This is a genomic window from Streptomyces daliensis (assembly GCF_054782395.1).
The window spans coordinates 1-55759 of record NZ_BAAGSO010000130.1 but is presented as its reverse complement, the minus strand read 5'-3'; the positions used below and the strand labels follow the sequence as shown (position 1 = coordinate 55759).

General features: G+C 70.9%; 56 protein-coding genes and 1 pseudogene (1 of these 57 cut by a window edge). 34 read left to right on the top strand and 23 right to left on the bottom strand.

What is annotated here, in order from left to right:
• From mqnC to ACYVOO_RS37210, 4 genes are all read left to right on the top strand, one after another.
• Positions 1-264 carry the end of a cyclic dehypoxanthinyl futalosine synthase gene (mqnC, locus tag ACYVOO_RS37225; protein WP_461020161.1) on the top strand. 933 nt of this gene lie to the left of the window's left edge, so 264 of the gene's 1197 nt are visible here — the last part of the coding sequence; the start codon falls outside the window, past its left edge; the stop codon is at positions 262-264.
• Between the two features lie 29 nt (positions 265-293).
• Entirely contained in the window at positions 294-875 is a 582-nt protein-coding gene (locus ACYVOO_RS37220) for a hypothetical protein (protein WP_461020160.1), read from the top strand.
• Between the two features lie 12 nt (positions 876-887).
• Positions 888-1580 (top strand): demethylmenaquinone methyltransferase, encoded by a 693-nt coding sequence (locus ACYVOO_RS37215; RefSeq protein WP_453346879.1) that lies wholly within the window; start codon positions 888-890, stop codon positions 1578-1580.
• 118 nt (positions 1581-1698) lie between these two features.
• Positions 1699-2982, top strand: coding sequence for a geranylgeranyl reductase family protein (locus ACYVOO_RS37210; protein WP_461020159.1), 1284 nt, complete (start codon positions 1699-1701; stop codon positions 2980-2982).
• Positions 2983-3386: 404 nt separating this feature from the next.
• Here the strand turns inward: ACYVOO_RS37210 and ACYVOO_RS37205 are convergent, their stop codons facing one another.
• Positions 3387-3629, bottom strand: a complete 243-nt coding sequence (locus ACYVOO_RS37205; protein WP_461020176.1) for a hypothetical protein — start codon at positions 3627-3629, stop codon at positions 3387-3389.
• Positions 3560-3892 carry a helix-turn-helix domain-containing protein gene (locus ACYVOO_RS37200; protein ID WP_461020158.1) on the bottom strand — a complete coding sequence of 111 codons (333 nt, stop codon included), beginning with the start codon at positions 3890-3892 and terminating at the stop codon, positions 3560-3562. The genes ACYVOO_RS37205 and ACYVOO_RS37200 overlap by 70 nt, the downstream gene beginning before the upstream one ends.
• A gap of 103 nt (positions 3893-3995) precedes the next feature.
• On the opposite strand from ACYVOO_RS37200, the gene ACYVOO_RS37195 reads away from it, so the two are divergent.
• Positions 3996-4688: an HAD family hydrolase gene (locus ACYVOO_RS37195; RefSeq protein WP_461020157.1), complete on the top strand. Its 693-nt coding sequence runs from the start codon at positions 3996-3998 to the stop codon at positions 4686-4688.
• Positions 4689-4836: 148 nt separating this feature from the next.
• Here ACYVOO_RS37195 and ACYVOO_RS37190 read toward each other — a convergent pair whose 3' ends face one another.
• The 9 genes from ACYVOO_RS37190 to ACYVOO_RS37150 form a co-directional block, all read right to left on the bottom strand.
• On the bottom strand, positions 4837-4965 hold the full coding sequence (locus ACYVOO_RS37190) for a hypothetical protein (protein WP_461020156.1): 129 nt from the start codon (positions 4963-4965) through the stop codon (positions 4837-4839).
• Complete coding sequence (locus ACYVOO_RS37185) at positions 4962-5324, bottom strand: hypothetical protein (protein ID WP_461020155.1); 363 nt, start codon at positions 5322-5324, stop codon at positions 4962-4964. The genes ACYVOO_RS37190 and ACYVOO_RS37185 overlap by 4 nt, the downstream gene beginning before the upstream one ends.
• 995 nt (positions 5325-6319) lie before the next feature.
• Entirely contained in the window at positions 6320-6883 is a 564-nt protein-coding gene (locus ACYVOO_RS37180; RefSeq protein WP_461020154.1) for a hypothetical protein, read from the bottom strand.
• A 70-nt stretch (positions 6884-6953) separates the two neighbouring features.
• Positions 6954-7247 carry a hypothetical protein gene (locus ACYVOO_RS37175; RefSeq protein ID WP_461020153.1) on the bottom strand — a complete coding sequence of 98 codons (294 nt, stop codon included), beginning with the start codon at positions 7245-7247 and terminating at the stop codon, positions 6954-6956.
• A gap of 12 nt (positions 7248-7259) precedes the next feature.
• Entirely contained in the window at positions 7260-7412 is a 153-nt protein-coding gene (locus tag ACYVOO_RS37170; protein WP_461020152.1) for a hypothetical protein, read from the bottom strand.
• Between the two features lie 175 nt (positions 7413-7587).
• A complete protein-coding gene (locus ACYVOO_RS37165; protein ID WP_461020151.1) occupies positions 7588-8502 on the bottom strand; it encodes a methyltransferase domain-containing protein in 915 nt (304 codons plus the stop codon).
• On the bottom strand, positions 8502-8639 hold the full coding sequence (locus tag ACYVOO_RS37160) for a hypothetical protein (RefSeq protein WP_461020150.1): 138 nt from the start codon (positions 8637-8639) through the stop codon (positions 8502-8504). The genes ACYVOO_RS37165 and ACYVOO_RS37160 overlap by 1 nt, the downstream gene beginning before the upstream one ends.
• A 273-nt stretch (positions 8640-8912) precedes the next feature.
• On the bottom strand, positions 8913-9734 hold the full coding sequence (locus ACYVOO_RS37155) for a C40 family peptidase (protein ID WP_461020149.1): 822 nt from the start codon (positions 9732-9734) through the stop codon (positions 8913-8915).
• Positions 9735-10028: 294 nt separating this feature from the next.
• Positions 10029-10808: a sulfite exporter TauE/SafE family protein gene (locus ACYVOO_RS37150; RefSeq protein WP_461020148.1), complete on the bottom strand. Its 780-nt coding sequence runs from the start codon at positions 10806-10808 to the stop codon at positions 10029-10031.
• A gap of 380 nt (positions 10809-11188) precedes the next feature.
• Here ACYVOO_RS37150 and ACYVOO_RS37145 point away from each other — a divergent pair, with 380 nt between their 5' ends.
• The 14 genes and pseudogenes from ACYVOO_RS37145 to nuoN all read left to right on the top strand — a co-directional run bounded on the left by ACYVOO_RS37145 (position 11189) and on the right by nuoN (position 27578).
• On the top strand, positions 11189-11548 hold the full coding sequence (locus ACYVOO_RS37145) for an NADH-quinone oxidoreductase subunit A (protein ID WP_461020147.1): 360 nt from the start codon (positions 11189-11191) through the stop codon (positions 11546-11548).
• Positions 11549-11559: 11 nt separating this feature from the next.
• Positions 11560-12114, top strand: a complete 555-nt coding sequence (locus ACYVOO_RS37140) for a NuoB/complex I 20 kDa subunit family protein (RefSeq protein WP_453346870.1) — start codon at positions 11560-11562, stop codon at positions 12112-12114.
• On the top strand, positions 12111-12866 hold the full coding sequence (locus ACYVOO_RS37135; protein WP_461020146.1) for an NADH-quinone oxidoreductase subunit C: 756 nt from the start codon (positions 12111-12113) through the stop codon (positions 12864-12866). Before ACYVOO_RS37140 ends, ACYVOO_RS37135 begins: the two co-directional genes overlap by 4 nt.
• On the top strand, positions 12866-14203 hold the full coding sequence (locus ACYVOO_RS37130) for an NADH-quinone oxidoreductase subunit D (RefSeq protein WP_461020145.1): 1338 nt from the start codon (positions 12866-12868) through the stop codon (positions 14201-14203). Before ACYVOO_RS37135 ends, ACYVOO_RS37130 begins: the two co-directional genes overlap by 1 nt.
• On the top strand, positions 14200-15108 hold the full coding sequence (gene nuoE / locus ACYVOO_RS37125; RefSeq protein ID WP_461020144.1) for an NADH-quinone oxidoreductase subunit NuoE: 909 nt from the start codon (positions 14200-14202) through the stop codon (positions 15106-15108). The genes ACYVOO_RS37130 and nuoE overlap by 4 nt, the downstream gene beginning before the upstream one ends.
• Positions 15108-16448, top strand: a complete 1341-nt coding sequence (gene nuoF / locus ACYVOO_RS37120) for an NADH-quinone oxidoreductase subunit NuoF (protein ID WP_461020143.1) — start codon at positions 15108-15110, stop codon at positions 16446-16448. Before nuoE ends, nuoF begins: the two co-directional genes overlap by 1 nt.
• Positions 16445-18964, top strand: coding sequence for an NADH-quinone oxidoreductase subunit G (locus ACYVOO_RS37115; protein WP_461020142.1), 2520 nt, complete (start codon positions 16445-16447; stop codon positions 18962-18964). Before nuoF ends, ACYVOO_RS37115 begins: the two co-directional genes overlap by 4 nt.
• A gap of 8 nt (positions 18965-18972) precedes the next feature.
• Positions 18973-20379 (top strand): NADH-quinone oxidoreductase subunit NuoH, encoded by a 1407-nt coding sequence (gene nuoH, locus ACYVOO_RS37110; RefSeq protein ID WP_461020174.1) that lies wholly within the window; start codon positions 18973-18975, stop codon positions 20377-20379.
• A 37-nt stretch (positions 20380-20416) separates the two neighbouring features.
• Positions 20417-20974: pseudogene (gene nuoI / locus ACYVOO_RS37105) on the top strand (NADH-quinone oxidoreductase subunit NuoI); the annotation flags it as partial.
• Between the two features lie 155 nt (positions 20975-21129).
• Positions 21130-22044, top strand: coding sequence for an NADH-quinone oxidoreductase subunit J (locus ACYVOO_RS37100; protein ID WP_461020141.1), 915 nt, complete (start codon positions 21130-21132; stop codon positions 22042-22044).
• Entirely contained in the window at positions 22041-22340 is a 300-nt protein-coding gene (nuoK, locus tag ACYVOO_RS37095) for an NADH-quinone oxidoreductase subunit NuoK (RefSeq protein WP_453346862.1), read from the top strand. The genes ACYVOO_RS37100 and nuoK overlap by 4 nt, the downstream gene beginning before the upstream one ends.
• Before the next feature lie 13 nt (positions 22341-22353).
• A complete protein-coding gene (gene nuoL, locus ACYVOO_RS37090; RefSeq protein WP_461020140.1) occupies positions 22354-24249 on the top strand; it encodes an NADH-quinone oxidoreductase subunit L in 1896 nt (631 codons plus the stop codon).
• 3 nt (positions 24250-24252) lie between these two features.
• Positions 24253-25914: an NADH-quinone oxidoreductase subunit M gene (locus ACYVOO_RS37085; protein WP_461020139.1), complete on the top strand. Its 1662-nt coding sequence runs from the start codon at positions 24253-24255 to the stop codon at positions 25912-25914.
• A gap of 5 nt (positions 25915-25919) precedes the next feature.
• Positions 25920-27578, top strand: a complete 1659-nt coding sequence (gene nuoN, locus ACYVOO_RS37080) for an NADH-quinone oxidoreductase subunit NuoN (protein ID WP_461020173.1) — start codon at positions 25920-25922, stop codon at positions 27576-27578.
• 96 nt (positions 27579-27674) lie between these two features.
• Here nuoN and ACYVOO_RS37075 read toward each other — a convergent pair whose 3' ends face one another.
• Positions 27675-28220, bottom strand: a complete 546-nt coding sequence (locus ACYVOO_RS37075) for a hypothetical protein (protein WP_461020138.1) — start codon at positions 28218-28220, stop codon at positions 27675-27677.
• Positions 28221-28420: 200 nt separating this feature from the next.
• Here ACYVOO_RS37075 and ACYVOO_RS37070 point away from each other — a divergent pair, with 200 nt between their 5' ends.
• The 5 genes from ACYVOO_RS37070 (at position 28421) to ACYVOO_RS37050 (ending at position 31862) form a co-directional block, all read left to right on the top strand.
• Entirely contained in the window at positions 28421-28786 is a 366-nt protein-coding gene (locus tag ACYVOO_RS37070) for a PadR family transcriptional regulator (protein ID WP_461020137.1), read from the top strand.
• The gene (locus ACYVOO_RS37065) at positions 28783-29358 is read left to right on the top strand and encodes an HAAS signaling domain-containing protein (protein WP_461020136.1); all 576 of its coding nucleotides are present in this window, start codon (positions 28783-28785) and stop codon (positions 29356-29358) included. The genes ACYVOO_RS37070 and ACYVOO_RS37065 overlap by 4 nt, the downstream gene beginning before the upstream one ends.
• Before the next feature lie 107 nt (positions 29359-29465).
• Positions 29466-29975, top strand: a complete 510-nt coding sequence (locus tag ACYVOO_RS37060; RefSeq protein WP_461020135.1) for a hypothetical protein — start codon at positions 29466-29468, stop codon at positions 29973-29975.
• Between the two features lie 200 nt (positions 29976-30175).
• Complete coding sequence (locus ACYVOO_RS37055) at positions 30176-30631, top strand: SSI family serine proteinase inhibitor (protein ID WP_461020134.1); 456 nt, start codon at positions 30176-30178, stop codon at positions 30629-30631.
• 91 nt (positions 30632-30722) lie between these two features.
• The gene (locus ACYVOO_RS37050) at positions 30723-31862 is read left to right on the top strand and encodes a serine hydrolase domain-containing protein (protein WP_461020133.1); all 1140 of its coding nucleotides are present in this window, start codon (positions 30723-30725) and stop codon (positions 31860-31862) included.
• A gap of 63 nt (positions 31863-31925) precedes the next feature.
• Here the strand turns inward: ACYVOO_RS37050 and fahA are convergent, their stop codons facing one another.
• On the bottom strand, positions 31926-33152 hold the full coding sequence (gene fahA / locus ACYVOO_RS37045) for a fumarylacetoacetase (RefSeq protein WP_461020132.1): 1227 nt from the start codon (positions 33150-33152) through the stop codon (positions 31926-31928).
• 410 nt (positions 33153-33562) lie between these two features.
• On the opposite strand from fahA, the gene ACYVOO_RS37040 reads away from it, so the two are divergent.
• Positions 33563-34768, top strand: coding sequence for a carboxylate--amine ligase (locus tag ACYVOO_RS37040; protein ID WP_461020131.1), 1206 nt, complete (start codon positions 33563-33565; stop codon positions 34766-34768).
• Positions 34769-34783: 15 nt separating this feature from the next.
• The gene (locus ACYVOO_RS37035; protein ID WP_461020130.1) at positions 34784-36004 is read left to right on the top strand and encodes an FAD-dependent oxidoreductase; all 1221 of its coding nucleotides are present in this window, start codon (positions 34784-34786) and stop codon (positions 36002-36004) included.
• Positions 36005-36232: 228 nt separating this feature from the next.
• Here ACYVOO_RS37035 and ACYVOO_RS37030 read toward each other — a convergent pair whose 3' ends face one another.
• Positions 36233-36523, bottom strand: a complete 291-nt coding sequence (locus tag ACYVOO_RS37030) for a DUF397 domain-containing protein (RefSeq protein WP_461020129.1) — start codon at positions 36521-36523, stop codon at positions 36233-36235.
• Positions 36496-37350: a helix-turn-helix domain-containing protein gene (locus ACYVOO_RS37025; protein WP_461020128.1), complete on the bottom strand. Its 855-nt coding sequence runs from the start codon at positions 37348-37350 to the stop codon at positions 36496-36498. The genes ACYVOO_RS37030 and ACYVOO_RS37025 overlap by 28 nt, the downstream gene beginning before the upstream one ends.
• A gap of 112 nt (positions 37351-37462) precedes the next feature.
• Here ACYVOO_RS37025 and ACYVOO_RS37020 point away from each other — a divergent pair, with 112 nt between their 5' ends.
• The 3 genes from ACYVOO_RS37020 to ACYVOO_RS37010 are packed head-to-tail and all read left to right on the top strand — an operon-like array spanning position 37463 to position 38159.
• Positions 37463-37696, top strand: a complete 234-nt coding sequence (locus ACYVOO_RS37020; RefSeq protein ID WP_461020127.1) for a hypothetical protein — start codon at positions 37463-37465, stop codon at positions 37694-37696.
• Positions 37687-37830 (top strand): hypothetical protein, encoded by a 144-nt coding sequence (locus ACYVOO_RS37015; protein ID WP_461020126.1) that lies wholly within the window; start codon positions 37687-37689, stop codon positions 37828-37830. Before ACYVOO_RS37020 ends, ACYVOO_RS37015 begins: the two co-directional genes overlap by 10 nt.
• Complete coding sequence (locus tag ACYVOO_RS37010; RefSeq protein WP_461020125.1) at positions 37827-38159, top strand: hypothetical protein; 333 nt, start codon at positions 37827-37829, stop codon at positions 38157-38159. Before ACYVOO_RS37015 ends, ACYVOO_RS37010 begins: the two co-directional genes overlap by 4 nt.
• Positions 38160-38196: 37 nt before the next feature.
• Here ACYVOO_RS37010 and ACYVOO_RS37005 read toward each other — a convergent pair whose 3' ends face one another.
• The 6 genes from ACYVOO_RS37005 to ACYVOO_RS36980 all read right to left on the bottom strand — a co-directional run bounded on the left by ACYVOO_RS37005 (position 38197) and on the right by ACYVOO_RS36980 (position 47189).
• Entirely contained in the window at positions 38197-39129 is a 933-nt protein-coding gene (locus ACYVOO_RS37005) for a hypothetical protein (RefSeq protein ID WP_461020124.1), read from the bottom strand.
• Between the two features lie 62 nt (positions 39130-39191).
• Positions 39192-40136, bottom strand: a complete 945-nt coding sequence (locus ACYVOO_RS37000; protein ID WP_461020123.1) for a hypothetical protein — start codon at positions 40134-40136, stop codon at positions 39192-39194.
• On the bottom strand, positions 40136-42421 hold the full coding sequence (locus ACYVOO_RS36995) for a hypothetical protein (RefSeq protein WP_461020122.1): 2286 nt from the start codon (positions 42419-42421) through the stop codon (positions 40136-40138). The genes ACYVOO_RS37000 and ACYVOO_RS36995 overlap by 1 nt, the downstream gene beginning before the upstream one ends.
• 40 nt (positions 42422-42461) lie before the next feature.
• On the bottom strand, positions 42462-43040 hold the full coding sequence (locus tag ACYVOO_RS36990; RefSeq protein WP_461020121.1) for a hypothetical protein: 579 nt from the start codon (positions 43038-43040) through the stop codon (positions 42462-42464).
• A gap of 533 nt (positions 43041-43573) precedes the next feature.
• Positions 43574-45583: a CocE/NonD family hydrolase gene (locus ACYVOO_RS36985; protein WP_461020120.1), complete on the bottom strand. Its 2010-nt coding sequence runs from the start codon at positions 45581-45583 to the stop codon at positions 43574-43576.
• A 67-nt stretch (positions 45584-45650) separates the two neighbouring features.
• The gene (locus ACYVOO_RS36980; protein WP_461020119.1) at positions 45651-47189 is read right to left on the bottom strand and encodes a peptide MFS transporter; all 1539 of its coding nucleotides are present in this window, start codon (positions 47187-47189) and stop codon (positions 45651-45653) included.
• A 330-nt stretch (positions 47190-47519) separates the two neighbouring features.
• Between ACYVOO_RS36980 and ACYVOO_RS36975 the strand changes: the two genes are divergently transcribed.
• Positions 47520-48533, top strand: coding sequence for a polyprenyl synthetase family protein (locus ACYVOO_RS36975; protein ID WP_461020118.1), 1014 nt, complete (start codon positions 47520-47522; stop codon positions 48531-48533).
• A 144-nt stretch (positions 48534-48677) separates the two neighbouring features.
• Here the strand turns inward: ACYVOO_RS36975 and ACYVOO_RS36970 are convergent, their stop codons facing one another.
• Positions 48678-49376: a DUF4232 domain-containing protein gene (locus tag ACYVOO_RS36970; protein ID WP_461020117.1), complete on the bottom strand. Its 699-nt coding sequence runs from the start codon at positions 49374-49376 to the stop codon at positions 48678-48680.
• Positions 49377-49929: 553 nt separating this feature from the next.
• Between ACYVOO_RS36970 and ACYVOO_RS36965 the strand changes: the two genes are divergently transcribed.
• From ACYVOO_RS36965 to ACYVOO_RS36955, 3 genes are all read left to right on the top strand, one after another.
• Entirely contained in the window at positions 49930-51249 is a 1320-nt protein-coding gene (locus tag ACYVOO_RS36965) for a LolA family protein (protein ID WP_461020116.1), read from the top strand.
• Positions 51250-51412: 163 nt separating this feature from the next.
• Positions 51413-52435, top strand: coding sequence for an ABC transporter ATP-binding protein (locus ACYVOO_RS36960; protein ID WP_461020115.1), 1023 nt, complete (start codon positions 51413-51415; stop codon positions 52433-52435).
• Complete coding sequence (locus tag ACYVOO_RS36955; protein WP_461020114.1) at positions 52422-53369, top strand: ABC transporter permease; 948 nt, start codon at positions 52422-52424, stop codon at positions 53367-53369. The genes ACYVOO_RS36960 and ACYVOO_RS36955 overlap by 14 nt, the downstream gene beginning before the upstream one ends.
• Positions 53370-53574: 205 nt before the next feature.
• Here the strand turns inward: ACYVOO_RS36955 and ACYVOO_RS36950 are convergent, their stop codons facing one another.
• Positions 53575-54648, bottom strand: a complete 1074-nt coding sequence (locus ACYVOO_RS36950) for a transcriptional regulator (RefSeq protein ID WP_461020113.1) — start codon at positions 54646-54648, stop codon at positions 53575-53577.
• 643 nt (positions 54649-55291) lie between these two features.
• Here ACYVOO_RS36950 and ACYVOO_RS36945 point away from each other — a divergent pair.
• The coding region (locus tag ACYVOO_RS36945; protein ID WP_461020112.1) for a DUF7848 domain-containing protein at positions 55292-55759 on the top strand (468 nt) is incomplete at its 3' end.

Genomic DNA, 55759 nt, shown 5'->3' with positions numbered 1-55759 from the left:
GACGACCTCGGCTCGGTCATGCTGGAGGAGAACGTCGTCTCGTCGGCCGGGGCCAAGCACCGCTCCAACCGCATGGAGCTGCTGGACCTCATCCGCAAGGCGGACCGCGTCCCGGCCCAGCGCGCCACGACGTACGAGCACCTGGTCGTGCACGACGACCCGGCGAACGACCCCGTGGACGACCGCGTCGTCTCCCACTTCTCCTCCACCGCCATCGAGGGCGGCACGGCCCACCCCGAGCTGAACCTCGTCGAGGCCAACTGAGCCCCGAGCCCTGAGACGGGCGGCGCACCGTGCTGACACTGCACCACGGAACGGGCGTCCGGCGCACGGACGAGGCCGGATGTCAGGTGGACGCGGGCCACGCGCTCGTCGTCGAGGGCGGCACGCTGGCCGCCGTCGGCCCCTTCACCGAGCTTTACGCGGCGTACGGCGACCGCGCCCGCGTCCGCGAGTGGGCGGGCGTCCTGGACCCCGGGCGGTACGAACCCGACGCGGCACCGCTGCTGGAGCAGGCGTACCACCCGGACCCGCGCGAGGCCGCCGCGCTCGGCACCGAGCCCTTGACCGGGGACGCGCTCGCCGCGCTGGAGATGACCGACACCCGCTGGGGCGCCAGCGCCAGACGCGGGCTCCAGCGGCTGCTCGCCTCCGGCACCACAGCACTCTCGGGGCACTTCACCAGGGCCCCGGTACGCAGGGCTGTGGAGCGTTCCGCCGTCCGCCTGCTGTCCGCGCCGCTGTCCGCGCCGCTGTCCGCGCCGCGCCCCCGCGCCCTCGTCCCGGAGGGCCCGGCGGACTTCGCCGTGTCCGGTCCCGACGGCGCCTGTCTCGCCACGGTGCTGGGCGGTCGTCTCGTCCACCGGCGGGCTTGACACAATGAGCCCGTGACGCGCGCATCCCTGGACAAGCAGCCGCATGAAGTCGCCGCCATGTTCGACGACGTAGCGGCCAAATACGACCTCACCAACGACGTGCTCTCGCTCGGGCAGGCACGGCTGTGGCGGAAGGCGGTCGCCCAGGCCGTCGACGCCAGGCCCGGCGAGCGGGTCCTCGACCTCGCGGCGGGCACGGCGACCTCGTCGATGCCCTTCGCAGCCGCCGGCGCCTACACCGTGCCCTGCGACTTCTCGCAGGGCATGCTCCGCGAGGGCAAGCAGCGGCACCCCTGGATGCCCTTCACCGCGGGCGACGCGACGAAGCTGCCCTTCAAGGACGGCTCCTTCGACGCCGTCACCATCTCCTTCGGGCTGCGCAACGTCCAGGACACCGACGCCGCGCTGCGCGAGATGCGGCGCGTGACGGCTCCGGGCGGCCGGGTCGTCATCTGCGAGTTCAGCCACCCCACGTGGGGGCCGTTCCGCACGGTGTACGAGGAGTACCTGATGCGGGCGCTGCCCCCGGTGGCCCGCGCCGTCTCCAGCAGCCCCGACGCGTACGTCTACCTCGCCGAGTCCATCCAGACCTGGCCCGACCAGCCCGCGCTGGCAGCCCGTCTCCAGCAGGCGGGCTGGGCCAAGGTGGCCTGGCGCAACCTCACGGGCGGCATCGTCGCCCTCCACCGGGGCGTACGGGAGTAGTTCCCCCGCGTTCCCCTGCCGCCCCGGGCCGCTCCGGCGAAGGGGCGGCACCCCGAGGCCCCGTCACCGGGGCCTCATACACTGCAACCGTCCAGTGCCTAGTGATGCGGGAGTTCTCGTGGCCGAGACCGTCACCTCCGAGCGGACCGCCGATGTGATCGTCGTCGGGGCCGGACCCGCGGGGTCCACCACCGCCTACCACCTCGCCCGCAGCGGCCTCGATGTGCTGCTCCTGGAGAAGACCGCTTTCCCACGCGAGAAGGTGTGCGGCGACGGCCTCACCCCGCGTGCCACCAAGCAGCTCGTCGCCATGGGCATCGACATCTCCGAAGAGGCGGGCTGGCTGCGCAACAAGGGCCTGCGCATCATCGGCGGCGGCCAGCGCCTCCAGCTCGACTGGCCCGAGCTGGCCAGCTACCCCGACTACGGACTCGTCCGCAAGCGCGACGACTTCGACGAACAGCTCGCCCGCCAGGCCCAGAAGGCGGGCGCGCGGCTGTACGAGCGCTGCAACGTCGGCGACCCGATCCTGGACCGTACGGGCCGCATCACCGGCGTCGAGGCGAAGCTCGGCGAGGAGAAGACCCCGGTCACCTTCCACGCCCCGATCGTCGTCGCGGCCGACGGCAACTCGACGCGGCTCTCGCTGAAGATGGGCCTCCACCGCCGCGAGGACCGGCCGATGGGCGTCGCGGTGCGCACGTACTTCACCTCGCCCCGGCACGACGACGACTATCTGGAGTCCTGGCTGGAGCTGTGGGACCGGCGCGGCGAGGAGGACCGGCTGCTGCCCGGCTATGGCTGGATCTTCGGCATGGGCGACGGCACATCCAACGTCGGCCTCGGCGTCCTCAACACCTCCGCGTCCTTCAAGGACCTCGACTGGCGCGAGGTCCTCAAGGCGTGGTGCGCTTCCATGCCCGAGGAGTGGGGCTACACGCCGGAGAACATGCGGGGCGCGATCCGCGGCGCGGCCCTCCCCATGGCCTTCAACCGGCAGCCGCACTACACGCGCGGGCTGCTGCTCGTCGGCGACGCGGGCGGGCTGGTGAACCCCTTCAACGGTGAGGGCATCGCCTACGCGATGGAGTCCGGTGTCATCGCCGCGGAGACCATCGTCCAGGCGAGCGCGCGAGCGACGTCGGCCCAGCGGGAACTGGCCCTGCGCGCCTACCCGAAGGTGCTCAAGGAGACGTACGGCGGCTACTACACGCTCGGCCGCGCCTTCGTGAAGCTCATCGGCAACCCGAAGGTCATGAAGCTCGCGACCGAGCGGGGGCTTTCGCATCCGCTGCTGATGCGGTTCACGCTGAAGATGCTCGCGAATCTGACGGACCCGACGGGCGGCGACGCGATGGACCGCATCATCAACGGCCTGACGAAGGTGGCGCCGCGCGCGTAGCGCTGCGCTTGGCTGTTCGGCGTTTCGGGGTGCGCCCGTTCGCCGGGGGTGTTGCGCGGGACGGTTGCCCTGTGCGGTGCGCACTGTAGGGTCCCGCGCTGGTTTTTGTGCCGCGTCACGGGGGTGCTGCGCGTGTGGCTTGGCGCCGTTTTTCGGGTGCGGGTCGGTGGCTTCGGCGCGGCGTGTGGTTGCGGTGCGGTGCGGCTGGCGCCGCGTGGTTCTTGGCTCGGGTCGTGGATATGGGCGCGTGTGTGGTGGGGGTCGGTGCCGTGGTGGGGTGTCTCCTCGGCGTGAAGGTCTCGTTTTTGGCTTTCGGCCGGTGACTTGCTCGTCCTGCGGGGACACCCCACCACGTCCCCTCCCGGCGGTGGCCGACTCCCGGCCGGTGGCCGGTACCGGTCTGCTCATGCTGTGGGCGGCACGGTGGTGAGTTGGAGCCCGCGCCCGCCGACGAGGGGTGCGGTGAGGATGACGGTGCGGCCCTCGTGGTGCAGGGCCTTGCCGATGCGGGTGTGGCGGGCGTGCCACCAGTGGCGGGGTGCGAGGAGGGTGCTCAGGCAGTCGCGGGTTTCGCCGTCTACCGCGCTCCGTTCACCCTTCTCGCGGAGGCATAGTGGGTGGCAGGCGTGGGTGGACGGGGAACCCATGAGGGCATCCGCGACTGAGGGCGCGGTGATGATATCCACACCCGGCAAGGAGAGTTCCCCGTCGAGGAGGCAGGCGAGCGACGTGCCCAGCTCATGAGCGATGAGGAGGAGCACATCCCCGAGGGAGTCTTCAGGCCGCGTTCGATCTGGGAGAGGTACTCGACGCTGATACCGCACAGGCCCGCGACGGCGGTCTGGGTGCGGCCGTTCCTCTCCCGCGCATGACGGATGCGTGTCCCGATGTGATGTTTGGGCGTCCCCATACCAGCCTTCCCCTCGTCGGTGTCGAGGTGGACCGTACGGTCAGAGTAGAAGCACTGGTCCCGCCGATGACGGCGGTTGAATCGAACGAGTGAGGGGCGACTGATGGTGCAGCTCGTGCTGTGGGACATCGACCACACACTGGTCGCGACCCGAGGCGTGGGACGGGAGTTGTTCGGCCGGGCCTTCCGCGAGGTCACCGGGTACCAGATGCGCGAGCAGGCGGCCGTGGACGGCATGACCGACGCGACGATCTTCCGGGAGACCGCCACGCTGCACGGCATCGACACAGACAGGGCCGACTTCGAGCGCTTCGCCTCCGTCCTGGCACAGGAACACCTGCGTCACGCCCCGCAGATCCGCGAACGTGGCCACGCCCTGCCGGGTGCCGCCGCCGCACTGAGCGGCATCGCCTCCCTCACCGGGGTCGCGCAGACCGTGGTGACGGGCAACGTGCGTGGCTCTGCCGAGATCAAGCTGCGCGTCTTCGGGCTCGACTCACAACTCGACTGGTCCATCGGCGCCTACGGAGAGGACGACGACGAGCGCGCTCAACTCGTGCGTATCGCCCTGGAGCGGGCAGCCGCCGCGGGAGGAAACCCGGTGCCCCCGGCCGATGCCGTGCTGATCGGGGACACTCCCGCCGATGTGAAGGCGGGGCACGCGAACGGCGTCCGCATCATCGCGGTCGCGACCGGACGCAGCAACATGGACGACCTGCGGGAAGCCGGGGCGGAGACGACGCTCCCGAACCTCGCAGACACCGAGGAACTGCTGAAGCTCATCGCTATGCCGTAGCACGGCAGTGGGCTCGCGGCATGCGCGACATCATCGCCCCCACCACCCACGCCCACCTCATCGACCTCCAGCGCACGTTCGCCAGACCACCCCGCTCGCGCGGGGACCACGCTCCGGTCTCGCCAGACCTGGTCGCTGAGTACTTCGCTCACCCGCGCTTCGCGGCGGCGGACCTGGACGGCGAGGCGGGCGGTGCGGGCGTCGGCGGCTGCGAGGTGCTTCCATCTGGGCCGATGACGTCGGCCAGGAGCCGACGGTGCAGTGCGGTCAGCTTCACGTGGCGGCGATCGCCCGGTCGGCGAGGGCGGGGAACGCGTCCTCCCAGACCTGCCGCAGGTGGCGGCTGACCAGCTTCCGCAGGACGGGCCACTGCTCCAGGAGCAGGTCGCGGTTGAGGTAGTCGACCAGGTCCTCGCGCTGCCCCTCGGCCAGGACGGTGCGGTAGAGGCTCATGCGCGCCCGCGGGCGTTCCAGGTCGTAGGAGGTCAGTCCGGACCAGGCCACGTGTCCGGGAAGGTCGACGCGCCCGTCGGTGGGGCCGCGCAGCTCGTCCAGCGCGGCGGGCAGCCTGCTGGCGTAGCGCGCGCGCAGGACCACGGCCGCGGGCGGCGGGACGGGAAAGGTCGTCGAAGCCATGGCCCCATTATCCCGGACCGCTGCCGCGTAGGGGAGGCGGGCGCGGCAGCCGGTGGCGGCACCCTGTGGGCTCTGGACCACCCCCGCTCGCGCGGGGACCACCCTTTCCGACCTGCGCTCTTTCAAGCCCTTTGCCGAGTCGTGACCAACAAGGCGTCCTTGCGGACCATCTTGACTTCAGCCCTTCCCGAACAGCACAGGCGACGGTGCCAAGGAGCCAGGGTAGGCAGAACTGTGCGCACGCGTGCAGCAGGACGCTGCCTGATCACGGGCCCTAGCGGGCAGGCTTCCCCATAGCGGGACCATCGAGGGAGGCACCACATGGGCCGCGATGACGAAATCCAGCAGGTCAACGGATACCCGCTGTTGGACGCGGAGACGATCAGCGAACCAGAGCCTGGCGACGAGGACGAGAACGACGATGGAGAGGGATGAGTCCGGGCGGCGCTGGGCTGAGCCGTATCTGCGCCGCATGCCGACGTCGCGAGCCTCGGACCCCGACCTGACCTGCGATCAGCACCCAGGCGTACGCCTCGTCCGTCTCCTGGGCGCCCGCTGGATCTGCCCCGCCTGCACCCGACCCGGGCCCCCGCGCCCGACTACGTAATCCGACACGGCTGAGCCCCGCCCGAGCTAACCGGCGCGGCTCCCTGTTGGGCGGTATCAACCGTCGTCGGGGGAGCTGCCGAGCCACCCCCGCTCGCGCGGGGACCACGCACCACCTACCGGCGTCCTCAGCGCCTCTTCGGGGCCACCCCCGCTCGCGCGGGGACCACCCTTCCTGACCTGCGCCCGTTCAGGTCCTTTGCCGAGTCGTGACCAACAGAGTGTCCTTGCGGACCATTTCTGACCTCAGCTCCTCCCGAGCAGCACTAACAACAGGTGCCAAGGAGCCAGGCTAGGGAATCCGTCCGCGCCGTGCAGCCCGTCCCGGCAGCACGGCTGAGTCCCGCCCCCAGACGGCGGGTTGAGGGCGGGGCCGTCACGCTAGGCGATCACCGCTTCGGGATGGTCCACTCGCCAGGGCCCTCGTCAGCACCCGCCGCGTACATCGCACGCTCGGGCCGCTGATCCTCTGGCAGCGCGTACACGATCTTCCCCCGGACGCAGTCGCCCTGCTTCACCGGCGCATCCGAGACGGGGAACTCCGGCTTCGGGAAGTCGCCGTACGTCTTGCCCGACGGGTCCTCGCGTGCCCCGTCGGCGAAGCCGAGTGCCCACGGCATGTTCGACACGTGGATGGTCTTGCCCTTCTTGAGGCAGACCTTCACCTCCAGCGCGGCCCACACGTACCCGTCCTCCCCGGTCGCCTCCTCGGCACTGGTGCCGGCCTTGACGGGCTGTTCGTAGCCGAGGGCGATGGCGGTGCCGGTGGCGGGGAGTTCGGTGTCGCGCCAGGTCCAGGCGTCGCCGAGGGCGAGGGGGCTGCTGGGGCTGGCTGGTGTGGACGGCCGCGGGACTCGGCTGTGGGGCTCGGGCGTGCTGGTCATCAACGACGAGCAGCCGGTGGCTGTGAGCGTGACGACGGCGAGCAAGGCCGCAGTGGTGCGGGTGCGCATGGGACCCCCTGGGATGCGTGTGGGGGGCGAGCGCAGTGTGCCGCATTCGGGGCCCGGTCGCTACGGCGCCTTACAGGAGCCGGGTGCGGGCGGTGCGGGGTGCGGAGGTGGCGCGGCGGCCGCGTGCGGGACGTACCGTCCGCCGGGTGCGGGGCTCGCCCTCCAGTCCTGCGGCGCGGCGCGCGAGCGCGGCGAGCTGGTCCTCGCTGAGACCGGTGGCGCGGACGATGTCGTGGGCGCGGGCGGTGCACGAGGGCGTTGGGCAGTGGACCTTGCTCGCGGGCTGGTCGGGCGACCCGTAGTGCATGGCCTCCGGCGGCAGGCAGTGCGTGGCACAGACGAGGCAGATGTACACGTCACGCATGGCGCTCCTCGACTAGCTCTTGCCGCTGCCCCGGCAGGTGTTGCACGGTCCCGTCCAACGGCGCTCGCGCGGGGCCTGTTTGCCGTCCGGGTCGGTCTCGACGGTGTGCTCGATGTGGTCGGTCAGCCCGATACCGTCACACGCCGCGCAGTCGTCGTCGGCCACGGCCCCAGGGTGGCAGGCCCGGGCCCGCCTGTCAGGCCGGGGCCGGGGTGGCGGACCCTGGCGAAACGCCGTAGCAGCCGCAGCCGCAGCCGCAGCCGAAGACGCCGCCGCAGCAACCGCACCGCTCGGCACAGGTCACGCACGGCGCCGGAGCCCTCGCCCTGGCCGGGACACCTCAAGGGCCCGGCGGCGCGGGCACGGCCGCTGCCCCGGCGGTGCGGTCCGCGACCGTGACGCACTGACCGTCGACGCCGACCTCGATGCGCAGGTCCTCCCACTGCTCGGGATCGAGCCCTTCGGGCCAGCCCAGCTCCGTGTAGGAAGCACTCCCGCCGCGCTGGCCGCGGGTGCGCATGAACTCGACGCGGGCGACGGGCCGCCCCTGGGCGCGGCCTTCGCCGTCCGCGGTCAGGCGCACCAGAAGGTCGTGTCCGAAAGGGGAGTCGAGGGGGAGCAGCAGGACACCGCCCGGGCGCAACTGCTGGATCCAGGCGTAGGGGACGCGTCGTACGGAGGCGGTGGCCAGGACCCGGTCGTACGGTGCGTCGCCGGTGTGGCCGTCCTCACCGTCGCCGCAGCGCAGGCGCGGGTGGAGGCCGAGGCCGTGCAGGGCCGTGCGGGCCCGGTCGGCGACCTCGGGATCGATCTCGATCGAGGTGAGACGGCCGGTGCCGGTGCGGTGGGCGAGGAGCGCCGTGTTGTAGCCGGTGCCGGTGCCGATCTCCAGCACGCGGTCGCCGGGACCGAGGGCGAGGTGCCGCAGCATCTCGATCACGACCCCGGGTGAGGAGATGCTGGAGGTCCAGGCGCCGGAGGCCGGGCCGTCTGGGGGTACGGCACCGTCGTCGATCTGCGTGATCAGCGGAACTCCGGGCAGGTAGACGGCCTTGAGCCAGGCCCGGGGCTTGCGCGTACGGTCGAGGAGGGGGCAGCGGCCGTCCGGGCCGGGATCGGGCCACCACACTCGGTCGGGTACGAAGTGCTCGCGGGGCACGGCGAGGAACGCCTCTCGCAGCCACGTGGTGCCGAAGCCGCGCTTGGCGTCCATCTCCCGCACGCATTCCTCCCGCACGTCCTGCGCGGGCGCCATCATCGGTCCTCGGCGTCGGGGTCGGTGGTGCCGTCGTCTTCCGGCATCGGATTGCCGGGGTCGTCCGCACGGGAATACGGTCCGCCGACCTCGCCGTCGCCGGTCTGCCGGTCGTTCTCGTCACCGCCTGCTGCCATGGCCCGCCCTTCTCTCTGGCCTGTGCCGGTTCCTGAGCGGTTTTCGACGGTAGTTCTGGCCGGGGCCTGCCGACAGAGCGCACGGGAGCGCGCCGGACCCGCGCCTCCACCCCCGCCGCTCGCGCGGGGCCCTGCGGAGGAGGCACGGCGAAGGGCCCCCTCGCCTCGCGCGGGAGGGGGCCCTTCGTCCGTGTTCAGGCCGGTATGTCACCGGGGTACCGGTGCCGGCACCGGTGCCGGTGTGCGGGGATGCGCGTGACGCCGCAGGGCGCGTCAGAGAACGCGGACCGCGCCGCTCGGCTGGTCGTAGCTCAGGTCGCGCTCGACGACGCCCGTCGAGGAGTTCTGGGCGCCGATGAACTTGCCGCCGCCGACGTAGACGCCCACGTGGTAGGCGCTGCCCTTGCCGCCCCAGTAGAGGATGTCGCCCTGCTGGAGGTTGCCGAGGCCGACCTCGGTGCCGGTCGTGGACTGGTCCTGGGAGACGCGCGGGAGGTCCACGCCGATCTGCTTGAACGCGGCCGACGTCAGCCCGGAGCAGTCGTAGGCGGAGGGCCCGGTGGCGCCGGAGACGTACGCCTTGCCGACCTGGGCCTTGAGGAAGCCGATCAGGGTGGCGACATTGCCGCTGCCGACGGGCGCGGTCGAGGTGGACCCGGAAGCGGAGGCGAGCGAGGTGCGCTCGGCGGAGCGGGAGGCGCGCTCCTTGGCCTCGGCGGCCTTCTTGCGGGCCTCCTCCGCCTTGCGCTTGGCCTCGGCCCTGGCCTTCGCCTCGGCCTTCTCCTTGGTCTCCTTGGCCTGCTCGCGCGCCTTCTCGGCGGCCGTCTGCTGAGCCTCCTGGAGCTCGTAGTGCAGGGCGCTCATCTCAAGCGAGTCGGCGGCCTGGGTGGCGGAGCTGGACAGGTCGCTGGAGAGGGTCGGCATCTCGACCGTCTCGGCAGGCGCGTTCTTGTCGGCGGACGCGAGGGCGGGGGAGGCCGCCGTGGTCAGCGCGATGGTGCCCATGACGCCGCCAGTCACACCCGCACGCAGCGCCACATTCATCTTGCTGGAGCGGGGCTTCCGGTGGCTGGGTATCTGAGCTTTCGGGGACATGAGGGAATGGGTAGCAGGGGCGCGAGGTTCCGTTCAATAAAGGTGCGATGCGCCACAGTCGTCGCGTACACGGCGAGTTGGCCCCTTATTGATCTTCACAAGTCGTTTTCAGAGCCCCCTTCAATGCCCAACTACGGGCCCGTGACCACGCAGTTGTCCGCAATGCCTGAATTGATCTTTTGGCATATCACGGTGAGGTCTCGGGCGCAAAGATGGCAGCGGCTGCCGCGAAAACGCGTGGCATAGGTCACGGGACGAGGCTCAAGTCCCGGAGCACATCGGATGTTGGGGGTCTTATCCGCCCCATTGGTCGTAGCCCAGCTTCGCGACCAGTGCCGTCACGACGGTCAGCAGAACGATCCGGACGAACCCATTCCCGTTCTTGAGCGCCATATGCGCCCCGACCCATCCGCCGCCGAGGTTCGCGAGGGCGAGAAAGGGGGCGACGGTCCACAGGACGGTGCCGTGTGAGGTGAATACGGCGAGGGCGCCCAGGTTTGTGCCGACGTTCACGACCTTCGCCGTGGCCGACGCCGTCACCATGTCCATATGGAGGAGCGCCACGAGCGCTATCACCAGAAACGTCCCGGTACCCGGCCCTATGAGCCCGTCGTAGAACGCGATGACCCCGCCCGCCACGGCCAGCGCCGCCGCCACCCTCTTCCCCGTGACGGGTCCGTGCCCCGGGGTCGTGCCGAACCGGGGGCGGAACGCGACGAACGCGGCGACCGCGAGGAGCACCGTCATGATCAGTGGGTTGAGGACCTCTTTGTCGACCGCGGATGCAAACAGCGCACCCCCTCCCGCCGACACCATGGCCAGCCCGCCGAGCCGTAGGGCCAGCCGTGCGTCGAGCGGTGCCTTGCGTGCGTAGGTCACGGCGGCCATCGAGGTGCCCGCGACGGCGACCGCCTTGTTGGTGCCGAGTACGTAGACGGGTGGGACGTGCGGGAAGCCGATGAGCATGGCCGGAAGCAGGATGAGACCGCCGCCCCCGACCACCGCGTCGATCCAGCCCGCTGCCGCCGCGGCGACGCACAGCAGTACGAGGGCGGTCAAGGTGATCTCGTCCATGACCCGTGAGGGTATCCGGCAGCTAGCAGTTGACGTTGTCCAGCGCGAATTTGCCTTTGCGTGGATCTGCTTGATAGAGGAGCGCCGCCGCAAGAGGCCCGTCGGCCGGTCGCCCGTCACCTCCGGTGATCACTCGTGAGCTTCGCGTACGAAGATCAACAGGCATCTGACCTGATGATCCTCCGTCAGGTGGTGGAGATCACAAAGTCGTTGACGTACCCCGTGTCGCAGATCACAGACCCCCAGGCATAAGATGCCTCCCGCGAGGGCTTGTGAACTGCCTCACATAGGAGCGATCTTCATGGGGCGGGCCACGGGCCCAGCAGTCAGCCGGCAGTCAGCGTCGACTAGCAGGGGTCGACTGGAAGGAGCGGTGAGCGGTGAACGCCTACACGCCAATCCTGGTACTGGGAGCGCTCGGAGCGGCCTTCGCGATCTTCTCCGTGGTCACGGCCTCAGTCGTCGGCCCCAAGCGGTACAACCGCGCGAAGCTCGAAGCCTACGAGTGCGGTATCGAGCCGACGCCGCAGCCCGAGGGCGGCGGCCGGTTCCCGGTGAAGTACTACCTCACGGCGATGCTCTTCATCGTCTTCGACATCGAAATCATCTTTCTCTACCCCTGGGCCGTGCACTTCGACTCCCTCGGGATGTTCGGCCTGGTCGAAATGCTGGTCTTCGTCGCCCTCATCGGTGTCGCCTACGCCTACGACTGGCGGCGCGGCGGCCTGGAATGGGACTAGGGGCATAAGTAATGGGACTCGAAGAGAAACTGCCGAGCGGCTTTCTGCTGACCACAGTCGAGCAGGCCGCCGGGTGGGTGCGTAAGTCGTCGATGTTCCCGGCGACCTTCGGACTCGCCTGCTGCGCCATCGAGATGATGACAACGGGCGCCGGGCGCTACGACCTGGCCCGCTTCGGCATGGAGGTCTTCCGCGGTTCACCCCGCCAGGCCGACCTCATGATCGTGGCAGGCCGGGTCAGCCAGAAGATGGCCCCGGTGCTGCGTCAGGTCTACGACCAGATGCCCAACCCCAAGTGGGTCATCTCCATGGGCGTGTGCGCCTCCTCCGGCGGGATGTTCAACAACTACGCGATCGTGCAGGGCGTCGACCACATCGTTCCCGTCGACATCTATCTGCCCGGCTGCCCGCCGCGCCCCGAGATGCTGATGGACGCGATCCTCAAGCTCCACCAGCACGTCCAGGGCGAGAAGCTCGGCGTCAACCGCGAGCAGGCGGCCCGCGAGGCGGAGGAAGCGGCGCGCAACGCGCTCCCCACCATCGAGATGAAGGGGCTGCTGCGATGAGCGACGACAACCAGCACCCGGAGGGGGAGGCGCCGAACGGCTCCGTCCCCGCCCCCCGCGACGAGGCGGGCGAGGTCATCGGCGTACGGCGCGGCATGTTCGGCGCCCGAAACGGCGCCGACACCTCCGGCTACGGCGGCCTCGTACGCACCGTGCGGCTGCCCGGCGCCAGCGGACGCCCGTACGGCGGGCCGCGCGGACGCGACGGCTACGGCGAGTTCGACGAGATCGCCGACGAACTCGAGGGCGCGCTGGAGGAGCAGGGCCTCGTGCCCGGGAACGCCATCGAGAAGACCGTCGTCGACCGCCGCGAGATCACCTTCCACATCGCCCGCGAGCACCTGCCCCAGGTGGCCAGGACGCTCCGCGACGACCCGGCGCTGCGCTTCGAGATGTGCACCGGCGTCAGCGGCGTCCACTTCCCCGACGACAAGGGCCGCGAGCTGCGGGCCGTCTACCACCTGCGCTCGATCACCCACAACAGGGTGGTCAGGCTGGAGGTCAGCGCCCCCGACAGCGACCCGCACGTCCCCTCGATCGTCGACGTCTATCCGACGAACGACTGGCACGAGCGCGAGACGTACGACTTCTTCGGCCTCGTCTTCGACGGGCACCCCGCGCTGACGCGGATCATGATGCCCGACGACTGGCAGGGCCACCCGCAGCGCAAGGACTACCCGCTCGGCGGCATCCCCGTCGAGTACAAGGGCGCCCAGATTCCCGCTCCGGACCAGCGGAGGTCGTACACCTGATGAGCACCCCCACCACGCAGCACGCGCCCGCGGGCATCCGCGAGACCACCGAGGGCACCGTCTACGACGTCACCGGCGGCGACTGGGACGAGATCGCCGCCGCCGCTGCCAAGAGCGACGACGAGCGCATCATCGTCAACATGGGCCCGCAGCACCCGTCCACGCACGGCGTGCTCCGGCTCATCCTGGAGATCGACGGCGAGACGGTCACCGAGGCCCGCTGCGGCATCGGCTATCTGCACACCGGCATCGAGAAGAACCTCGAATTCCGGACCTGGACGCAGGGCACCACCTTCGTCACGCGCATGGACTACCTCACGCCGTTCTTCAACGAGGCCGCTTACTGCATGGCCGTCGAGAAGCTCCTCGGCATCGAGGACGACGTGCCCGACCGGGCCAACGTCATCCGCGTCCTGCTGATGGAGCTGAACCGGCTCTCCTCGCACCTGGTGGCCATCGCCACCGGCGGCATGGAACTGGGCGCCACCACGGTCATGATCTTCGGCTTCCGTGACCGCGAACTCGTCCTGGACCTCTTCGAGCTGATCACCGGGCTGCGCATGAACCACGCGTTCATCCGCCCCGGCGGCCTCGCCCAGGACCTGCCCTCCGGGACGATGGACGCGCTGCGCGAGTTCCTGAAGAAGATGAAGAAGAACCTGCCGGAGTACGACAAGCTCTGCACCGGCAGCCCCGTCTTCAAGGCGCGCCTCCAGGACATCGGCTATCTCGACCTCGCCGGATGCATGGCCCTCGGCGCCACCGGGCCCATCCTCCGCTCGGCAGGGCTCCCGCACGACCTGCGCAAGGCGCAGCCCTACTGCGGCTACGAGAACTACGACTTCGAGGTCCCCACCGTCGACACCTGCGACTCCTACGGGCGCTTCCTGCTGCGCCTGGAGGAGATGCGCCAGTCGCTGCGGATCATCGAGCAGTGCATGGAGAGGCTGGAGCCAGGACCGGTCATGGTCGGGGACAAGAAGATCGCCTGGCCCGCGCAGCTCGCGCTCGGCCCGGACGGTCTCGGCAACTCCCTGGACCACATCAAGAACATCATGGGCACCTCGATGGAGGCCCTGATCCACCACTTCAAGCTGGTGACCGAGGGCTTCCGGGTCCCGCCGGGACAGGCGTACGCGGCGGTCGAGTCCCCCAAGGGCGAACTCGGCGTCCACGCGGTCAGCGACGGCGGCACCCGCCCGTACCGCGTGCACTTCCGCGACCCCTCCTTCACCAACCTCGAATCCATGGCGGCGATGTGCGAGGGCGGCCAGGTCGCCGACGTCATCGTCGCCGTCGCGTCCATCGACCCCGTGATGGGAGGCGTCGACCGATGACCACCGCACCCGCCGAGGGGACACCCCCCGCGCCGACCGCGCAGCGCGTGGAACTGGGCACGCCCCAGATGCCCGCGCCCGACTACCCGAACGACGTCCGGGCACGGCTGGAGGGCGACGCGAAGGAGATCATCGGCCGCTACCCCGACAGCCGCTCGGCCCTGCTGCCCCTGCTGCACCTCGTGCAGGCGGAGGAGGGGCACGTCACCCGCACCGGGCAGCGGTTCTGCGCCGAGATGCTCGGACTCACGACGGCCGAGGTCAACGCCGTCGCCACCTTCTACACCATGTACCGGCGCAAGCCCTCCGGCGACTACCAGGTCGGCGTCTGCACCAACACGCTGTGCGCGGTGATGGGCGGCGACGCCATCTTCGACGAGCTGAAGGAACACCTCGGCGTCGGCAACGGCGAGACCACCGAGGACGGCAAGGTCACCCTCGAACACATCGAGTGCAACGCGGCCTGCGACTTCGCGCCCGTGGTGATGGTCAACTGGGAGTTCTTCGACAACCAGACCCCGCAGAGCGCCAAGCGCCTCGTGGACGACCTGCGCGCGGACCGCGAGGTGGCCCCCACCAGGGGCGCCCCCATGTGCACGTTCAAGGAGACGGCGCGCATCCTCGCGGGCTTCCCCGACCCGCGCGACGGCGCCGTCGAGGCCACCGGCGGCGCGGGCGCACCCTCCCTCGCCGGGCTGCGGCTGGCGCGCGGCGAGGCACCGCACGGGAGGGTCGTCAGCCCGCGCGGCGAGGCGGCCCCGCCCGGCGAGCAGCCCTCCGACGAGGGCGCCCGCTACCCCGGCGAGGCCCCCGCGTCCCACCCCAGCTCGCACGACGCACCGCAGAAGACCGCCGCGTCGTCGCCGGACGCACCGGACCCGGCCACGGCTGAGGAGGACCAGTGATGACGACGGAATCACCGGAGAAGCTGCTCTCACCCGTCCTCTCCGCCTTCTGGGACGCGCCCGAGCCCTGGACGCTGGAGACCTACCGCCGCCACGACGGCTACGAGGGGCTGCGCAAGGCCCTCGCCATGCCGCCCGACGACGTGATCGCCTACGTCAAGGACGCGGGACTGCGCGGACGCGGCGGCGCGGGCTTCCCGACGGGCATGAAGTGGCAGTTCATCCCGCAGGGGGACGGCAAGCCGCACTATCTCGTCGTCAACGCGGACGAGTCCGAGCCCGGCACCTGCAAGGACATCCCCCTCCTCTTCGCCAACCCGCACTCGCTGATCGAGGGCATCGTGATCGCCTGTCACGCGATCCGCTCCTCGCACGCGTTCATCTATCTGCGCGGCGAAGTCGTCCCCGTACTGCGGCGGCTGCACGCGGCCGTCCGCGAGGCGTACGAGGCGGGCTACCTCGGGCCCGACGCGCTCGGCCCCGGCAAGCCGCTGGAGCTGACCGTCCACGCCGGGGCCGGCGCCTACATCTGCGGTGAGGAGACGGCGCTGCTCGACTCGCTCGAAGGACGGCGCGGACAGCCTCGGCTGCGGCCACCCTTCCCGGCGGTGGCGGGCCTGTACGCCTGCCCCACTGTCGTGAACAACGTCGAGTCGATCGCCTCGGTTCCCGCCCTGATGCACAAGGGCAAGGAGTGGTTCCGCTCCATGGGCAGCGAGAAGTCGCCCGGCTTCACGCTCTACTCGCTCAGCGGCCACGTCGCCAACCCAGGACAGTACGAGGCGCCGCTCGGCATCACGCTGCGCCAGCTCCTGGAGATGAGCGGCGGCATGCGCCCTGGCCACCGCCTCAAGTTCTGGACGCCCGGCGGCTCCTCCACCCCGATGCTCACCGAGGAGCACCTGGACGTGCCGCTGGACTACGAGGGCGTCGGCGCCGCCGGATCCATGCTCGGCACCAAGGCGCTCCAGTGCTTCGACGAGACCACCTGCGTCGTGCGCGCGGTCACCCGCTGGACCGAGTTCTACGCGCACGAGTCCTGCGGCAAGTGCACGCCCTGCCGCGAGGGCACCTACTGGCTCGTCCAGTTGCTGCGCGACATCGAGGCGGGCAAGGCGTCCTTCGCCGACATCGACAAGATCGACGACATCGCCGACAACATCAACGGCAAGTCCTTCTGCGCGCTGGGCGACGGTGCCGCGTCGCCGATCTTCTCGTCGCTCACATACTTCCGCGACGAGTACGAGCAGCACATCTCGGAGGGCGGCTGCCCCTTCGACCCCGCGAAATCCACCGCGTGGGCAGACACGGCGAACCACCACACGGAGGTGCCCGCATGACCGTCACCACGTCATCCCCCTCCGGAGGAGGGGAGGCGGCGATCCCGCCGGAGGACCTCGTCTCGCTGACGATCGACGGCGCGGAGGTGAGCGTGCCCAAGGGCACGCTGGTCATCCGGGCCGCCGAACTGCTCGGCATCGAGATCCCCCGCTTCTGCGACCACCCCCTCCTCGACCCGGCCGGCGCCTGCCGCCAGTGCATCGTCGAGGTGGAGGGGCAGCGCAAGCCGATGGCGTCCTGCACCATCCAGTGCACCGACGGCATGGTCGTCAAGACACAGCTCTCCTCGCCAGCGGCGGAGAAGGCCCAGCGCGGGGTGATGGAGCTGCTGCTCATCAACCACCCGCTGGACTGCCCCGTCTGCGACAAGGGCGGCGAGTGCCCCCTCCAGAACCAGGCGATGTCCACGGGTTCGGCGGACTCCAGGTTCGAGGGGAAGAAACGCACCTTCGAGAAGCCGGTGCCCGTCTCCGCACAGGTGCTGCTGGACCGCGAACGGTGCGTGCTGTGCGCGCGCTGCACCCGGTTCAGCAACCAGATCGCGGGCGACCCGATGATCGAGCTGCTGGAGCGCGGCGCACTCCAGCAGGTCGGCACGGGGGAGGGTGACCCCTTCGAGTCGTACTTCTCCGGGAACACCATCCAGATCTGCCCGGTCGGCGCGCTGACCTCGGCCGCCTACCGCTTCCGCTCCCGCCCCTTCGACCTCGTCTCCTCGCCTTCGGTGTGCGAGCACTGCGCGGGCGGCTGCGCCACGCGCACGGACCACAGGCGCGGCAAGGTCATGCGCCGCCTCGCGGCAGACGACCCCGAGGTCAACGAGGAGTGGATCTGCGACAAGGGCCGCTTCGGCTTCCGCTACGCGCAGCGCCCCGACCGCCTCGCCACCCCCCTCGTGCGCGGCGACGACGGCGTGCTCGCCCCGGCGAGCTGGCCCGAGGCGCTGGAAGCCGCTGCCAGGGGGCTCGCGGGCGCGCGCGGCAGGGCGGGGGTGCTGACGGGCGGACGGCTCACCGTCGAGGACTCCTACGCGTACGCCAAGTTCGCGCGCGTCGCGCTCGGCACCAACGACATCGACTTCCGCGCCCGCGTCCACTCCACGGAGGAGGCCGACTTCCTCGCCTCCCAGGTGGCGGGCCGCGGCAGGGACCTGGACGGCACCGGGGTCACCTACGCGGGTCTTGAGAAGGCGCCCGCCGTGCTGCTGGTCGGCTTCGAGTCCGAGGAGGAGGCGCCCGGCGTCTTCCTCCGGCTGCGCAAGGCCATGCGCAAGCACGGCCAGCGCACCTTCTCGCTGGCCAGCCACGCCACCCGCGGCCTGGTCAAGGCCGGGGGCACCCTGCTTCCCGCAGCGCCCGGCACCGAGACCGAGTGGCTCGACGCGCTCGCGGGCGGCGTAGGGCTGGACGCCGGGGGACAGGTCGCCGCCGAGGCGCTGCGCGGCGAGGGTTCGGTGATCGTCGTCGGCGAGCGGCTGGCCGCCGTGCCCGGCGGGCTGACCGCCGCCGTACGGGCCGCCACCGCCACGGGCGCGCGGCTCGTGTGGATCCCGCGCCGCGCGGGCGAGCGCGGCGCCGTCGAGGCGGGCGCCATGCCCACGCTGCTGCCCGGCGGCCGTCCGGCCACCGACCCGCGCGCCCGCGACGAGGTCGCCCGCGCCTGGGGCGTCGCCGAACTCCCGGGCCGCTACGGGCGCGACACGGGCCAGATCATCGAGGCGGCGGCGACGGGGGAGCTGGCGGCGCTGGTCGTCGGCGGCGTCGAACCGGCCGACCTGCCCGACCCGGCCCGCGCCCTCGCGGCGCTGGACGCGGTCGGCTTCCTCGTCAGCCTGGAGCTGCGGCCCGGCGAGGTGACGGACCGCGCCGACGTGGTGCTGCCCGTCTCGGCCGTCGCGGAGAAGTCCGGGACGTTCCTCAACTGGGAGGGCAGGGGCCGCCCGTTCGAGGCAGCGCTCAAGCCCGACCAGATGACCAGGCGGCATGTGCAGACCGACGCGCGCGTGCTGCACATGCTGGCCGACGCACTCGACGTGCACCTCGGCCTGCCCGACCTGCGCACGGCGCGCGGCGAGATCGAGCGGCTCGGCGGCTGGTCGGGCAGCAAGGCACCGGCCCCCGCGGCGACGGCCCAGGGGCTGCCGCAGCCGGGTCCTGGCGAGGCGGTGCTCGCGGGGCACCGGCTGCTGCTCGACCAGGGACGGCTCCAGGAGGGCGACGAGGCGCTGGCCGGTACCCGGCACGCGGCCCTCGCCCGGCTCTCCCCGGCCACGGCGGCCGAGGCGGGGGTCGCCGACGGCGAGCTGCTGACGGTGGCGGGCCCGTCCGGGGCCGTGCGGCTGCCGCTGAGCGTCACGGACATGCCCGACCGGGTGGTGTGGCTGCCGCTCAACTCGGTGGGCGGCGGCGTCAACCGGGACCTCGGCGCGGTGCCGGGGGCGCTCGTCAGGATCACGGCCGGTGCCGCCGAAGCGCACACCGCTGACGCGGGCGAGGACCAGGAGGTGACGGCGTGATGAGCGGCATGACCCTCCTCGCCGAGGAAGACCTGTCGATGTTCGGCACGGACCCGTTCTGGCTGGTCGCGCTCAAGGCGGTCTTCTGCTTCGCGTTCCTGATGGTGACGGTCCTGATCTCCATCGTCATGGAGCGCAAGGTCGTCGGCTGGATGCAGTTGCGCGTCGGACCCAACAGGCACGGGCCCTGGGGCATGCTCCAGTCCCTCGCCGACGGCATCAAGCTGATGCTCAAGGAAGACGTCGTCGTCAAGGGCTCCGACAAGGCCGTCTACATCCTGGCCCCCATCATCGGCGCCATCCCCGCGTTCATGGCCATCGCCGTGATCCCCTTCGGGCCCGCGGGCAACGAGGTGTCGATCTTCGGCACCCGTACGGCGCTCCAGCTCACCGACCTGCCGGTGGCGATCCTCTACATCCTCGCCACCTCCTCCATCGCCGCCTACGGCGTGGTGCTGGCGGGCTGGTCGTCCGGGTCGACGTATCCGCTGCTGGGCGGCGTCCGCGCGACGGCGCAGATCATCAGCTACGAGATCGCGATGGGCCTCAGCTTCGCCGCGGTCTTCCTGCACTCAGGATCGATGTCCACCTCGACGATCGTGGGCGCGCAGGCGGACACCTGGTTCGCGTGTCTGCTGCCCGTCTCGTTCCTCATCTACATGGTGGCCATGGTCGGCGAGGCGCACCGCGCGCCCTTCGACATGCCGGAGTCCGAGGGCGACCTCGTGGCGGGCTTCCAGACCGAGTACAGCTCGATCAAGTTCGCGATGTTCATGCTCGCCGAGTACATCCACATGGTCACCGTCTCCGCGCTCGCGGTCACCCTCTTCCTGGGCGGCTGGCGGGCACCGGCGCCGCTCTCCACCTGGTGGGAGGGCGCCAACCACGGCTGGTGGCCGATGCTGTGGTTCTTCCTCAAGCTCAACGTGATGCTGTTCTTCTTCGTCTGGCTGCGCGGCACCCTCCCGCGCGTGCGCTACGACCAGTTCATGAAGCTGGGCTGGAAGGTCCTCATCCCCATCTCGCTGGTGTGGCTGATGCTCGTCGCCACCGTGCGGGCGATGCGGAACGAGGGCTACGGGTTCAGCGACATCGTCTACTGGGTCGGCGGCGCCGCCGTCGCGCTCCTGCTGATCTCCTTCGTCGTCGACATCTTCCGGGGACGCGAGGAGGAGCGGGAGGAGGAGGCCGAGAAGGAGAAGGCCGCTTCCGAGGTCTTCGACCCCATGGCGGGCGGCTATCCCGTGCCCCCGCTGCCAGGACAGACCCTCCCGCCGGTGCCCCGCAGGCGCCCGCGCGGGGAACCGGGTGAACGCTCCCTCGTCGGTACGGCCGGGTCCCCCGGTGGGTCCCCCGGTGAGAGCAGGGACAGCGCTGAGGGGACCCCCCACGGACAAGGAGACGACGGTGCCTGACAACCCCGTGGCCGGCTTCGGCGTGACCTTCAAGGGCATGTTCAAGAAGCGGCTGACCGAGCAGTACCCCGAGTACAAGAAGCCGACGGCGCCCCGCTTCCACGGCCGCCACCAGCTCAACCGGCACCCGGACGGGCTGGAGAAGTGCGTGGGCTGCGAGCTGTGCGCCTGGGCCTGTCCGGCCGACGCGATCTATGTGGAGGGCGCGGACAACACCGAGGAGGAGCGCTACTCCCCGGGCGAGCGCTACGGCCGCGTCTACCAGATCAACTATCTGCGCTGCATCCTGTGCGGCCTGTGCGTCGAGGCGTGCCCGACGCGGGCGCTGACCATGACGAACGAGTACGAACTCGCCGACTCCTCCCGCGAGTCGCTCATCTACACCAAGGACGAGCTGCTCGCGGGGCTGCGGGAGGGCATGGTCGACAGCCCGCACGCGATCTTCCCCGGCATGACGGAGAAGGACTACTACAACGGGCTGGTCACCGAGGCGGCCCCTGGCACCGTGCCGCAGACCGTGACCGACAGCGGCGACCCGCAGGAGTCCGCCGGGACCTTCGGGCCCGGCGAACCGGCCGCCTCGCCGGTCGCCGAGGGCGCCGGAGAGGCGGGCGGCACGGCGGCGGCGGGCGGCGTGGACGACATCGGCGGCGTCGGCACCGGAGCGGCGGCCGGGTTCGCCCACAGCGCCGCAGCCGGTAACGGCACCGGCGCAGGCGAAGGCTCCGAGGGCGCGAAGGGGGAGTCCCGATGACCACGCTCCACCTCGCCGCCGACTCCGTCACCTCCTCGGGCGAGGCGTTCCAGTTCTGGGTGCTGGGGACCATCGCCCTGCTGGGCGCGCTGGGCACGGTGCTGATGCCGCGCGCCGTGCACGCGGCGCTCTGCCTCGCCGGAACCATGATCATCCTGGCGCTGTTCTACCTCGCCAACGGCGCCTACTTCCTGGGCATCGTCCAGATCGTCGTCTACACCGGCGCGGTCATGATGCTGTTCCTGTTCGTGCTGATGCTCGTCGGCGTCAGCGCAGCCGACTCCCTCAAGGAGACGCTCAAGGGCCAGCGCTGGCTGGCCGCAGGATGCGGGCTCGGGCTCGGCATCCTGCTCGTCGCCGGGATCGGGCAGGCGTCGCTGGGCTCCTTCATGGGGCTCAAGGAGGCGAACGCGGGCGGCAACGTACCGGCGCTGGCCTCCCTGCTGTTCACCAAGTACGTGGTGGCCTTCGAGGTCGTCGGCGCGCTGCTCACCGTCGCGGCCGTCGGCGCCACCCTGCTCACGCACCGCGAGCGCGTCGAGAAGACCAAGTCGCAGCGCGAGCAGGCCGAGGAGCGGGTGCGCGGCGGAGTGCAGCTCCCGCCGCTCCCGGCGCCCGGCGTCTACGCACGGCACAACGCGGTGGACCGCCCCGGACTGCTCCCCGACGGCACCCCGTCGGACCTGACCGTCAGCGCGACCCTGCGCCAGCGCGGCCAGATCCGCGAGGTCAGCGCCGAGTCGCTGCGCGAACTCGCCGCGCTGGAGCAGCGCACCGCCGAGTACCACGGGCAGGAGCGGGGCGTGCCTGAGGAGACGCTGCGCGAGGAGCGGGCACGGCGCGACGAGGACCTGATCAACGAGGCCCGTAAGGCCCGCGAGGCCCGCGAGGAAGAGGAGGCCCGCAGGTGAACCCCGTCAACTACGTCTACCTGGCCGCCCTGCTGTTCACCATCGGCGCCGCCGGAGTGCTCATCCGGCGGAACGCCATCGTGGTGTTCATGTGCGTGGAGCTGATGCTGAACGCGGCCAACCTCACGCTGGTCGCCTTCTCCCGCATGCACGGCAACCTCGACGGTCAGATCATGGCGTTCTTCGTCATGGTCGTCGCCGCGGCGGAGGTCGTCGTCGGGCTCGCGATCATCGTGATGCTGTACCGCTCCCGTCACTCGGCCTCGGTCGACGACGCCAGCCTGATGAAGCTGTAAGGGGTACGAACCAGTGGAGTCATTGATCGGACTGCTCGTCGGCGCCCCGCTGCTCGGAGCCGCGATCCTGCTGTGCGGCGGGAAACGGCTCGACAAGGCGGGGCACTGGCTGGGCTGCCTGCTCGCCGCCGCGTCCTTCGTGATCGGCGCGGTGCTCTTCGCCGACATGCTCGGCAAGAACCCGGACGAACGCGCACTGCACCAGCACCTGTTCAGCTGGGTGCCCGTCGACAGCTTCCAGGCCGACGTCGCCTTCCAGCTCGACCAGCTCTCGATGACCTTCGTGCTGCTGATCACCGGTGTGGGCACGCTGATCCACATCTACTCGATCGGCTACATGGAGCACGACGAGCGGTGCCGCCGCTTCTTCGGCTATCTCAACCTCTTCCTCGCGGCGATGCTGCTGCTGGTGCTGGCCGACAACTACCTGCTGCTGTACGTCGGCTGGGAGGGCGTGGGCCTCGCCTCGTACCTGCTCATCGGCTTCTGGCAGCACAAGCCCAGCGCGGCGACGGCGGCGAAGAAGGCGTTCCTCGTCAACCGCGTCGGCGACGCGGGCCTGGCCATCGCCATCTTCCTGATGTTCACCACCTTCGGCTCGTTCGCCTTCGCGCCGGTGCTCAGCACCGCGACCGAGGCGTCCGAGGGCACGCTCACGGGGATCGGGCTGATGCTGCTGCTCGCCGCGTGCGGCAAGTCGGCCCAGGTGCCGCTCCAGTCCTGGCTGGGGGACGCGATGGAGGGCCCGACGCCGGTCTCCGCGCTGATCCACGCCGCGACGATGGTCACCGCGGGCGTCTACCTCATCACCCGCTCCGGGGCGATCTTCAACGAGGCGCCGGACGCGCAGACCGTCGTGGTCGTCGTCGGCGCGGTCACGCTGCTGTTCGGTGCGATCGTCGGTTGCGCCAAGGACGACATCAAGAAGGCCCTCGCGGGCTCGACGATGTCGCAGATCGGCTACATGATCCTGGCGGCAGGTCTTGGCCCCATCGGCTACGCCTTCGCCATCATGCACCTGGTCACGCACGGCTTCTTCAAGGCCGGGCTCTTCCTCGGCGCCGGTTCCGTGATGCACGGGATGAACGACGAGGTGGACATGCGCCGCTATGGCGGGCTGCGGAAGTACATGCCGGTCACCTTCGTGACGTTCGGCCTCGGCTACCTCGCGATCATCGGCTTCCCCGGTCTGTCGGGCTTCTTCTCCAAGGACCAGATCATCGAGGCCGCCTTCGCCAAGGGCGGCACCCAGGGCTGGATCCTGGGCGCGGTCACCCTGCTGGGCGCCGCGATCACCGCGTACTACATGACGCGCGTGATGGTGATGACGTTCTTCGGCGAGAAGCGCTGGCAGCCCGACGCGCAGGGCAACGAACCGCACCCCCACGAGTCCCCGAAGTCCATGACGGTCCCCATGATCGTGCTGGCCTTCGGCTCGGTCTTCGCCGGCGGGCTGTTCAAGTTCAACGAGTCGCTCGTCCACTGGCTGGAGCCGGTCACGCAGTTCGAGCACGGCCACTCGCCGCTCTCGGCCGCCGCCGTGACCTCCGCGACCGTCGTCGCGCTGCTCATCGGCGTCGGCGCCGCCTGGCTCCAGTACGGGCGCAAGGCCGTACCGGCCGTCGCCCCGCGCGGCGGACTGCTCACCCGCGCGGCCCGGCGCGACCTGCTCCAGGACGACTTCAACCACGTCGTCCTCGTCCAGGGCGGCCAGCACCTCACCCGCAGCCTCGTCTACCTCGACCACTCGCTGGTCGACGGTGTCGTCAACGGCACGGCCGCGACCTTCGGCGGCCTCTCCGGGCGGCTGCGGCGGCTCCAGAACGGTTTCGTCCGCTCTTACGCGGTCTCGATGTTCGGCGGCGTGGCGGTCCTGGTCGCCGCGACCCTGCTGATGAGGGCGGTCTGAGTTATGTCATTTCCCCTGCTGACGGCCACGGCCGTGCTGCCCGCGCTCGGCGCGGTCGCCACAGCGGCCGTGCCCGCCGCGAAGCGCACGGCAGCCAAGTGGCTGGCCCTGCTGGTCTCGCTGGCCACGCTCGTCCTCGCGGCCGTGGTGCTCGTACGGTTCGACCCGGGCGGCGCCCGCTACCAGCTCACCGAGTCCCGCGCCTGGATCGCGGACTTCGGGGTGCGGTACGAGGTGGGCGTCGACGGCATCGGCGCCGCGATGATCGGGCTGACGGCGCTGCTGATCCCGTTCATCATCGCGGCGGGCTGGCACGACGCCGATCCCGCCGAAGGAGAGAGGACGAGCAGCCGCTGGCGGCCCACCCAGGGCTTCTTCGCGCTGATCCTGGCCGTCGAGGCGATGGTGATCATCTCCTTCGCCTCGACCGACGTGTTCCTCTTCTACATCTTCTTCGAAGCCATGCTCATCCCGATGTACTTCCTCATCGGCGGCTTCGGGGACCGCGCCCACGCGGCCGGTGAGGACGAGGGTGCCAAGCAGCGCTCGTACGCGGCCGTGAAGTTCCTGCTCTACAACCTCGCGGGCGGCCTGATCATGCTCGCCGCGGTCGTCGGTCTCTACGCCGTCACCGCCGACCAGCTGGGCGAGGGCACCTTCTCGCTCCAGCGGATCGTCGAGGCCCGCGCCTCCGGCGAGCTGAGCATGGCCACCAACACGGAGCGGCTGCTCTTCCTCGGCTTCTTCCTCGCCTTCGCGATCAAGGCGCCGCTGTGGCCGCTGCACACCTGGCTGCCCAACGCCATGGGGGAGGCCACGGCCCCGGTCGCGGTGCTGATCACGGCGGTCGTCGACAAGGTCGGCACCTTCGCGATGCTCCGCTTCTGCCTCGGCCTCTTCCCGGGGGCCAGCGCCTGGGCGACGCCCGTGGTGATCGTGCTGGCGCTGGTGAGCATCCTGTACGGGGCGCTGCTGGCCGTCGGACAGCGCGACATCAAGCGCCTGGTGGCCTACGCGTCCATCTCCCACTTCGGCTTCATCATCCTGGGCGTCTTCGCGATGACCAGCCAGGGCCAGGGCGGCGCGACGCTCTACATGGTCTTCCACGGGATCTCGACCGCCGCGCTGATGCTCGTCGCTGGCTTCCTGATCTCCCGTCGCGGCTCGCGCCTCATCGCGGACTACGGCGGGGTCCAGAAGGTGGCCCCGGTCCTCGCCGGGACCTTCCTGATCGGCGGGCTCGCGACGCTGTCGCTGCCGGGCCTCGCCCCGTTCATCAGCGAGTTCCTCGTCCTGGTCGGCACGTTCAGCCGCTACCCGGCCGCTGGCATCGTGGCCACGGCGGGCATCGTCCTGGCCGCGCTGTACGTGCTGCTGCTGTACCAGCGGACGATGACGGGGCCCGTCGAGAAGCCCGAGATCGAGCGCATCCCGGACCTGCGGGCGCGGGAGCTGGCCGTCATCACCCCGCTGATCGCCCTGCTGATCTTCCTGGGCGTCTTCCCGAAGCCGCTCACCGAGATCGTCAACCCGGCGGTCGAGCACACCCTGTCCGACGTCCGCAAGGACGTGCCCGACACGCACCCGAAGCCAGAACATCCAGTCGCCGACAAGGGCTGGTTCGACTACAAGCCGGAGCCCCACGGCGGAGGTGACCACGAGTGAGCGCGGTGGTAACGGCGGGAGCGGCCGAAGCCGTCCCCAGCCTGTGGACACTCGGAGCGGAACAGCTCCAGGCCCCGACGATCGAGTACGGACAGCTCTCGCCGACGCTGATCGTCCTGACCGCCGCCGTCATCGGCATCCTCATCGAGGCGTTCGCGCCCCGTAAGGTCCGCTACGGCTCCCAGGTGCTGCTCTCCTCGCTGGCGCTCGCCGCGTCCTTCGCGGCCGTCGTCGGGCTCGCCGTCAGCGGGCACGGCACCAGCAAGGCGCAGATCGCGGGCATGGGCGCCATCGCGGTGGACGGCCCTGCGCTCTTCCTCCAGGGCACGATCCTGCTGGTCGCGCTCGTCTCGGTGTTCGTCTTCGCCGAGCGCAAGCTGGAGCCGGTCTCCCACGGATCGGGGAACCGGGTCGACTCCTTCGCGGCGCAGCCCGCGGCCGTACCCGGCGGCGAGGGCGAGCGGGAGGCCACGAAGGCGGGCTGGACGACCACCGAGGTCTTCCCGCTGCTGCTCTTCGCGGTCGGCGGCATGCTGATCTTCCCGGCGGCGAACGACCTGCTGACGCTGTTCATCGCCCTTGAGGTCTTCTCGCTGCCGCTGTACCTGCTGTGCGCCGTGGCCAGGCGCCGCAGGCTGCTCAGCCAGGAGGCGGCGGTCAAGTACTTCCTGCTGGGCGCCTTCTCCTCGGCTTTCCTGCTCTTCGGCACGGCCCTGCTCTACGGCTACGCGGGCACCGTCGGCTACTCGGGCATCGCCCGCGTCGTCGCCAACGCCGAGCAGACCACCAACGCGGCGCTGGCCGACTCCACGGGCAACGACGCGCTGCTGCTCATCGGCGGCGCGATGGTGATCATGGGGCTGCTGTTCAAGGTCGGCGCCGTGCCCTTCCACATGTGGACGCCCGACGTGTACCAGGGCGCGCCGACCCCGGTCACCGGCTTCATGGCCGCCGCCACGAAGGTCGCCGCGTTCGGGGCGCTGCTGCGGCTGCTGTACGTGGTGCTGCCGGGGCTGCGCTGGGACTGGCGGCCCGTGATGTGGGGGGTCGCGATCCTCACCATGCTGGCGGGCGCGATCGTCGCCATCACCCAGACCGACATCAAGCGGCTGCTCGCCTACTCCTCCATCGCGCACGCGGGCTTCCTCCTCGCGGGCGTCATCGCCACCTCGGAGGACGGCGTCTCCTCGGTGCTGTTCTACCTGGCGGGGTACTCCTTCGTGACGCTGGGCGCGTTCGCCGTGGTCACGCTGGTGCGGGACGCGGGGGGCGAGGCGACACACCTGTCGAAGTGGGCGGGACTCGGGCGGCGTTCGCCACTGCTGGCCGCCGTGTTCGCCGTCTTCCTGCTGGCCTTCGCCGGGATCCCGCTGACGTCGGGCTTCGCCGGCAAGTTCGCCGTCTTCAAGGCGGCGGCCGAGGGCGGGGCCGGGGCGCTGGTGGTCGTGGGCGTCGTCTCGTCGGCCATCGCGGCGTTCTTCTACATCCGCGTCATCGTGCTGATGTTCTTCAGCGAACCGCAGGCCGACGGGCCCTCGGTCGCGGTCCCCAGCATCATGACGACGGCCGCCATCACGGTGGGGGTCGCCGTCACCGTGGTGCTGGGTGTGGCGCCGCAGTACTTCCTGGATCTGGCGGGTCAGGCCGGGGTGTTCGTCCGGTAACCGGCAGGCTCTCCTGCGCGCATGCGACGTGCCGCGTCCCGCCCCGTGAAGGGGTGCGGGGCGCGGCACGCTCGCGTGCGGGACTCAGTCGTCGGGTCAGTTGCCGGGCGCCGCGCTCGGCGCCTCGGTGGGCGCCTCGGACGGCATGTCGCTCGGTGCCTCGGTTGGCATCCCGCTGGGCATCTGCGTCGGCAACTGGGAGGCGCCCGCCTTCTTGGTCATGGCCGACTTGGCGCCGGACGCCCAGGTGACGGTGAGCTTCTTGCCGGAGGCGACGAGCGTGCCCTTCGCGTAGTCCTTGTTCCCGTCGGGGCACTTGAAGGTGGCGGTCACCGGCTGCGCCGCGCTGTCCACGGCGCCCTCGCACATGGTCTTCCCCACGACGAGGACGGCCTTGCCCTGCGACATGGTGAGCACCTCCTGCTCACCGCCCGTCGCCGCGTCCTCGGTGCTGGTGCCCCAGATGCCGTCCAGCTCGCCGGGCTCGCCCGCGGGCTGCTGCGAGGGCTGCGCCTCCTGGCTGGGCTTCGCTTCGGCCTTGTCGTCGCCGTTGCCGCCGTCGCTGCCGCCACCGCATCCGGTGAGAGCCAGTCCGGCCGCGACCGCCGCCGCGACGGCGAGCGTCCGGGTCGAAGTGCGCACGTTCGTGATCCCCTCGATTGTCTCCGCTGATGTCGCCGCTTCCGCGCGCCGCCGGTTCCGGGGCGCATGGTGAGGCCGTGTGTTCAGGGTGCATGTCAACCTAACAGCCGTGCACAGAGGGGGTGTGTGCATGGTGTGGCGTCCAAGGGCGGGCGCTGCGTGGGCCGAGCCGGGTTGACACGGCACCTAGTATGCATTGCATGGTAGCTGGTGAAGCAAGCAACCCGAGGGACGTCCGCGGCGTGAGCCAGTTGCGCAAGGGCGTGCTGGAGTTCTGCGTCCTGGCGTTGCTGCGTGACAGGCCCCGCTACGGGGTGGAACTACTGGACGCGCTCGCGGACACGCCGGTCATGGCGACCAGCCAGGGAACGCTGTATCCGCTGCTGTCCCGTCTGCGCAGAAGCGGCCTGGCGGACACGTTCCTGACGGAGTCGGCCAGCGGGCCGTCCCGCAGGTACTACGAGCTGACCGACCAAGGCCGGCAGGCGCTGGAGGAGTTCTCCGGGCACTGGCCCGGTTTCCGCGATGCTGTCGACCGATTCCTCGATCCTGGAGCTGAATCATGAGCGAGCCCCTGACCCACCCGCTGGTCCGCGCCTACCTGGCCTCGGTCGAGCGGGAGGCGGCGGTGCTGTCCGACGAACGGCGCCGCGAGCTGGTCGCTGACCTGCGCGAACACATCGAGTCCGTGCTGCCGCAGGACGCCGATGACGCGACGGTCCAGCAGGCCCTGGACCGGCTCGGCACCCCTCGGGAGATCGCCGCCGCCGCGATCGCCGAAGAGCCCGGCGTCGACCCGTTGCGGCCGGAGAGCCGCGCGCGCACCACGCTGACCCTGGTCATGATGGTGCTGGCCGCCCCGTTCTGGGTCCTGGGCATCGGCCTCGTCCTGGCCGTCGTCGCCGTCGTAAGGATCTGGCGCTCCACGGCGTGGTCCCGGCGGGACAAGCGCCTGGGCGCCGTCTGCGCACTCTCGCCCCTGCTGGTGATCCCCGCGGCTGCCGCGCCGTTCGCCTTCACCAGCGGCCTCACCTCCGCCGGGGTCTTCGGCGCACACCTGATCGCCATGGTGATCCCGCTGGCCGCGGCCGTCCATCTGGGACGCGGCGCCGCGCGGCTGCGCCCGCACGCGGCCTGAAAGGCCCCCCGTGCCCCCGTACGGGCGCCCTGCTAGCTTGTCGTGATCCTGGCGACGATCAGGGTCCGGCGGTCAGCCGGACGAGAACCAGACGGAGGGAAACGCACGTGCGCACATCAGCGCGGATGACGGGGGCAGCGGTCGCTGTGGCGGCGGTTGGGCTGCTGGTGAGCGGCTGCGGGAGCGGCGGCGACGACGGCGGCAGCGGGGGCGGTGGCAGCGAGGCGAAGCCGTCGGCCGGGGCGTCAGCGGGGCAGGGGAGCCAGGAACCGGCGGACGACGCGCCCGTGACCCTCTCCGGCGTGTGGACCATGAAGGTGGACGGCGAGGACTTCGTCCTCACCATCGCCGGTGACGGCGTCACCCTGCTGCGCGACGGCAAGACCTGCACGGGCCGGGCCACCGGCGGCGGAGACCAGCAGACGCTGACGCTCAAGTGCCCCGGCGGCATCGGCGAGGAGCGCACCAACGGCACCGTCGAGAAGCTGGAGGCCAAGTCCCTCAAGGTGGCGTGGAACGGCGGCGACACCGACACGTACGGCAAGGTGGCCGACGCGCCCAAGACGCTGCCCAAGGACCCGAAGGAGCTGGAGAAGCTGCTGCCCAGCGGCGGCTGATCCCGGCGTTCCGGGGTTTTTCACGGGTGCCTGGTGCCCGGCGTTCGGACAGGAGCGCCGGGCACCACCCGTGCGAGGGGTACGGCGCGTGAGGCCGCAACCTCCAGCGCTGGCGCGCGTTGGTGGGGCCGAGGGTGACATGGCATGTCCATCGTCACCCGGCCATCCGTCCCGGAACGTCCCTCTCAGGAGCCTCACCCATGTTGATGCGCCGTTTCGCCGCCACTGCCGTCGTCGTCCTCGCGGCAGCCGCCACGTCCAGCGCCGCGCTGTCCCCGGCGACAGCCGCGCCCGCCGCGCCTCTCCCGCTGCCGACGCCCGTCGAGCGGCCCTCGGACAGCCTCACCGTCACCGTCTCGGAGACCGGCGACCCCGCCGACGCCAGGACGTACACCCTCGACTGCCACCCCGCGGGCGGCACCCACCCGAACGCGCGGGCCGCCTGCGAACAGCTCGACGGCAACTCCCGCTGGGGCCAGGACACCTTCGCGCCCACCTCACACGGCACCCCGTGCACCCAGATCCACGGCGGGCCCGCCACGGCCCACATCGAGGGCACCTGGTCGGGCCGCCGCGTCGACGCGGACTACGACCGCGGCAACGGCTGCGAGGTCGCCCGCTGGGACGAACTGGACAAGGTCCTCACCACCGGCTGACGCGGAACAGGCTGGCGGTGCGGGCGAGTTGTACGGGCACGGCTCGCGTGAGAGCCGTGCCCGTACAAGCGAAAAGGGAGAGCGAACGACCATGACGCACCTTCAGGGCATATCCGAGCCGCGCTTCGAGGCCGTACGCGCCGCACTGGAGAAGAACCTCGAATCCGGTGAGGAGCTGGGGGCCTCGCTGGTCGTGGACATCGACGGCGAGCGTGTCGTCGACGTCTGGGGCGGCCACCGCGACACCGCCCGCACCGTCGCCTGGGACGAGGACACCCTCGTCAACGTGTGGTCCACGACGAAGACCGTCACAGCGCTCGCCGCGCTCATGCTCGTGGACCGGGGCCAACTGGACGTGTACGCGCCGGTGGCCACGTACTGGCCGGAGTTCGCGGCCAACGGCAAGCAGGACGTCGAGATCCGCCATCTGCTCTCGCACACCTCCGGCGTCTCGGGCCTGGAGCAGCCCGCCTCGGTCGAGGACCTCTACGACGAGCGGGGCGCCGCCGCGCGCATGGCGGCGCAGGCCCCGTGGTGGACGCCGGGCAGCGCGTCGGGCTACCACCTCATGAACTACGGGCACCTCATCGGCGAGGTCGTCCGCCGGGTCGACGGGCGCCCGCTGAAGCGGTTCGTCGCCGAGGAGATCGCGGGCCCGCTGGGCGCCGACTTCCAGATCGGCGCCGCCGAGCGGGACGCGCACCGCATCGCGGACGTCGTCCCGCCGCCCCCGCTGGACATCGACTTCTCCGCCATCGACCCGCAGAGCCCCGCCTACAAGAGCATGACCGGGCCAGCGGGCAGCGCCGAGGCCGCCAACACGGCGGAGTGGCGCGCCGCGGACCTCGGCGCGGTGAACGGCCACGGCAACGCGCGCTCCGTCGCCCGCATGCTTTCGGCGCTGGCGCGCGGCGGCGAGGTCGACGGGGTGCGGCTGCTCGGCGGGAAGACGATCGACCTCGTCTTCGACGTCCAGGCGGAAGGCACCGATCTCGTTCTCGGCATCCCGCTGCGCTGGGGCATCGGCTTCGGGCTGCCGTGCCAGGAGTCGCTCCCGTGGCTGCCCGACGGGCGGATCTGCTTCTGGGGCGGCTGGGGCGGCTCCGTGATCATCATGGATCTGGACCGTCGGCTGACCATCTCGTACGTGATGAACAAGATGGGCGCCGGGATCATCGGCTCCGAGCGCAGCGCCGAGTATGTGCGCGCTGTCTACGACCAGTTCGCGTGAGCGCACGCCCCGCCTCCCCTCCCCGGAGAGCCCTGGGAGCCCGGGGGGCGGGGCGTTCCCGCGTCAGGCCGAGTGGCTGACCGTGCCACGGACCTCGCCCATGCCGATACGGGTGCCGCCGGGGCCCGGCGCCCAGGCGCTGAGGACCACCTCGTCGCCGTCCTCCAGGAACGCCCGCTTCCCGTCGGGCAGTTCGAGCGGTTCGCTCCCGCCCCACGTCAGCTCCAGCAGCGAGCCGCGCTGCCCCGGCTCGGGCCCGCTGACCGTGCCCGAGGCGTAGAGGTCGCCGGTGCGCAGGGAGGCGCCGTTGACCGTCATGTGGGCGAGCTGCTGCGCGGCCGTCCAGTACATGGCGGAGAAGGGCGGCTCGGCGACGGTGTGGCCGTTGAGCGTGACCGTCAGCCGCAGGTCGAGGCCGCCGGGCTCGGCCTCGCCCGCGTCGTCCAGGTAGGGGAGCAGGGGCACGTCGCGGGCCGGGGGCGCGGTGCGGGCCGCGTCGAGCGCGGGGAGCGGGGTGATCCATGGTGAGACGGACGTCGCGAAGGACTTGCCGAGGAACGGGCCCAGCGGCACGTACTCCCACGCCTGGATGTCGCGCGCCGACCAGTCGTTGAGGAGCGTCACCCCGAAGACGTGGTCGCGGAAGGCGGAGAGCGGCACGGAGGTGCCGAGCTGGGTCGGGGTGCCGACGACGAAGCCGACCTCCGCCTCGATGTCCAGCCGCCGCGAGGGCCCGAAGGCGGGCACGGTCTCGTCGCGCGGCTTGCGCTGCCCCTGCGGGCGCACGACCGGGGTGCCGGAGACGACGACGGTGCCCGCGCGGCCGTGGTAACCGATCGGCAGGTGCTTCCAGTTGGGCGTCAGCGCGTCGCCGTCCGGGCGGAAGATCCTGCCGACGTTGGTGGCGTGGTGCTCGCTCGCGTAGAAGTCCACGTAGTCCGCCACCGCGAACGGGAGGTGGAGGGTCACGGCGGACAGCGACCACAGGTGCGGGGTGACGACCGCCGCGTGGGCGCGGTCCGTGAACCAGCCGCGCAGCTCGGCCCGTACGGCGTCCCAGACCGGCCGTCCGGCCGCCATCAGCGGATTGAGCGCGGGGGCCTGGAGCAGCGCGGTGTGCTCCGAGCCGAGCGCCGCCGCCACGGCGCCCGCGTCGAGCACGTGGGCGCCGTACCGGACGCCGATGCGGTGCCGCTCGGGTGTCTCCGCCGTGGTGAACAGTCCGTACGGCAGGTTGTCCGGTCCGAAGAGGTCGCCTTCGGGGAGGTCGAGCGGGTGCGCGTCGGTCATACGGGTGCCTCGCCTTCGAGGTCGCTGCGCCTTCGGGAGGCGCTGCCGGTCAGGAGCGGGGCCCGGGGCCGTCGTGGGGTGCGGGACGGGCGGGCCGCGCGGGGGAGGGGTGCCCCTCCGGGAGATCACAGTACGGGGAGGCGGGGCTTCCTTGAAGGGCCGCAAAGACAGGGCAAAGAGTGCTTCATGTCGTGATACGTCCGAGCGGAATGGAAAATTCGCCCTTAGCGTGCGGAGGGGAGGGGTGCGCGGGGGAGGGCCGTCGTCGCGTCGTTGCGTCGTCACGCTGACGTTGCCGTGCTGATGTTGCCGTGTCCCGTGGCCGTGTTGGGGGGCGAGGGCAGGTGTCGAGCAGGGGTGCGCGCTTGGGCCGCTTGGGCCGCTTGGGCCGCTTGGACGTGGACCGGTCCGTGCCCGGCCTGATCGTCAAGATCGGCCGGTATCCGCTGCACCACGGAGGCGTGGGCGCGATCCGCAGCCTGGGACGGCTCGGTGTGCCCATGTACGCGATCACCGAGGACCGCTGGACCCCGGCAGCGCGGTCCCGCTACCTGCGGGAACCGTTCGTCTGGCCGACGAGCGGCCGGGAGAGCCCCGAGCGGCTGCTGGACGGGCTCGCCCGCGCGGGCCGTCGCATCGGACGCCCTTCGGTGCTGATACCGACCGATGAAGAGGCCGCCGTGCTCATCGCCGAGCACCAGGACGCGCTGGCCGAGTGGTTCCTCTTCCCCGCCGTCGAGCCCGGGCTGCCGCGACGGCTGGCCAGCAAGCAGGGGCTGCACGAGCTGTGCGCCGAGCACGGTGTGGCCTCGCCCGCCGCCGCGTTCCCCGAGTCGTACGAGGAGGTGGAGCGGTTCGCGGCGCGGGCGCGCTTCCCGCTCGTCGCGAAGAACCGCGAGGCGTTCGTACGGCGTGCGCACCCGGCCGTGCCCGGCACGACGCGGATCGGCGGGCCCGGGGAGCTGCTGGCGCTCGCGCGGGGGTGGGGCGCGCGCCCTGACGTGATCCTCCAGGAGTATCTGCCGCGCGAGGAGGCCGAGGACTGGATCGTGCACGGCTGCTTCGGCGCGGGTGGCCAGCCGAAGGCGGCGTTCACCGGGGTGAAGGTGCGGTCCTGGCCGCCGCACGCGGGCATGACGGCGTGCGCGTACGTCGTCGGCAACCCCGAACTCGCTGAGCTGTCCGCGCAGTTCGTGAAGCGGGTCGGGTTCGTCGGCATCGTGGACCTGGACTGGCGCTTCGACCGGCGCGACGGCCTTTACAAGCTCCTCGACTTCAACCCCCGTATGGGCGCTCAGTTCCGGCTCTTCGAGAACGACGCGGGCGTCGACGTCGTGCGCGCGCAGCACCTCGACCTGACGGGGCGCGCGGTGCCGACGGGGGAGCAGCGGGACGGGGACCGGTACGTGGTGGAGCACATCGACCCGGCCGCGCGGCTCGCATACCGGCGCGGGCGCGGCGGCTACACGACGCCGCACGCGCCGACGCGGGCCCGCGTCGGCGGCACGGAGCTGGCGTGGGCCGCGTCCGACGATCCGCTGCCGGCGATGGTGATGCTGGCGCGGGTGGTGGGGCCGGGGGCGAAGCATCTGTGGGGGCTGTGGCGGAGGACCTGAAGGGGGAGACCGAGGGTGAACCGACCTGTGGTGGTGATCGGGGCAGGCCCGTACGGGCTGTCCACGACCGCGCATCTCAGAGCACGCGGCATTCCCGTACGGACCTTCGGCGATCCGATGGCGAGCTGGCGCGAGCGCATGCCGGCCGGGATGCTGCTGAAGTCCACGCCCGGCGCGTCCAGCATCGACGCGCCGCAGCCCGGGCACGCGCTGCTCGACTACTGCCTCGCGGCGGGGGAGCGGCGCTACGAGACGGACTGGGACCTCGTGCCCGTCGAGACGTTCGCGCGCTACGGGTCCTGGTTCCAGGAGCGGCTGGTGCCCGGCCTGGAGCGGGTCAGGGTCGTCTCGGTGGACCGGGGGGCCGCTGGGTCCTCCGGGTCCTCCGGGTCCTCCGGGTTCGCCGTGAAGCTGGACTCGGGTGAGGAGTTCGCGGCGTCGGCGGTCGTCGTGGCGACGGGGCTGAGCGGGTTCGCGTATCTGCCGCCCGCGCTGGCCGCCGTCGCGGGCCCGGTGTCCCACAGCTCGCAGCACGCGGACCTGCGGGGGCTGGCGGGGCGCGAGGTGGTCGTGGTGGGCGCCGGGCAGTCGGCGCTGGAGACGGCGGTGCTGGCCGCGGAGGCGGGAGCGGCCTCGGTGCGGGTCCTCGCGCGGGGGCGGCGCGCGGTCGGGTTCGGGGCGCCGCCCGACCGGCAGCCCCGGTTGCGCCCTGAGTCGCCGTTCGGGCGGGCGTGGTCGCTGTACGCGCTGACGTACTACGCCGACGCGTACCGCTACCTGCCCGCCGCGGTACGGCACGCGCTGGTGCGGCGCGTGCTCGGGCCGCTCGGCGCGTGGTGGCTGCGGGAGCGCTTCACGGCGAGCCGGATCGGGGTCACCCAGGGCCGCGCGCTCCTGGGCGCCTCGGTACGGGGCGCCGGGACCGGCGGGGCACGCGTCGCCCTGCGCCTGGACGGGGGGCGGGTGCTGGAGGCCGACCACGTGATCGCCGCGACGGGGTACCGGGCCGACTTGGCCGCGCTGGACTTCCTGGGCCACGGCATCCGCGCGCACCTCACCCTGAGCGGCCACGGCCCGGCCCCGATGCTGCGGGGCCGCTTCGAGTCCTCGGTGCGGGGCCTCTTCTTCACGGGGCTGCCCGCGGCTGCCTCGTACGGGCCGGTGATGCGGTTCGTGGTCGGCACGGAGTTCGCCTCACGGCGCGTGGGGGAGGGGGTGGAGCGGGTGGTGGGGTGACGGGCGCTGCGCGCTGTGCGGTTCGCCGTTTTCGGGTGCGGGTGGGTGGCTTCGGCGCGGCGTGTGGTTGCGGTGCGGTGCGGCTTGCGCCGCGTGGTTCTTGGCTTGTGCCGGTGGCCGTGTGGGGTTGCGGTCGGCTTTTCGGCTGTCTGTACATACTCGTCGCCACCACTTGCGGGGACACCCCACCACGTCCCCTCCCACCCGGTGGCCGACCTCAGCGTCCGCTCAGCTCCGCGCCTCTTGCAGCGCCGCGACAAAGGCCGCCCAGGCGGGGGCGGCGAAGACGAGCGGGGTGCGCGAGGGGTCCTTGCTGTCGCGGACGGGGACGAGGCCCTTGACCGTGTCGGCTACCTCCAGGCAGGCGCCGCCTTGGCTGTCGCTGTGGCTGGACTTCCGCCAGGTGGCGGCGTCGGGGAAGTCCTCGGCTATCTCCAGGCAGTCGCCGCCTTGGCCGTTGCTGTAGCTGGACTTGCGCCATGTGGCGGCGCTCAGGTTCCGTCCGAAGGCGGGGGACATGCGTAGCGCTCCTCCAACGTGGCCCTGATGAGGTCCCGGCTATCTTCGGGTGACAGGGCCTTGACCATCAGGCGGTCATAGATCATGGCGTACTGCTTCACCGCCTGTGGCGACTCTACAACTTCGCCCTGCGTTCCAGCGCCTTCGAGATAGGCCGCACTTGGCCCGTCCGGGAAGTCCATAAGGGTGAGGGCGCCATCCATGGCTCCGTGGGCCCCAGCTTTAAATGGCAGCACTTGAAGTGCGATGTGCGGGAGTTCGGACATCTCCAACAGCTGCTTGAGCTGGCCGCGTGTGGTCGTCACGTCCCCAAAGGGACGTAGCAGGATCGACTCGTCCAGCACGACCCACAAGTAGAGCGGGTCGTCTCCTTCCAGGATGCTGCGTCGATTCATGCGCAGTTGAACCAGCCGCTCCAACTCTCGCTGTGAGATGCCTGGCTGGCTGACCCGGAAGAGGCACCGGGCGTAATCCGGGGTCTGGAGGATGCCGGGGACAAGCTGTGGAGCGTACTTGCGCATCCTGGTCGCCCGCTTCTCCAGGTCGATGTACTGGCGAACCCACTCACGATGCTGCGCCCGGTTCATGTGCCACCAGGCGACGTTGATCTCGTCGTCCGCTTTGAGAACGCGGTCGAGGTCCTGGGACAGGTACTCGTTCGGCGGGTCCGTGGCGAGTTCGATCTGGGCGATGCGGGATGCGGAGACGTAGACGCGATCGGCGAGTTCCTGCTGCGTCCAGCCCATGGCTACGCGTGATTTGCGGACCTTCGCACCGAGGGCGGCGGCGAGAGAAGAGCGGGGGTCGAGTGCTTTGGGTCGGCTCATGGTGTGCCTCTTCTTTAATCCGCGGACTTAAAGATGTCACCCCTGGTGAGCGTACCGATACGCAGACAGCATCGTCCGTGGAACAGGGCAACTGTCGGTGAGGGAGACGCACATGGGGATGGACGCAGAGCGACCGGTGCCGCCGTGGGGCGGGCATGTGGGGCGGACGGTGAGGGACGCCGCGACGGGGCGGGTGGGGGTGCTCATGGCCGTGCTGCCGTATGCGGAGGTCAGCCATCTCGGGGACCTCGGACATCTCGGGAACACGCACTGGGTCGTCTATCTGCGGCCCGTCGGCGGGGGTCGGGAGTGGACGACCGTGCCGGAGGCGGTGACGTGGCCGTGAGCGCGGGCGAGGGCGAGGGGGACGGGTCCGGCAGGCGGGGAGAGGTGCGGCAGTGGGTGATCGCCGTGTGGTGGTGGGCGGTCACCGTGGTCGCGCTCGTCTACGGCCTGCTGAACGCGGGACCCCGCAGGTGAGCCCCGGCGACGGCCGCTACTGGTGCGGGGTTCGCGGCCTTGTCCGTCGGGGCTGCGGCTGGGTCCTGGACCGGCTGCTGCCGCCGACGGGGAGGCGTCGGCGGTGTACGGCCGTCGCGGGGTGGCCGTTACCGGCGGCGGGCCCCGCGCCGGGCCCGCTGCCCGCGCACCGCAGCCCGTACGCGGAACGCGCGTCGGACACACGCCCGTGGGTGATGGACGGAAAGCCGCTGGTCCGCCCGTACTTCCTCGCCCACGAGCGCGAACGGGCCGCGTGGATGGAGCGTCGTCTCGCCGGGCTGGCGCTGGGCGGGGCTGGGGGACCGTGAGCTGTGCGGCTGCCCGTCGGCGCCCGGGTGTGTCTGGTCAGGCGGAGCGGTAGGCGCTGCTCGTCCAGCCTGTGAGGTCGCCCATGCGGCCACCGGTGTCGGCGAGTTCGTCGGCCGGTACGCCGACCTTGGACGCGTGGGCGTGGAGCAGGTGGCGGAGCCTCGGGTAGCCGTTCTTCTCGTAGTTCTCCGCCAGCTTCTCCTCGGTCGCGGAGTCGGGCTCACCGTCGAGGGCGGCCTTGAGGGCGTCGTCCCGCGCCTGGACCAGGCCGCCGATGACGGAGCCCGAGCGTTCGACGACGGCGCGGGCCCGGTCGTCGGCGCCCCCGGGAGCCCGGGTCAGCTCTTCCTTGGTGAGGCCGTCGATCTCCCGGGAGACCTCGCGGAGTTGGGAGCGGTAAGTGGTGCGGAACGCGTCGTCCTCCGCGGACACCGACCGCATGAAGGCGGTCAGCGCGGTGTGCGGCACCTCGGGGTCCCCGGCCGAGGCGGAACGGCTCGTACGGCCCAGCACTTGGTGAACGTCCTGGTGGAAATGAGCGAGGACGTTGGCCATCTGCGGCGCGATCTCGACGGGTACCTCTTCGCCGTCCGGGGCCTGGGCGCCGTAGGAGGTGACGATCTTCTTGAACATCCGCGCCTGCTCGTCCGTGTGCCGGACGGCCTCCTCGGGTGCGGTGGAGCCCGCGGGTCGGCCGGTGGCTGCCGTTTCGAGCGCGTCGCCGCACGCGCGCAACGAGCCGTCGTCAGCGGGCTCGCTCTGCGGCGCGAGGCTCCAGCAGAAGTCGGCGGCGGGGGCGGAGCCACCGTCGTGCAGCGAGAGCGCGGCACCGGTCGCGGCAACGGCGACGGTTGCTCCGGCGACGACGAGGAGGAGCCGTCGTCTCCGGCCGGATGCCGCCGCGCCGGGGCGATTCGTCTCCTCGGCCGGGGAAACGCTCGGTCGGCTGTCGGGCTGTTCTGGCGTCAAGCCTGGTGTCAGGGCGGTCATTCCTTGCCGGGGGCGAGACGTCCCCGTACTCTCCGCGCGCGTCATGAGCGCGGTGAGAGAACCGCGTCGGTCCTGCGGACCTCGGTCTCGTACGCGCGGCCCGCATCTTGGATCAGGAGGGCGCACCGGGTGCCGGAGCCGTGGATGGCGTCCTCGTCGAGGCCGACGGCCTTGGCGCGGTCCTCGATCAGCCCGGTGAGCCTGGGCTTGCCGTGCTCCTCGTCGTTCTCCGCGAGCGCGGTCTCGTCCGCCGCGCCGTCGTCGTCCTGCTGGAGAGCCGCGGCTCGGATACGGGTCAGGGTCGCCAGGACCCTGGCGTTGTCGTCGACGACCCCACGCGCCGTGTCCGTGCTGCCCTCCGGCGTCTCGGCCAGGTCCTCGCGGCCGAGCTTGCCGATGCTCGTCGCGGCACGGTCGGCCTGGGCCCCGTAGAGGGTGCGGAAGGGCCCGGCGCTCCCGGACACGGCGCGGACGAAGCGGACGAGGTCTTCGCGGGACACGTCCGCGGTCGCCGACGAGCCGGACCGCGAGCCGGACCGCGCCTCTTGGGCGCCCAGCACGGTGTGCACGTCGTCGCCGTGGTGGACGAGGGCACGGGCCATGTGGGGGCGGAGCTCGGCGGGCATCCTCGCCGGGTCCTCGGAGGTGTGCTCGGCGTACGCGGTGACGACGTCCGCGAAGGCCCGCGACCCCGGCGAGGGCGAGGCGCCCGGTTCCTTCCTCGTCATGGCGGTCTCCAGCGCCTCGCCGCACTCGGACAGGGGTCCTTGCCCGTCCGCCTTCTGATGGCCGGGCACGGTGTCCCAGCAGAAGGCGGTGTCCGACTCCGTCTCCGCGCCGGAGTCCCCGCCCGGCCACCAGGCCATCGCGCCGACGACCGCCCCGACGACCACCGCCGCCAGGACGACGGCTCCGATCAGGAGGGTGCGCGGCCGACGGGCCGGTGCGGTGCTGGATGTGGAGGTGGATGTGGAGGTGTCGCTCATCAGACCGTGCTTCCTGTCGCGCCCTCGGCGGCGCCGAGGCCCGCCGCGTAGGACTGTCCGGAGGACTGGAGGAGGCGCGCACCCCTGGTCCCCGAGTCGTGCATCTCGCCGTTCGTGACGCCGACCGCCTCGGCCTGCTTCTCCACCATCCTGGTGAGCCGGGGCTGGCCCTTCTCCTCGTACGAGCTGATCAGCTCGGCCTTGGTCTGGTCCGTGACGTCGTTGTTGAGCTTCTCGGCGTACAGCCCGGCGCCCACGTCCACCAGGCGCTGGAGGCCGTCTCCGACGACGGGCACGGGGGTGAGGGGTGCGCCGATGAGGTGGTACTGGTAGGTCTTCGCCCAGTTGTTCTGGTTGATCGCGTCGTCCCGGTCGCTGGCGAGGACGTCGGCCCGCAGCCGGTCCATCGTGCCCATGACCTGGCCGCTGTCCTGCATGACGCCCTCGGCCTTGTCCCGTCCGCCGCCCGGGGGGACGGTGAAGTCGTCGTGGTCGAGGCCGTTGATCCGGTGGGCGATGTAGTTGATCTGGGAGTCGTGCATGGTGCGGAACGCTCCGCCGTCGTCGCCGACGTCCCGCATGAAGCGGGTCAGGGTGGGCGCGGTGATGTCCTTGCCCGCCTCCTGGTAGGTGTCGCCGCGACCGCTGAGCAGGTCGTGCACGTCCTCCTGGTAGTAGGCCACCGCGTTGCCCATGTTCTGACGGATGTTGTCCGGCATCTCTCCCGGGCTGTCCTTGCCCGTGCCGCCCCAGGAGTTGACGACCTGCTCGAAGACGCGACGCTGCGCTTCCGAGTGGTCCGGCACGCTGTCCGGCGCCTTGTCCCCGGCCGCGTGCCCCGTCATCGCCGCCTCCAGCGCGGCCCCGAAGCCGCTGCGCGCGTCCTTGTCCTCGGCGTCCTGGCCCGGGACGATCTGGACCATGCCGCCGGGGGAGACCTGGGAGTGGGTCTTGTCGACCAGATCCCAGTCGCGGTCCTTCTGGAGGTACGTGAGGCGGTCCTCGCCGTCGGCCGTGGCGGGGTCGAAGTAGGACGTCGCCGTGTCCGGGTCCTTGCTCATCACGCCGAGGATGCCGTCGAGCGGGTCGTTGGCGAAGCGGCCCGTGCCGGTGTGGTCGAAGAGGCCGGTCTTCTTGTCCTTCTCCCCGGAGAAGTCGCCCTCCAGGTCCCAGATGTCCTTGTCGTCCTCTTCCGCGTCGCGGATGTCGTCGGCGACGCCGTGCAGGAAGGTCCGGCCGAACTTCTCGTCGCTCTGCTCCATCAGGCTGACGAGGCTCTGGTAGCCGCGGACCTTCTGGTCCGAGTCGTGCCCGGTCTTCTCGGCGAGGGTGAGGTCGTACTCCTTCACTCCGTCGGCGCGCAGCCGCTTCCGCCACCGCTCGGAGAAGGCGTCGGCGGTACCCGGCTTGCCGTCGCTGTCCACCTTCGTCGCCGTGGCAAGGGAGTTGGCGAGGCTCTTCTCCAGGCCGAGGTACTGCTTCCTGTGGTCCTTGTCGTCGTAATAGGCGAGGTTGTCCAGGGAGTTGGCCGCCTTGATGACCCCGTCAGGGCCCATGGAGTCGAGGAGGGTGCGGCTGTACTCGGGGTCGTCCTCGTTCTGCTTCGTGAGGAAACGCAGCTCGCTCATCTCGTGCGCGGACAGCTTCTCGCCGTCGGCGAGCTTGTCGTACAGCTTCTCGGCGCGGTCCGCGTTGGCCGCGCCCGCGTCGCCCTTCAGCGCGCCGTTGAAGCCGTCCTCGGTGCCCTTGCCGCCGTCCGACGGGTCGGACTTGAGGGCTTCCATGAAGTTGCGGTCGGCGTCACGGACGTCCTTGACCTTCGCCGCGATGGAGTCGGTCCACTCCGTCTCCAGCTTCTCGCGGGCCGCTTTGTCCTCGCGGTACTCGTCCGCCTTCTCCTTGCCGTACTTCTCCTCGACCTTGTCGAGGTCCATCGCGCACTTGCCCGTCGCGCTGACGTGCATGCCCGCCTCGCGCGCCGCCTTCGCCTCGTCGAGAACGCGCTGCCGCATGTCCTTGAGGACCGTGTGCGCCTCGTCCAGCAGGGAGCTGACGGCCTTGGCCTCCTTGCGGGCGCCCTCGTACTCCTCCAGCGTCTTCTGCGCCTCGATGCTGTAGAGGGTCGCCGAGATCCCCTTCCAGCGGGCCTCGGCCACGCCCTTCACGTCGTCGCGGTAGCTGGCGTGCAGGTCGTCGAACTTGTCGCTCATGTCCTGCCACGAGCGCGAAGCCTCCTTGAGGAAGCTCAGGTCGGTGTCGACGATGGTCTCGTAGTCGACGGGCATGCCTCGTGTCCTCTCCCCCGTTGGTCTTCCGGATCCCGCCTCAGAGGTCCGTCAGCTTGCTGCGGCCCGGCGCCCAGGGGCCCGGCGGGCCCTCGGTCGTCGTGAGGAACGGGCTGTCGGAGGGGGAGGAGCCGCCGGGGATCAGCCCGAAGCCCGACTCGCGGCGGCCCTCGGTGCCCTGGAAGAGGAGGTTGGTCTGACGCAGGTTCGACATCTCGCTGTTGAGGCGCCCGATCAGCTTCTTGAGGTGCCGGTCCCATTCGCGCTTGCGGAACTGGAGGCCCGTCCGTACGTCCCAGTCGCGCATGCCGCCAGGGCTGGCGATGGCCAGCGGGGGGCGGGGTTCGTGACCGGGGAGGAACACGGAGACGCCGCCGCTGCCACCGCTGCCGCCTCCGGTGATCGCCTCCGTGTCGGCGTCGGCGGCGTTGCCCGCGCTGCGGGTGTCGGGGCCGACGTGCTCCTCGATGCGCGCGGCGGCCTTCTTCTTGTCCGCCTGTACGTGCTGGAGGCTGCCGTTGTCGCCGCCGCCGTCACCGGCGCTGTTCAACCGCGTGCCCGGCGAACCCCGCTGCCCCGCACCGGACTTGAGCCCCGCCCACTCCTCATCGAACCCCAAGGCGTCCCCCCGCATCTCGGTACACCGCTGGTCAGCGCGATGTATCTACATGCCTGTAGTTACTCTACGAGAGTGTAGAACATTACGAGGAGCCCCTCACTGAGCGGGGAACAACCGCAGGGGCCACCGGCCGATAGTTGGCCACCGGGTGGGAGGGGACGTGGTGGGGTGTCCCCGCAAGTGGTGGCGACGAGTGCCGGGAGAAGGTCGCACACGAGACCCGCACTTGTCGCCGCCCGAGGAGACACCCCGGCGCGGCGCCGACCCCCACCACACAGCAATCCCACACGGCCACCGGCACCAGCCAAGAACCGCGCGGCGCCAGCCGCGACGCACCGCACCACACGCCGCGCCGAAGCCACCGGCCAGGCACCCGAACACGGCGCCCCGCCACACAACGGCACCCCCGGACAGGGGCACAAAAATTGGCGCGGGACCCTACGGCACCCACCACACCGGCCAACCGTCCCGCGCAACACCCCCGACGAACGAAGCACCCCCGTTTCCTTCCGCAGCCCCGCGAAGGGGCCCCGCTACCCCGCCGTACGCCGCACGCGCCGCTCCCACGTGCGGCGGAAGACCTCCGTCTCACCGTCCGCGCAGACCACCTCGTTCGTCGTGACGAAGTCCGCGCCGTCCGTCGTGATCTCGGAGCGGGTGCGGATGCGGGCGTCCCAGCCCAGTTCGGGGCGGTGGAGGCGGATCGTCCAGTCGGAGCGGGTGCGGGCGCTCAGCGGGTCCGACTCGTCGATGGTGTACGTCTCCAGCGCGTCCTCGGTGAACTCCAGGCCGTCCGGGTAGATCCGGGTGCCGCCGTAGCGCGGGTCCACCTCCAGCTTCCACGTCCCGGCCGCGACGTCCCGCACGACGACGCGCTCGGGCCGCTGCCCGGCCACCTCCGGATACCGCACCCCCAGCGGCTCCGCCTGCTCCGGCTCCTCGAAGACGATCGGGGCGCGGGCCGCGTCGCCCAGGGGATCGCGTACGGGCAGGTCCAGCGCGCTCGCGCCCGGGTCCACCGTCCAGCCCGCCTCGCTGCCGGGCTGCGGCCAGACCCAGGGCCAGTAGGCGGAGGACAGTGCGAGCCTGATGCGGTGTCCGGGCGGGAAGGCGTGGCCGATGCCGTTGAGTTCGAAGGTGACGTCCTCCGTCGCGCCCGGCTCCCACTCGGCGACGGTGTCGCGCCCGTGCCGGGCAGCCAGGTTGAGGACGCCCCGGGTGACGAGCGTGGAGGAGCCGTCGGGCGCGACGTCGCAGACGCGGGCGATCACCTGGCCGCGCGGCACGTCGGAGGTGAGCCGCAGCCGCACGCGCGGGCGGCCCAGGATCTCCACCCGCGCGTCCAGCGCCGCCGAGTCGAAGCAGACCGACCGGCCGTCCTCCTCGCGCTGGTCGGGCGGCAGGTCGGAGTCGTTGCCGAACGGGAAGTAGCGGCCCGCGTCGACACCCGTGTGCTGCGGCGAGCGCACCCGCATGGGCCCGGTGCCGGGCAGCGCGTACGGCGTCATCGTGACGCTCGGGGACGGCCAGGCGTCGTCGCCGACCCAGCGCCCTGGCAGCTCCGGGTAGACCGTGGCGGGCGGGTGCGACTCGCTGATCCACGAGCGCAGCCTCGGCTCCTCCAGCACACCGGTGTCCTCGCCCTTGAGCCAGTGGTCCCACCAGCGCAGCGTCTCCTGGAGGAAGCCGATCGCGGGCCCGGGCGGCAGCCCTCGGTCCGGGTACTGGTGCGACCAGGGCCCGATCAGGCCGCGCGTCGGCGCGTCGAGGTGTTCGACGAGGCGCAGGACGGTGTCTCGGTACGGGTCGTGCCAGCCGCCGACGGCCAGGACGGCGGCCCGCACCGCCGAGTAGTCCTCGCAGACGCTGCCGTGCCGCCAGTAGTCGTCGCGGGACTGGTGGTCGAGCCAGGTGTGGATGAACGGTTCCACGGCGTCCAGGCGGCGCATCCACATGTCCCGCCACACGTCGCCGACCTGCGCCGGGTCCGGCGGCCGGGAGACGAAGGCGAGCATCGTGGAGGCCCAGGCGTGCATGTCGACGGCGAGGACGGAGCCGCCCGTGTAGTGGACGTCGTTGTCGTAGCGGTCGTCGGCCGAGCAGACCGTCACGATCGCCTTGAGCGCCTCGGGCGCGCGGGCCGCGAGCTGGAGGCTGTTGAAGCCGCCCCACGAGATGCCGAACATGCCGACCTTGCCGCTGGACCAGGGCTGCGCCGCCAGCCAGCCGATGACGGCGACGCCGTCGGTCAGCTCCGTCTCGTCGTACTCGTCGCCCGGCAGCCCCTCCGAGTTGCCGTGCCCGCGCACGTCTACGCGCACGGAGGCGTAGCCGTGGCCCGCGTACCAGGGGTGGCGCTGCGCGTCGCGGGGCGCGGTCCAGTCGCTCAGCCGGTACGGCAGGTACTCCAGCAGCACGGGCACGGGCTCGTCGGTGACGGGGCGCCAGACGCGCGCGTAGAGGAGGGTGCCGTCCGGCATCGGGATGCGGACGTCCTCGCGTACGACCTGGTGGGGGAACTGGTCAGGGGTGCGGATACGCATGGGTCCTCTGCTCGTGCTCGCTGACGGTTCTCGGGTGACGGGTGACGGGTGACGGATGGGCGGGGGCTCAGTGGACCGGGGCCATCGTGCGGCGCAGCCACGGGACGACGGCGAGGACGGCGAGGCCCGCGACGACGGTGACGGCGCCGTTGAGGCCGAAGTAGGCGGGCGCCGAGAGCTGGTCGTAGAGCTTGACGGTCTGCGCCTGGATGCCGTTGGCGAGCGCGATCGACAGCATCCACAGCGCCATGGTCTGGCTCGCGAACGCGGCGGGCGCGAGCTTGGTCGTCGTGGACATGCCCGTCGCCTGGAGGATGACGTCACCCGTGCCGAGCAGCACGTACGAGCCGACGATCCACCACGCCGCCATCGTCCAGCCAGCGCCGTCGCCCTCGCGCCCGAACGTCGCCCAGGCCATCAGCAGGAAGGAGAGCCCGCCGAGGACGACGCCGATCGCGATCTTCTGCGAGGCGTGCGGCTGGCGGCGGCCGAGCCGCACCCACAGCGCCGCCACCAGCGGCGCGGCCAGTACCTCGGCCACGCCGAGCACGGAGTTGTACCAGGTGGAGGGGAACTCCCAGCCGAAGACCTCGGTGTCCGCGTGGTCGGCGGCCAGCAGCGTCATCGTCGAGTACGACTGGAAGAGGATCAGGTTGAAGACCACCGACGAGGCGAACAGCACGATGTAGGGCCGCAGCCTGCCCCGCTCCTCGGCGCTGACGCGCGGGCTGCGGAACATCACCACGAAGTACGCGACGGGCGCGACGACCGAGACCAGCGAGGTCACGTCGACGAACCGGCTCATCGTCAGCCACCCGGCGGCCGTCAGCACCCACGCCAGCGCGCCCACCGCCACCACGCTCCCGGCGATGATCCACAGCGCGCGGCGCATGGCGCTGGGCGGCAGCGCGAACTCGGCGCCGTGCTTGCGGCCCGCCAGATCGCGGCGGCCGATGACGTACTGGATCAGCCCGAGCGTCATGCCGATCGCCGCGGCCGAGAAGCCCCAGTGCCAGCCCTGCTTCTGGCCGAGCCAGCCGGAGACGACGGGGCCGAGGAAGGCGCCGATGTTGATGCCCATGTAGTAGAGCGCGAAGCCCGCGTCGCGGCGGTCGTCGTCGGTGCCGTAGAGCTTGCCGACCATGGAGGAGACGTTCGGCTTGAGCAGGCCCGTGCCGATGATGATCAGGCCGAGGCCGGCCCACGTCATGGCCGGGGTGGGGACGGCCATCGAGTAGTGGCCGCAGGCGATGAGGATGCCGCCGTAGAGGACCGCGCGGTACGAGCCGAGGATGCGGTCCGCGAGCCAGCCGCCAGCGACGGAGACGAGGTAGACGAGCGTGCCGTACGCGGCGACGACGGAGGCGGCCGTCCCGGAGGCCATGCCCAGGCCGCCGTTGGCGAGACCGTCGGCGAAGTACAGGACCAGGATGGCCTGCATGCCGAGGAAGGAGAACCGCTCCCAGACCTCGAGCCCGGACAGCGGCAGCAGGCCCCTGGGGTGGCTCAGGAAGGTGCGCTCACCAGGCCCGTTCCCCTCCTCGCCCTCGCCGCCGTGGCCGCGTCTCTCGGGGGCGGGTTGGCTGGATGTATACGGCAGGGGCACGGGTGACTCCAGTGGCTCGGGTGACTCGCGTGCTCTGCTCTCCCCATTTCCGTATGGCAAACCACCGGTAAAGGGTGATGTGCAACATACCCCTCAATGCGCACAATGCCCCAGGAAGCACACGAGGACCGCCGCCGTGAGCCGCGAACGAGCCGGGGCGGGGCCGCGAACGAGCCAGGAATGGGCGGGGATGCGGCGTGCTGGGCGGGCGCTGGCCGTGATCGCTGGGTGACCGGATACGCTTCCAGGTGATGGTGGCACTGAGATATTGAGACACCGCACGATCGCAGTTGATCGTTCATTCATCGTACGCAGACAGGAGTACCCCTCGTGACCGTCGTCGGGCCCTTCGGACTGACCGTGCGGGACCAGGCTCTCGAAGTCGACGTCCAGGCCGGGTTGGCGGCTGTCGAGGAAGGTCTCATCGAGGCCACCAAGAGCGATGTCCCCTTCATAACGGAAGCGGCGCAGCACCTCGTACGGGCGGGCGGCAAGCGGTTCAGGCCGCTGCTGGTGATGCTGGGAGCGCAGTTCGGCGACCCCCACGCGCCGGGCGTGGTGCCCTCGGCCGTGGTCGTGGAGCTGACCCACCTGGCGACGCTCTACCACGACGACGTCATGGACGAGGCCGACGTGCGGCGCGGGGTCCCCAGCGCCAACGCCAACTGGGACAACTCCGTCGCGGTGCTCACCGGCGACTTCCTCTTCGCGCGCGCCTCCCACCTGCTGGCCGACATCGGCCCCGAGGCCGTCCGCATCCAGGCCGAGGCGTTCGAACGGCTGGTCACAGGCCAGATCCTGGAGACCGCGGGGCCCGGCGAAAACGGCGATCCCGTCGACCACTACCTCGACGTCATCGCGGGCAAGACCGGCTCCCTGATCGCCGTCGCGGGCCGCTTCGGCGCGATGATGGCGGGCGCCGACGAGCAGGTCGTCTCCATCCTCACGCAGTACGGGGAGCGCATCGGTACCGCGTTCCAGCTCGCCGACGACGTCCTCGACATCGCCAGCGACTCCCATGAGTCCGGCAAGACCCCCGGCACGGATCTGCGCGAGGGCATCGCCACCCTGCCCGTGCTGCATCTGCGGGCCCGTGCCGCCTCGCCCGAGGCCACGGCCGAGGACCGCGCGCTGGCCGCGCTGCTCGACGGCGATCTGACGGACGACGCGCGCCACGCCGAGGCCCTCGCCGGGCTGCGCGCCCACCCCGCGCTGGAGCAGGCCCGCCGCGACACCGTCCGCTACGCGGAAGAGGCGCGCGCCATGCTCGCGCCGCTCAAGGACTGCGCCGCGAAAACGGCCCTCTCCGACCTCTGCGACGCGGTCGTGCACCGCGCGGGCTGAGGCCGGAGAGGGCCGCGTTCCTGCTGTTCCTGCTGTTCCTGCTGTTCCTGCCGGGAGTGGTCGGGAGTGGCCGGGGTGCCGCACCCGCGTGGGTGCGGCCCTCCCTACTGCCTGCGGTTCCCGGATACCGCCGTCCGCCCCGCGTTACTGCTTGCCGGTGCCAACGGGGTCCACCGTCACGTCGCTGGTGGAGTGGTCGGTCACGGGGATGTTGAGGCCGATCTTCACCGTCTTGGAGTGCGTCCCGTTGGGCGGGGTGACGACGAGGCGGTCGATGTCCACCCCGGAGCCGCCCGTGTCGTTGCGCGGGGTGTGCAGGGTGAAGCGGGTCTCGTCGCCGTTCTGGAGGGCGACGGCGGGAGCGTCGAGGTCGCTGCGGTTGGCGCTGATGCCGCCGGGGCCGCCGTCGGCCTTGAGGTCGACGCCCGGGAAGCCCTTGAGGGAGCAGGCTTCCCCGGTGTTCTTGAAGGTGACCACGACATCGCCCTCGCCCATGCCGTGAGCGGCGCTGAGAGCCAGGTTCGACGTCTTGCAGGTGCCGGTGGTGATCTGGCCGTTGCCGCTGCCCTCGCCGCCCTGCGCCTCGGTCTGCGTCGAGTCCGAGTCGTCGCCGGTGTTCGTGGCGTTCTCCCCGGAGCCGCCCGCGCTGCCGGAGCCGCTGGAGCCGCCGGTGCTGCCGCTGTCGCTGTCGCCGGAGCCGCCGGAGGTCCCCGTCGACGAGGAGGACGAGGAGGAGCCGGAGTCCTTCGAGCCGGCGGCGGAGGTGTCGTTCCCCTGGCAGGCGGTGAGCGAGAGACCGGCGGCGAGGGCCAGGGCGGCAATGGTGATCTTCTGAGCGCGCATCGTTTCTTCCTTCGCTGTGGTGTGGCGGTGCGCCCGCTCGGTCCCGGCGGGCGTCCCTGTCTGCGTTTCTGATTACTGGGATCCGCCCGCCCCGGGGAAAGTTTTCGCTGGTCGCCTCCTTGGACACGGCTGTTACACGCGAGCGGCCCGGGACCGGGGGGCGCGCCGCGCGCAGGCCCGCCGCCGCACGCCTGAACGCGGGTTCGCACGGTTCTCGTCGCGGTCCCGAGGGGCGGCCGGCCGCTGGGACAGACTCGTGACGGGGCGGCTATTGAACGGTGCGGGCGGGTCGGGCACGTGGCGTGGCCCCTACACGTTCATCAGGGGACGGACCCGCATCCGCACGCCGGACGACCGAGGAAGGAGCGCGCCACGTCCTCCCCCGGGAGTACGGGGAGTTGATCCCCGGGACTGATGCCCGGGCCCGCGGAATTTGGTGCGATAGGGGAGAACACCCCGCACCATCCCGTAGCGGCTCGGGTGAGAATGGCGGACAGGGATGGACGAGTGCGACGTACGGAACCGCCACCGACCACGGAGGTAGGGCACACAGATGGCACAGATCCCACCGAACAAGCCCAGCAGTCCCAGCGGCTCCAGAAAGAAGGCGGTCCGGTACGGCGTGCCGGTCGCGGTCGCGGGAGTGGCCGCGGCCACCGTCGGGCTCGTGCCCGCGCTCGCCAGCACAGGTGACCCGGACCTGCCGAAGATCACGGCGGAACAGCTCGTCGCGAAGATGGCGAAGTCGGATGTCCAGCATCTCTCCGGCACGGTGAAGATAAGCACCGACCTCGGTCTCCCGGAGCTTCCGGGCGTCGGCGGCTCGGGTTCGGGCTCCGGTTCCGGTTCCGGTTCCGAGGAGGGCGGTCCCTTCGGCGGCGGCTCGCACGGCTCCGAGAAGAAGGGTTCCGGGGACGAGAGCGGGGAGGACGGCGAGGACTCCTCCGCCACGCCCACGCCCCAGGACAAGCTGATGGAGCTGGCCTCCGGCGAGCACACCCTCCGCGTCGCCGCCGACGGCCCAGAGAAGCAGCGCCTCTCAGTGATCGAGGAGGCCGCCGAGTACAGCCTCATCCACAACGGCGACGACGTGTGGACGTACGACAGCGGCAGCGACTCCGCCACCCATATGACCGCTCCCAAGGGCGCCTCCGACAAGGCGAAGAAGGAGCACGACAAGGAGCTGGGCAAGGGGCTGGAGAACGTCACCCCGCAGAAGGCGGCCCAGCAGGCGCTGAAGGCGGTGGACGACACCACGTCGGTCTCCGTGGACGGCACGGCGAAGGTCGCGGGCCGGGACGCGTATCAGCTCGTCATCGAGCCGAAGAAGGCCCCGGACTCGACGGTCGAGTCGGTCCGCGTCATGGTCGACGCGGACACGGGCGTCCCGCTGAAATTCACCCTGAACCCGAAGAGCGGCGGCAAGGCGGCCATCGACGCGGCCTACACCGAGGTCGATTTCGGCAAGCCGGCCGCGAGCACCTTCGACTTCAAGCCCCCGAAGGGCACCAAGGTCGAGGAGCACCAGCTCGGCGACGAGTCGGCCCACGGTGACAAGGGCGAGAAGAGCGACAAGGGGGCCAAGGGCGCGAAGGAGGACCTCTCCGGGCTGAACGTCATCGGCAAGGGCTGGAACTCCATCGCGGAGATCGACGTGCCCAAGGGCGTCCTGGGCGGCAGCGGCACCGAGGGCGGCCAGGTCGGGCAGCTCCTCGACAGCTTCACCGAGGAGGCCAAGGGCGACTTCGGCACGGGCCGCGTCTTCAGCACCCGGCTGGTCAACGCCCTGATCACCGACGACGGCAAGGTCTACGCCGGTGCCGTCACCAAGGAGGGCCTGATCAAGGCGGCCGACGCGGCAGCGAAGAAGTAGCCGCGCGGCACGAGAAGGAACACCGCGCACCGGCCCGGCACCGGAAACCGGCACCGGCACCGGAGGCCGGAACCGGCATCGTTCCGGACCGGTCAGCGGACACGTCACCGGCCCCCGCCCGCTCGCACGGCGGGCGGGGGCCGGTCGGACCTCGGGGAGCACCATGGCACAGCCGCCCGGCGAAGCGGTCGTCGAGACGCGTGGCCTCAGCAAGCGTTTCCGCGGCGGCCAACTGGCCGTCGACGGCCTCGATCTGACCGTGCCACGCGGCAGCGTGTTCGGTTTCCTCGGGCCCAACGGCTCGGGCAAGACCACCACCATCCGGATGCTGCTCGGCCTCATCGAGGCGACGGGCGGCAGCGCCGAGCTGCTGGGCGAGCCCATGCCGGGAGCGGCCAAGCGCGTGTTGCCGCGCGTCGGAGCGCTGATCGAGGGCCCCGCGCTCTACGGCTTCCTCTCCGGGCGGGACAACCTCGTCCGGTTCGACTCCGCCGACCCGACCGCCGACCCCGGCACCCGCGCGGCGCGGGTGGGGCAGGCGCTGGAGCGGGTCGGCCTCTCGTCGGCCGCTGGCAAGAAGGCCAAGGCGTACTCCCTCGGCATGAAGCAGCGCCTCGGAATCGCCGCCGCGCTGCTCCAGCCCCGCGAGCTGCTGGTGCTCGACGAGCCGACGAACGGCCTCGATCCGCAGGGCATGCGCGAGATCCGCTCCCTGGTGCGGGAGCTGGCGGGCGACGGCATCACCGTCTTCCTCTCCTCCCACCTCCTGGACGAGATCGAGCAGGTCTGCTCGCACACGGCCGTCATGAACCGGGGGCGCCTGGTCACCCAGGGCACGGTCGCCGAAATGGCCTCGGGCGCCCGTGGACGCCTCGCGGTCACCACCCCGGACACGGCGGAGGCGGTGCGCGTCCTCAAGGAACACGGGGTGACGGATCTGGTGGTCGCGGAGGACGAGGTCACGGGGGAGCTGCCCTGGGGCGGACCCGTCGACGCGGCGGGTTCAGCCGATACCGTCGACACAGCCGCCGATCCGGCCGATCCGGGTGATCCTCCCGACCTCGCCGAGCTGAACGCGGCACTGGTGCGCGCCGACGTGCGCGTCCGGGCCTTCGGCCTCCAGCGGGCCTCGCTGGAGGACGTCTTCGTCTCACTCACCGGGGAGGGCTTCGATGTCGCAGGCTGAGAGCACCCGCCCGACGGGCGAGAAGCTGGGCGACGAGACGACGGGCCCCGGCGACGTCGCAGGAGCGGGCCCCGCCGCGCTGCGCGCTGCCGCGCCCAGCCCCCTCTGGACGCTCTCCCTCTTCCGCAGCGAACTGGTCATGACCTTCCGGCGCTGGCGGACGCTCGCGCTGCTGGGGGTGCTGGCCGCGATCCCCGTGCTGGTCGGCATCGCCGTGAAGATCGAGACCTCGGACGGCGGGGGAGGGGGCGGCGGCGGTGAGGGCCCGGCCTTCATCTCGCAGATCACCAACAATGGCCTGTTCCTGGTCTTCACCTCCCTCGCGGTCACCCTCCCCTTCTTCCTCCCGATGACGGTGGGGGTGATAGCGGGCGACGCGGTCGCGGGCGAGGCGAACTCGGGAACGCTCCGCTATCTGCTCGTCGCGCCCTCGGGCCGGACCAGACTGCTGCTCGCGAAGTTCGTGTCCGTGCTGGTCTTCTGCCTGGCCGCCACCCTCGTCGTCGCCCTCGCGGCACTGGTGGTGGGCGCGCTGCTCTTCCCCGTCGGGGACGTGACGCTGCTGTCCGGCAGCACCGTGCCCTTCTCGGAGGGACTGCTGCGGTCGCTGGCCATCGCCGTCGCGGTCGCCGTCTCGCTGCTGGGGCTCGCCGCCGTGGGGCTGTTCATCTCCACCCTCACCAGCAGTGGGATCGCCGCCATGGCCGCGACCGTCGGCCTGCTGATCACGGTGCAGATCGCGAACAGCATCCCGCAGCTCGACGACATCCACCCGTATCTCTTCCCGGAGTACTGGCTGAGCTTCGCCGATCTGCTGCGCGATCCCGTCTACTGGGACGAGATCCTCAAGAACCTCGGCCTCCAGGCCCTCTACACCGCCGTCTTCGGCTCCCTCGCCTGGGCCCGGTTCAGCACCCGCGACATCACCGTCTGACGCCGCGCCGTCGTTCCGTCGTCGGGTCATGTCGTCGTCAGGCGTCGCGCAACTCGCAGTTGCAGCACTGCCCGACGCCCGCGACCAGTAGTCCGCCCGAGGGTCTGCGGTTGGTGACTTCCATCTGTCGCGTGCCCGGCTCCCGGAAGCGCGCTTAGCGCCCCGCTATACCTTCCACGTTGGTGGGGATATAGCGAGGTATTCGTCATGCCGGAATCAGCTCGGGGCGCACGATCTGACGCGCCCGTTCGTACAGGGCCTGTGCTTCATGGTTTCTGATGTGAGGACGAACGAAGGTGAACATGTCAGTCATCCGTTTGTCGATCCGTCCAGAGTTGACTTGGGGGTAGTCGTCCAGCGCCAGTCCCCACGTCTGGCACGCGGCCTCCAAGTGCCCCACCGATAGTTGCCGTTCGGCGAGGATCGCGCGTTCCTTGACGCGCGTGCGTCGATAGACGCTGTACCGGAGTCGGTCCGATTCCTGCATGGCAGCAACAGCCCCGTTCACATCGCCCATTTCGAAGCGCACTTGGCTGGTGTGGTAGTTGAGCGCAGCGGGATCGTACGAGCCGAACACCTTCCCGCGGGACTCCGCCTTGTCCATGGCCACTTCGGCTTCCTGCAAGTACATGAGCGCGGAGCGGCGGTCGCCGACCTGCGCGGCCGAGTGTGCCTGCTGGCCAGCGAGGAAAGCGCGCATCCGTGGACCGGCCTGCGGGGAGGATGCCGCCGCAGCGTCAGCAAGCCGCATAGCCATCTGTCCTTGGTTCAGATCTACCGCTTGCACGCTCATCCCCCGAAGCGTGGTGCAGAACGTCAGGTGATCTTCCGATGCTCCCGCAAGCTCAAGGGCTTTCAGGTAGTAGCGCTGCGCAAGGCTGTGCAACCTTTCGTCCACGGCCATGTATCCGGTGAGGTAGCAGAGATCAGACGCCGCAGACATCATCGCCTTGCATACGTCCTCGGGGCCGTCCGTCCGCAGGAAAGGGGCAACCGTATTCACCAGGAAAGCCGCTGCAAGAGGGCGAGCTGTTCGCCCTCCAAACTGATCGTCCATCGATGAGAGCTGTTCGGTCATCGCGGAGACCGTTCGCACGTCGGACATACCGATGCGGGTCCGGGTCCCTTTCTGCGCAGCTTCCATGCGTCCCACTACGTCGGGCCACTCGGGGACAGTCAGTGCGACGGAGAAGAGGCCGACGCCGAGCACGCTACGGCGGGAGGGGTCCATATCCAACTTTCCAAGATCGATAATCCCGTCAACCGTGTTGTGAGACACCGCCTCCGTTTCGCACTCGGGGGCCGGGAGCCCGGCTTCCGCGTACGCGACGGGCCGTCGCAGCCTTCGGGCGAACGCTTCCAAGATCAGGGACCGGGTATCCTGCGCGCGGCAGGCTCCCGCTCAGCCACTGGTGCACGGAAGGTGCACGGTACTGCGTCGGGGTGCCGCGCTCGGTTCCGATGCGGTTGACGGCCTGGGCGCACTGTCGCAGTGTCCACCCGGTCTCGCGGAACAGTCGCTCTAGCCCTGTGTTCGGTTCCCTGGTGCCCACGGTTGTTCAGCTCCCCACGTATGAGTGCCCTAAGCGCTTAACGCTCTTAACTCCCGCCCCCGTTCCCAACGGTACCGCCGAGCGTGATCAGCTGGTTGCCTTTAGTGAGCAGTCGAGTTCGCGGCGGAGAGGACGTAGGCGAGTGAGCGCGGATCTGGAACCGCCCCCTGTAGGTGCGCTGGTGGTGGATACCAAGCGCGTGATGTTCGGAGAGTTCCGCGCGGTCGCCGGACCTCACTGGATACTGCGGTCTCTGCGTAGCAGGGCTGAGTGGGAGGCGGAGCCCGAGTGCGTCCGCCTGGTAGATGAGATGGAGCGTTTGCGCGCGGAGACCGACCGTGCGAACGCGCGCAGCCGGAGTGAGCGTCTGTGACTGCTCGCCGTAAGTTCGCGTTCTTCGGCTGGCGGCTACGGCCGGACCAGGACGGCGATGCCCCGCGGACCACGTACGCGTTCCGGTGTCTCACGCTCCAGGACGATGACACCGAGCGTGCCGCGAAGTCACCCGCGAGCGAAGATCCGACCGAGCCGCAAACGTGGGTCTTTGCCCATATACGAGAGTTTCCCGAGCACACCAGTTACGCCGAAGTGACCGAACGATCGCGTCTGGCGGGCTACTGGGCGGAAGTGCGCGCGGAAGGGCCGGTATACGGCACGGGCGAGAGCGTGCAGTACGTCCTCAGCACCTTCCAGACCATTTCCCCGGTACTCGTGCTCCGCTGGCTGAGCAGCGAGGCCGCGCGCATCGCGAACCGGTTACTGAGGTTTTCGGGTTGGTGTCGGATGGTGACGTGCGGTGATCCCTGCGGTAGGCCGGAAGCATGCGGTATGCGCAGG

Excerpts from the sequence above, each read along its gene's own strand:
- ACYVOO_RS36955 (WP_461020114.1), top strand. The coding sequence starts at position 52,422 with ATGTCGCAGGCTGAGAGCACCCGCCCGACGGGCGAGAAGCTGGGCGAC.
- ACYVOO_RS37160 (WP_461020150.1), bottom strand. The coding sequence starts at position 8,639 with ATGGCAGCAGGCGGTGACGAGAACGACCGGCAGACCGGCGACGGCGAG.
- ACYVOO_RS37175 (WP_461020153.1), bottom strand. The coding sequence starts at position 7,247 with ATGCGTGACGTGTACATCTGCCTCGTCTGTGCCACGCACTGCCTGCCG.
- ACYVOO_RS37155 (WP_461020149.1), bottom strand. The coding sequence starts at position 9,734 with ATGTCCCCGAAAGCTCAGATACCCAGCCACCGGAAGCCCCGCTCCAGC.
- ACYVOO_RS37030 (WP_461020129.1), bottom strand. The coding sequence starts at position 36,523 with ATGTCCCCCGCCTTCGGACGGAACCTGAGCGCCGCCACATGGCGCAAG.
- ACYVOO_RS37200 (WP_461020158.1), bottom strand. The coding sequence starts at position 3,892 with ATGGGGACGCCCAAACATCACATCGGGACACGCATCCGTCATGCGCGG.
- ACYVOO_RS37055 (WP_461020134.1), top strand. The coding sequence starts at position 30,176 with ATGTTGATGCGCCGTTTCGCCGCCACTGCCGTCGTCGTCCTCGCGGCA.
- ACYVOO_RS37135 (WP_461020146.1), top strand. The coding sequence starts at position 12,111 with ATGAGCGACGACAACCAGCACCCGGAGGGGGAGGCGCCGAACGGCTCC.
- nuoE (WP_461020144.1), top strand. The coding sequence starts at position 14,200 with ATGACCACCGCACCCGCCGAGGGGACACCCCCCGCGCCGACCGCGCAG.
- ACYVOO_RS36960 (WP_461020115.1), top strand. The coding sequence starts at position 51,413 with ATGGCACAGCCGCCCGGCGAAGCGGTCGTCGAGACGCGTGGCCTCAGC.
- ACYVOO_RS36995 (WP_461020122.1), bottom strand. The coding sequence starts at position 42,421 with ATGCCCGTCGACTACGAGACCATCGTCGACACCGACCTGAGCTTCCTC.
- nuoH (WP_461020174.1), top strand. The coding sequence starts at position 18,973 with ATGACCCTCCTCGCCGAGGAAGACCTGTCGATGTTCGGCACGGACCCG.
- ACYVOO_RS37165 (WP_461020151.1), bottom strand. The coding sequence starts at position 8,502 with ATGGCGCCCGCGCAGGACGTGCGGGAGGAATGCGTGCGGGAGATGGAC.
- ACYVOO_RS36965 (WP_461020116.1), top strand. The coding sequence starts at position 49,930 with ATGGCACAGATCCCACCGAACAAGCCCAGCAGTCCCAGCGGCTCCAGA.
- ACYVOO_RS37085 (WP_461020139.1), top strand. The coding sequence starts at position 24,253 with ATGTCATTTCCCCTGCTGACGGCCACGGCCGTGCTGCCCGCGCTCGGC.
- ACYVOO_RS37130 (WP_461020145.1), top strand. The coding sequence starts at position 12,866 with ATGAGCACCCCCACCACGCAGCACGCGCCCGCGGGCATCCGCGAGACC.
- fahA (WP_461020132.1), bottom strand. The coding sequence starts at position 33,152 with ATGACCGACGCGCACCCGCTCGACCTCCCCGAAGGCGACCTCTTCGGA.
- ACYVOO_RS37025 (WP_461020128.1), bottom strand. The coding sequence starts at position 37,350 with ATGAGCCGACCCAAAGCACTCGACCCCCGCTCTTCTCTCGCCGCCGCC.
- ACYVOO_RS37050 (WP_461020133.1), top strand. The coding sequence starts at position 30,723 with ATGACGCACCTTCAGGGCATATCCGAGCCGCGCTTCGAGGCCGTACGC.
- ACYVOO_RS37185 (WP_461020155.1), bottom strand. The coding sequence starts at position 5,324 with ATGGCTTCGACGACCTTTCCCGTCCCGCCGCCCGCGGCCGTGGTCCTG.
- ACYVOO_RS37070 (WP_461020137.1), top strand. The coding sequence starts at position 28,421 with ATGGTAGCTGGTGAAGCAAGCAACCCGAGGGACGTCCGCGGCGTGAGC.
- nuoF (WP_461020143.1), top strand. The coding sequence starts at position 15,108 with ATGACGACGGAATCACCGGAGAAGCTGCTCTCACCCGTCCTCTCCGCC.
- ACYVOO_RS37140 (WP_453346870.1), top strand. The coding sequence starts at position 11,560 with ATGGGACTCGAAGAGAAACTGCCGAGCGGCTTTCTGCTGACCACAGTC.
- ACYVOO_RS37000 (WP_461020123.1), bottom strand. The coding sequence starts at position 40,136 with ATGAGCGACACCTCCACATCCACCTCCACATCCAGCACCGCACCGGCC.
- ACYVOO_RS37020 (WP_461020127.1), top strand. The coding sequence starts at position 37,463 with ATGGGGATGGACGCAGAGCGACCGGTGCCGCCGTGGGGCGGGCATGTG.
- ACYVOO_RS37065 (WP_461020136.1), top strand. The coding sequence starts at position 28,783 with ATGAGCGAGCCCCTGACCCACCCGCTGGTCCGCGCCTACCTGGCCTCG.
- ACYVOO_RS37180 (WP_461020154.1), bottom strand. The coding sequence starts at position 6,883 with ATGCGCACCCGCACCACTGCGGCCTTGCTCGCCGTCGTCACGCTCACA.
- ACYVOO_RS37205 (WP_461020176.1), bottom strand. The coding sequence starts at position 3,629 with ATGGGTTCCCCGTCCACCCACGCCTGCCACCCACTATGCCTCCGCGAG.
- ACYVOO_RS37150 (WP_461020148.1), bottom strand. The coding sequence starts at position 10,808 with ATGGACGAGATCACCTTGACCGCCCTCGTACTGCTGTGCGTCGCCGCG.
- ACYVOO_RS36970 (WP_461020117.1), bottom strand. The coding sequence starts at position 49,376 with ATGCGCGCTCAGAAGATCACCATTGCCGCCCTGGCCCTCGCCGCCGGT.
- ACYVOO_RS37115 (WP_461020142.1), top strand. The coding sequence starts at position 16,445 with ATGACCGTCACCACGTCATCCCCCTCCGGAGGAGGGGAGGCGGCGATC.
- ACYVOO_RS36985 (WP_461020120.1), bottom strand. The coding sequence starts at position 45,583 with ATGCGTATCCGCACCCCTGACCAGTTCCCCCACCAGGTCGTACGCGAG.
- ACYVOO_RS37100 (WP_461020141.1), top strand. The coding sequence starts at position 21,130 with ATGACCACGCTCCACCTCGCCGCCGACTCCGTCACCTCCTCGGGCGAG.
- ACYVOO_RS37195 (WP_461020157.1), top strand. The coding sequence starts at position 3,996 with ATGGTGCAGCTCGTGCTGTGGGACATCGACCACACACTGGTCGCGACC.